This is a genomic window from Gottfriedia sp. NPDC056225 (assembly GCF_042267765.1).
In the GTDB taxonomy this organism is placed as follows: domain Bacteria; phylum Bacillota; class Bacilli; order Bacillales; family Bacillaceae_G; genus Gottfriedia.
This window is the reverse complement of sequence record NZ_JBHJTJ010000021.1, coordinates 1-57,671: the sequence shown is the minus strand read 5'-3', so window position 1 is coordinate 57,671 and position 57,671 is coordinate 1. Positions and strand designations below refer to the sequence as shown.

The following is a 57,671-nucleotide window of genomic DNA, read 5'->3' as shown; positions in this document are numbered from 1 at the left end:
AACAATCCGTGGTGAGTATGCTGCAACTGTAGGCAAAAACATTATTCACGGTTCTGATTCACCTGCAAGCGCTGAGCGTGAAATCGGTATTTTCTTCAATCAAAACGAATTAGTTGAATACTCTAAGCTTATTAAAGAATGGGTATACTAATCTTTAATATTGAAATAAAGAAGCTAGCCTCGTGCTAGCTTTTTTTATTTGTCATAAAATTTAGTTTAAGAAATTGAACAAAAATTCTGTACAGAAAAAAACATTTTTACATCAAAAGAAACAAATTTTTACAAAAAATCAAAAAAAGTGCCATTTTATCGTCCTTTTTTTATGTTAAATTCCAAATAGGTTGTGGTATAGTAGTAACTAATAATTTTAAACTTACATAAAGAGAAGGTGTTGACATGCGTTATTTAACAGCTGGTGAATCTCATGGTCCACAATTAACAACTATTATTGAAGGCGTTCCAGCAGGATTACCAATTTTAGCAGAAGAAATTAACAGTGAACTTCGTAGACGTCAAGGTGGATATGGAAGAGGGCGAAGAATGCAAATTGAGAAGGATACTGCTCAAATTACTAGCGGTGTTCGACATGGTTATACACTAGGCTCTCCAATCGCTCTAGTTGTTGAAAATAACGACTTTAAACATTGGACGAATATTATGGGTGCTGAACCTTTAGAAGATCTCGAATATGAAGGAAAAAGAAGCATTACAAAACCAAGACCTGGTCACGCAGATTTAAATGGTGCAATTAAATATGGCTTTAGAGATGTTCGAAATGTATTGGAGCGTTCTTCGGCTCGTGAAACAACTGTACGTGTTGCAGCTGGGGCAGTCGCAAAAAAATTGTTAAGTGAACTAGGGATCACAATTGCAAGCCATGTAATTGAAATTGGTGGAGTTAAAGCGAAAAACATAGAATATAAAAATGTTGAAGACTTACATAATCGTGCTGAAAACTCTGAAGTTAGATGTATAGACTCAGAAGCAACAGAAAATATGAAAGCATTAATTGATGATGCTAAGCAAAATGGTGATTCAGTAGGTGGAATCGTTGAAGTAGTCGTTGAGGGTATGCCAGCTGGTGTTGGAAGTTACGTACATTATGACCGAAAACTAGATTCAAAAATTGCAGGTGCTATTGTAAGTATTAACGCCTTTAAAGGGGTGGAGTTCGGTATTGGTTTTCAAGCCGGTTCAATTCCTGGAAGTGAAGTACATGATGAAATAGCATTTTCTGAGGAAAAAGGCTATTATCGATTATCGAACCGTGCAGGAGGTTTTGAGGGCGGTATGACAACTGGCATGCCAATTGTCGTTCGAGCAGTAATGAAACCTATTCCAACGCTTTATAAGCCATTACAGAGCGTTGATATCGAAACAAAAGAAGTATATGAAGCAAGTATCGAACGATCAGATAGCTGTGCGGTTCCAGCAGCGTCAGTAGTTGCTGAGCATATCGTAGCATGGGAAGTTGCAAAAGCGATTATCGAGCAATTTGAATCAGATCAACTTGAGCGATTAAAACGCAATATTGAAGATTTCCGTGAGTATGCGAGGAAGTTTTAATGAATGTGATCACTGTAAAAACAAACTCTAAACAATACGATGTATGTATTGGGTACGGGGTATTAAGTCATTTACAGTCCAAGCTTGAAAGCCTTGTACCTAAAGTTTCAAAAATATTGATAATTACTGATGATCAAGTTGCACCGTATTATTTGGAGGAAGTAAAACAAAATTGTCTACATGTTAATACTGTAGAGCAGTATGTCATCCCTCATGGTGAAAAAAGTAAAAGCTTTGCCATTTATGAAGATTGTTTAACTTATTGCTTTGATATTCAGTTAGATCGTAATAGTTTAATTTTAGCATTAGGTGGGGGAGTAGTTGGTGATTTAGCAGGGTTCGTAGCGGCTACATATATGCGAGGTATTCGATTTATTCAAATGCCTACAACATTATTAGCTCACGATAGTGCGATAGGTGGTAAAGTTGCCATAAACCTTCCGAAAGCTAAAAATATCGTTGGTGCGTTTTATCAGCCAGAACTAGTATTGTATGAATTGAATTTTTTAACTACATTGCCAATTGAGGAATGGAGATCAGGTTTTGCTGAAGTTAGTAAAGAGGCTATGATTTCTTCTATCGAAAATTTGAATTGGTTAATGGAGCATATCCATTCACTTGGAAATTTAGAAAATGAATTAATTGAAAAGTGTGTGACGATGGGAATAAGTGTGAAAAACGAAATTGTATCTAAGGATGAAAGAGAAAATGGAGAAAGAGCATTTTTAAACTTAGGCCATACACTTGGACACGCTATTGAAGCTTATTTAGGCTACGCAAAAACTACTCATGGTGAAGCAATTGCGTTTGGGACATTATTTTCAATATACTTAAGTGAACAATATTTTAAAATCGATTTAAAATATGATGAGATTTTAAGATGGTATAAACAATTAGAATATCCTGTATATTCAAATCTAGAAATTGAATCGGTTGTTAATCTAATGAAACAAGATAAGAAAAATATAGATTTGAAAATAAAATATATATTATTAATGGACTATGGAAATCCAGTAACTTGTGAATTAGAGGAAGAGTTTATTAAAGAGAATTTAGATAGTTTTTTAAAGCAAATACTTTCATAATCCTTACATGAAAATGGTGTTTTGATCATTTATAAATCAAAATATCATTTTCTTTTTCTAAATTAGAATGAAAAACATGGGACAATTCGTCGAATAGAATTTAGGAGAAAAAAAAGGTTTGATTTAATAAAAAATGGAATGTAATTACATATAGAAAGGTTAGAAAAGGTGGCTACGATGAGAAATTCTCAATTAGAAAAAATCCGTTTAGTTGGTGATGTGATAATTCCGGGAGATAAATCAATATCTCATAGAGCAATTATGTTTGGTTCATTAGCGAAAGGGACGACAAAAATAACTAACTTTCTATTAGGTGAAGATTGTTTAAGTACCATTGCTTGTTTTAGAAAATTAGGTGTACAAATCGAGGTAACAGAAGATGAAGTAATTGTTTATGGCAAAGGAATTGAAGCATTAAAAGAGCCAAATGCAGTACTTGATGTAGGAAACTCAGGGACAACAGCACGATTAATGATGGGAATATTAAGTGGTTTACCATTCCATTCAGTTATTATTGGTGATGAATCAATTGGGAAAAGACCAATGAAACGGGTTACAAAACCTTTAAAAATGATGGGAACTTCTATAGATGGACGTGAGGATGCTACATATACACCTATTTCTATAAGAGGTGGTTCACTAAATAGTATTTCATATGATTCTCCTGTTTCAAGTGCACAAGTTAAATCTTCAATTTTACTAGCGGGTTTATTTGCAAACGGTACAACTGTTGTAACTGAACCAGAAAAGTCTCGTGACCATACTGAAAGAATGTTAAAGGCATTTGGCTGTGAATTAGTTGTAGACGGAAATACCGTTTCAATTGACGGTAACCAAGAATTAATTGCAACAGATGTCACTGTACCTGGTGATATCTCATCTGCGGCATTTTTCTTAGTAGCAGGGTCGATCATTCCAAATAGCGAAATCTTATTAAAGAATGTCGGCGTAAATCCAACTAGAATTGGCATTTTAACCGTTTTAGAACGAATGGGAGCTAATATTACCTTAGAGGATGAAAAAGTAGTAAACGGAGAACCAATCGCTAATATAAGAGTGAAATCATCCGATTTAAAATCTACTATCATCGGTGGTGCTGAAATCCCTACATGTATCGATGAGTTACCTATTTTAGCATTAGCAGCGGCATTAGCAGACGGTGAGACAATTATTAAGGATGCTGAAGAATTACGAGTTAAGGAAACTGATCGTATCCAAACAGTTGTTACAGAACTTACAAATCTTGGTGTAAGCATTGAAGCAACAAAAGATGGTATGATTATACAAGGAAATAGTTCTTTAATAGGTGCAAATGTAAATTCACATGGAGACCATCGAATGGGAATGATGCTTTCAATCGCTGCACTACTTGCAAAAGGTGATACAATTATCGAAAACACAGAGTGTATAGCAGTATCTTTCCCGAATTTTAAAGAGCAATTAAATGAATTAATAAAGTAGTCATACGAGGTGTAAGAATGAGTTTATATGAATCTGTTCAATTAATTGAGAACGGTCATACCGAAAAAGGATTAGAATTATTAAAAAAGAGTATAAAAACGGCAACTGACGAAGAAAAATACGAAGCTGCTCTAGTCTTTCAATCTTTAGGGTTAATTGAGGATGCGAAAAGTATTATCGAAGATTTAGTTTATCTATATGATGACGACGATGAGCTTAAAATAATGTACGCAGAAATTTTATTAGACCTTGATTTAGAAGATGAAGCTTTAGAAACCTTACTAGCAATTAAAGAAGATAGTGAGTGTTACGTTCAATCGCTATTATTAATGGCAGATCTGTATCAAGTTCAAGGTCTTGATGAAGTAGCAGAGCAAAAATTATTAGAAGCAAAAAGAATTTTACCGAATGAACCTGTAGTAGATTTTGCATTAGGTGAGTATTATTTTAGTAAATACGATTATAAAAAGGCAATACCGTATTATGAAAGATTAGCTAACCTAGAAATTGAAGTAAGTGGCGTGAATAAAGATTTAAGACTTGCTGAATGTTTAAGTGCAGAAGGAGAATGGGAAGATGCAATCTCATTCTATGAAAAAGGAATTGAGAAAACAAAAGATTTCCATACATTATTAGGTTATGGAATTACTTTATTCCAAGCAGAACGCTATTCAGCAAGTATCCCAGTGTTTGAAGAAGCGATATTCTTTGATCCTGAGTATTTAGTTGCACACTTATGGTTAAGTAAAGCACATGACCTAGAAGGACAAATCCAGGAGGGTTATGACATATTACAGAAGGCTTTACTAGTTGATGAAACAAATGTAGAATGTCTTTTATCAGCAGCGAAATTAGCTCGTAAATTAAAGAATTTAGAAGCAAGTAAAAAACATTTACAGGAAGCATTAATTTATGATCCTTCCCTAATCGAGGCTGTTCAGTTATTAGTCGGAATCCATTTTGAAGAAGATGATTTCGATGAAATAATTGGTACAATCGAACTAGCAATTGAGCATGGAGCTTCGGATCCTCACTTTAATTGGGATTTAGGGAAAGCATATTATGGAAATGAAAATTATGAATTGGCATTAAAACAATATCGTCTAGCATATAATGACTTTAACCAGGAAATTTCCTTCTTAAAGGAATACGGAGACCTATTGTTTGAAGAAGGTTTACTACAAGAAGCAAAAGAAGTTTACGCAAAACTTGTAGACGATGAATATCTACAAGAAGAAGTAAGAGAGCGTCTTGAAAGAATAAATGAAATTCTGTAGTTTTCTTTATTCAGAAAAGGGGACAAATTTAAAGGACAGAGGAGGGATTTAATAATGGCAACCCCTGTATCTGTGAATGAGAAGAAAGATTTTGTAAAATGGTTTCTAAGTAATTTTCAGTTGAAGCAAAGAGAGTGTGTTTGGATTTTAAATTACCTAATGAGCCATGATTATTTAATGAAAAAGGTTCATTTCGTAGAACAGTCTAAATATTGTCCACGTGGTTTAGTGATGTCGACAAACTGTGTTAAAGAAGTCCCATTTCATTTTTATAAACAAAATGTGATGACGACGGATGCAGAGAAATCATTTCATGATATTCGACTTAATAGGGATGAGGATATTTATATCCAGCTCAATTTTAAATCTTCTTTTCAATACCCGATGTTTGTTTCAGTTTTAGAAGAGAATCCACACATACCAAAAAATTTAAATAGTAACGAAAAAGATCGCGTTATTGCTGAAAAACTATTGTCAGATTCAATTATTAACTTTCAAAAAGACAGATTAATGAGAATGATCGATGACGCGCTTGATCAACAAGACAAAAAACTATTCCAAGAATTAACAAAGCAACTAAATTTATTAACTTAATGTAAAATCGAAAAAGTCCCCAATTTTGGGGGCTTTTTAATTGTTTCAGAATTTAGGAAAGCATTTTTAGAACACTTTTTAATCTTCCGTCTAGACACTTACTTCCTTATCGCTGCCTCTTACTACAAGTTCAAGGGAAAGAAATGAACAATATATGCACATATAGATGGATTAATTGGTTTAATCTTTGATAGGGGGAATATAAATTGTTGCTAATTGATTGAAAAACAAATTCAATGATTAGTTATAAGCGACGATTTAAAGCGAAGGGTAAAGATCATTAAGGTTCTTCATTACATGCTTTTTTATTTTGTAGAAGTTATTGGAACTGATATTCCTCGGCTCCGATGGGAAAAGCGAAGGCTAAAGACCTTACAGGCGTGCAGAGGAGGACGATTCTTTCCCCGTTGAAATTAGAATCCTATAGTGCAAATTAACCGCATATAGCTTCTTTTAGCTTGAAATAAATACTAAATTATATACATGTTCTTTTTTCAACACCCTGGAAAAAGACCTCATTTTTGAGGGCTTTTTTTCTTTCTTAAAATAGTAATGTATGGTTAAATGGAAAATAGATATTTGTTCACAAAAATTTCACAATTATAATTAAATTATTTTAATAGAAAGAGGTAATTTTGATGAAATGGACAACGAATGAATTAAATCAAGTTTTAGAAAATTTGGAGTACATCGATACGATCGTTATTCCACTTTGTCCCGTTTCTTTGAAAAAAGAAAATATTTCTTTAGCGGAACAACGAGAGGACATAATAATCCTTACTTCTGAGATTGAACGTACATATAAAGGTAGAGTTGTGATTTCCCCAGAATTTACTTATTTGCCTGAAGAATCTAATAAAATAGACCGATTAAAGGCATGGTATGAAGGGTTTAAAGGTGAAGGCATTAAGCATGTTTTCTATTTGACATGTGATTTTGATTGGAGACAATTTGAATCTGAAATGGATGAATCGTTAATATGGTTACCCACTTTAAACATAAATAGTTTAGATGAATCATCACAAAGAGTAATAGTAGATAAACAATTATCACATATTAATGCATTATTTTCTAAAAGATGGGGATAAAAATAAAAACAACATTATTACTATGATTATTATTAGGATATTATTGACCTTCTAAATTTGTTATTATATTATGAAAGTGTCCTAGTTTTATTATTATAGCTGTTGTCCGTACAGGAGTACTTGTGATAGAGGGGGGAATTTTCATGAGTGAAAAGGTTTCAAGACGCCAGTTTTTAAACTACACTTTAACAGGTGTAGGCGGTTTCATGGCAGCAGGAATGCTTATGCCATTGGCTCGTTTTGCCATTGACCCAGTCTTACAAAAAGAAGCAGCTGGAGAAATGGTGCAAGTTGGTCTAGTGAAAGATTTAACAACTGACCCAAAACGCTTTGACTTTAAAGTAAAGCAGGTTGATGGTTGGGTTAAATCTGATGCTACTCACATTGCATGGGTTTACAAAAATTCAAACGGAGGAATTGTTGCATTATCACCTACATGTAAGCATTTAGGCTGTACAGTTGGTTGGAATGACAACAAAGATTTTCCAAACGAGTTTGTTTGTCCATGTCATGGGGGACGTTACATTAAAGATGGTAAAAACATTAAAGGTACACCACCGCTTGGTCCACTAGACAACTACGCGGTAAAAGTGAAAGGTGATTCTTTCTATCTTGGTAAATTAGAACCAAATACAGGAGGTAAATAATCGTGCTTAACAAAATTTACGACTGGGTAGATGAGCGATTAGAAATTACGCCTCTTTGGAGAGATATCGCTGATCATGAAGTACCAGAACACGTTAATCCAGCACACCATTTTTCAGCATTCGTATATTGCTTCGGTGGATTAACATTTTTCGTTACAGTAATTCAAATTTTATCTGGAATGTTCTTAACAATGTATTATGTACCAGATATTAAAAATGCATGGGAATCAGTATATTACTTACAAAACAACGTTGCATACGGACAAATTGTTCGTGGTATGCATCACTGGGGTGCAAGTTTAGTAATCGTTATGATGTTCTTACATACTTTACGTGTATTCTTCCAAGGCGCATATAAAAAACCTCGTGAACTTAACTGGGTTGTAGGGGTACTAATTTTCTTCGTAATGCTTGGTTTAGGGTTTACAGGATATTTATTACCTTGGGATATGAAAGCGTTATTTGCGACGAAAGTAGGTCTGCAAATTGCTGAACAAACACCATTTATTGGTAAGCAAGTAAAAACGTTAATTGCAGGTAATCCGGAAATCATCGGTGCACAAACATTAACTCGTTTCTTCGCAATTCATGTATTCTTCTTACCTGGTGCTTTACTTGCTCTTATGGGTGCCCATTTCTTGATCATTCGTAAGCAAGGTATTTCAGGTCCACTATAAGATTTAGTGCATGGGGCTTTAGTAAAAAAATGACTAAAGTGTGTCGAAATAAAGGAGGGAGAACATGCATCGCGGTAAAGGAATGAAATTTGTAGGTGACTCTCGTGTACCTGCAATGGAAGGTCGTAAACCCAATGTTCCAAAAGATTATTCTGAATATCCAGGAAAAACAGAGGCATTCTGGCCAAACTTCTTATTAAAAGAATGGATGGTAGGAGCGGTTTTCTTAATTGGATATTTAACATTAACAATTGCACATCCATCTCCACTTGAGAGGGTTGCAGACCCAACTGATACTGGCTATACGCCATTACCAGACTGGTATTTCTTGTTCTTATATCAATTCTTAAAATATAGCTATGCATCAGGTGACTATAACGTAATTGGTGCATTCGTAATTCCTGGTATTGCTTTTGGTGGCTTATTATTAGCTCCGTTCTTAGATCGTAGTCCACATAGAAAGCCAATGAAACGTCCATTAGCAACTGGTTTTATGTTATTAGCTTTATCTGGTGTAATTTATTTAACATGGGAAGCAGCAGCTCACCATGACTGGAAAAAACAAAAAGAACAAGGTAAGATTCGTACTTTTGTTGAATTAAATAAAGAAGATCCAGGATATAAACTATTGCAAAAAAATACTTGTGTATCTTGCCACGGAGATAATCTTCAAGGTGGTGCAGCAGCTCCAAGTCTTCAAAATACGGGCTTAACACCTGATCAAATTGCACATATCGCAAGAAATGGTGGGCAAAATATGCCTAAAGGCGTATTTAAAGGAACTGATGCAGAACTTAAGGTTTTAGCTGAATTCGTTGCAAAAGCAGGTAAATCAGAGTAATGAAAAGAGAGTCGAATTTTCGACTCTTTTTTTATGTTGAATTGTATATTGAAATAATAACATGTTAAAATCGTGTTGATACATATAAATTGTGAACTTTGTGTGTTATAAATTTGTGGATTAACCAAAATGAAAGTGAAGTGAAATGAAATAGTGAACTTATATAGTATGCTACGGCTAAAACCAAACATGGTTGCCCTATTCATTATAAATGTATTAGGTACTGCCTATGGATATTATTGGTACAAACCTCAGCTTGCCTATACTCCTGGTTGGTTAAAAATATTTGTTCCAGATAGTCCAACTGCGTCGTTATTTTTTTGCATTGTATTGTTGTTATTCATCTTAAATAAGCAAAATGGGTTAATTGAGGCACTTGCATATGTAAGCTTGCTAAAATACGGTATTTGGGCTGTTATTATGAATGGCATGGTTCTCTACGTTAAAGGCGGTCTTGATACGATTGCATACTTATTAATTTTTTCGCATGGAGCTATGGCTGTACAAGCTCTTTTATATTCACAAACATTTAGAGTTAAAAAGTGGCAGTTGATAGTTGCAAGTATTTGGATTTTACAAGATCTGATTTTTGACTATGTTTTTGGTACAATGCCTGAATACTTTATGCTATCTGATTTTAGAATTTGGATTGCATTAATAACATTTTGGTTGACGATATTAGTGATCTTTTTGGCTTATTATCAATTAATTTTTAAAAAAAGAGCTCGTATTTGAAGGGTTCTAATCTTGTCCTTTCTCTCATAATTATTAGTAGTTATGAGGGAGGGGTTTGATGAAAAAATTAATTGCAGGGATAAGCGTTTTTTTTATTTTCTTTTCATTTAATACCGTAAAAGGCTACGCTAAAATAGATCAAGAAACTTCACTTATTGAACAATCGCTTTCTTTAGTACAAGATGGTGATTACGTTCATGGATCTAATCTATTGGAGCAGCTAGAGTCAAAATATATGGCATCAGCTAAAAAAAATAAAGATTTCACTCCTAAAGAGTTAGAAACAATTGCAGTTACATTTCAAAATGCGCTAGTATCTTTAAAAAACGATGGATCAGACCCTCAAGAAAAGGTTGCAGATGTATTAGGGCTAAGATTATTGATTGATGCTTCTGAAACGACAATGCAACCAATGTGGAAAGAAATGAAAAAGTCAGTAATGACACCATTAGAAAATATGGATTCAGCATATAAGCGCGGGAACTCGGAAGCTTATGAAACTCAATTAAACCAGTTTTTGAATCAATTTGAAATAATCTATCCTAGTCTTATAATGGATTTGCCATATGATGAAGTTAAAAAAATTAACTCACTTGTTTCATTTTTAGATGACTATCGAATTAATCAAAAATCATTACCTGCATTTCAACAAAAATTAGATGAGACCCAAAGTGAATTATTATTCATTTTTGGTCAAGGGAATTCAATTATTCCACCAGTTTCGATTTGGACAATTTTTACAACAGGGGTAATTATTGTAGGGACATTAAGTTACGTTGGATGGAGAAAATATATAGGTGATCGAAATAAGAATAAAAAACGAAGAGAACATAATGATTGACAAATTTCTCTAAAAGTATATACAATATCGTAAAATCTCACTCCTTGGAGGAATTACAATGAGTTATTTAATTTACTTTTTAATTTTGTTGATTGTACCTTTATATGCTCAAATGAGAGTTAAATCGACATTTAAAAAGTATTCGCAAGTTGGTTCTACATCTCATTTAACAGGTGCAGAAGTAGCAAGAAAAATTTTAAATGAAAACGGACTTTACAATGTTGCAGTTGAAGAAACTCGTGGATATTTATCTGATCATTATGATCCGCGTGCTAAAGTAGTAAGATTATCATCTGAAAATTATCATGGATATTCAGTTGCAGGTACAGCTGTCGCTGCTCATGAAGTAGGACATGCAATTCAAGATGCAAATGACTATAGTTTTTTAAGATTCCGTCATTCATTAGTACCTGTTGCAAATTTCAGTTCTAATTTTTCATATGTATTTATATTAATTGGTATGTTTTCTCGTCTATCAGGTGCATTATTAATAGGTATCGTTTTATTAGCACTAGGTGTACTATTCCAAATTGTTACACTTCCTGTTGAATTTGATGCCTCAAGTAGAGCTTTAAAACAGGTTACAACATTGGGGATCATTAATTCGAATGAGCATGTTTATGCAAAACGTGTTTTAAATGCAGCCGCATTGACATATGTTGCAGCAGCTGCTGTGGCCGTAGCAGAATTATTAAGATTAATTTTGATTTATACAGGAATGACACGTAGTGATGATTAAATGAGTACAAAATTAAAAGAGGTTCTGGCCAATTAGCCTAGAACCTCTTTTTGATTTAGTTAATAATTACGGATGTAATGGAACTTTATTTTCATCTAAGGTAAATCCTTCACCAAGTACATCGTGAACTTCAGTAACTGCCACAAAGGCATGAGGATCAATATCTTGAATAATATTTTTTAAATGAACTAATTCATTTTTTGGTACTACACAAAATAGAACGTCTTTACTTTCTCCAGTAAATGTACCTGTTGCTTTTAAATAAGTTGCTCCACGTTCCATTTCCTTCATAATTCGGGCAGCAATTAAATCATTTTTCTCAGAAATAATATTTGCTCCACGTGCAGCGTATGCACCTTCTTGCATAAAGTCGATAATTCTTGCTCCGACAAAAACTGCAACTAAAGTATACATTGCTTCATATGCTTTTAAATAAGTTAAAAGAGAAAGTGTAATAACTACAAAGTCAAATATAAACATTGTTTTACCCATGTTTATACCTTTGTATTTATAGACTAATCGAGCAATGATATCAACTCCACCAGTAGTACCACCAAATCTAAAGATAATTCCTAATCCAATCCCAATAAATACACCTGCAAATAATGAAGCTAACATTAAATCGCCATGCACATCTATATTGAAAGTAAATTTCTCAAATAGTTTTAAGAAAAATGATACTGCAACTGTTCCGATAATTGTATAAAGCATCGTTACTGTACCAAGTAATCTCCATCCAATAAAAAATAATGGAATATTTAAGGCCAGATTTGAAATCCAAACTGGGATATTTAATTCAGCTAAAAGAATTAAGTTAATTCCTGTAAAGCCTCCTTCAGCTAGATTGTTTGGAATATTAATATTCATAATTCCAAAAGAAAAAATTGCAGAACCTAAAATGATAAAAAAGATATTGCGTAACTTTAATTTAAAAAACATATACTTCCTCCATACTGTTAAAATCACCCTAAACTCTTATTTTTATCTTATCTTGTATTTTTTTCAAGTAAAATAATATATAATTTGTCAAAAAGTGGTCATTTCGATAAGATTTAATTGAGGAGTTGATATTAGTATGCACGAAAAAACGATGAAAGAAATGCAAAAAGAAGTAGATACATACATAGGCCAATTTAAGGAAGGATATTTTAGTCCTTTAGCAATGATGGCTAGGTTAACTGAGGAAATGGGAGAACTAGCTAGAGAAATAAATCATACATATGGTGAAAAGCCTAAGAAAAGTACTGAAAAAGAAAAACTAATTGAAGAAGAGCTAGGTGATGTATTATTTGTTATGATTTGTTTAGCAAATAGTTTAAATATTGATTTAGCAGACGCGCATGATATTGTTATGAAAAAATTTAATACAAGAGATAAAGATCGTTGGACGAGAAAGGAAGAATAAAATGGAAAAATTAATTAGAGTAGTATTGGCTGGACCGAGAGGGAAAATGGGAACTGAAGCATTACAATTAATTGATCGAACTGAGCATTTTCACCTGGTAGCAGCAGTTGATTATAAATTAGGTGGAGAACAAATTCAAAAGATTAACCAAGGGTTTAAAGGTGAAGCAAACATATATGAAACATTAGAGGAATGTATCGAAAATGAAAGTTTTGATGTACTTGTCGATTTAACAACACCTGAAATCGGTAAAAAGCATGCATTTTTAGCATTGAAAAATGGAATTCGACCTGTAATCGGTACAACTGGATTTACAAAAGAAGAACTCGAAGATTTAAAAGAATTAGCTTCTAATAAAGAGCTAGGTTGTATTATCGCGCCTAATTTTGCGATTGGTGCAATCTTAATGATGAAGTTTTCAGCAATGGCAGCTAAATATTTCAAAGATATCGAAATTATTGAGCTGCATCATGACCAAAAATTAGATGCTCCTTCAGGTACAGCTTTAAAAACAGTTCAAATGATTGAAGAAGTTCGAGAGGCTAAAGTACAAGGCCATCCTAATGAAGTTGAAACTGAGACTGGCGCTAGAGGTGCCGAAATGAATGGTATGAGGGTACATAGTGTTAGATTGCCTGGTCTTGTTGCACATCAACAAGTATTATTTGGTGGCGATGGCCAACTATTAACAATTCGACATGATTCAATGAATCGAGCTTCCTTTATGTCTGGAGTAAAGGTAGCAGTTGAAGAGGTAATGAAACTTTCAGAACTAGTATACGGCTTAGAAAATATCATGGACTAAAGATATGATAAGTGGCAACGGGACTTTCGTAAAATGAATACACAATCACATGAACTCGAATGTAAATCGTATTCATTATTAATGTGAAGTATTCATGTCCCGGTTGCTACGCATATTCAAACTGCTAAGGCAGTCATAAAATTTTTAGTTAGTTTGAAAGAGAGTGAGAAATGTGGAATATTTTGATGTACTAGCATTTGGAGCACATCCCGACGATGTTGAGATCGGAATGGCAGGTACGATTGCTAAATTTACTAAACTAGGCTATAAGGTTGCTATTTGTGATTTAACAGAGGCAGAGCTTTCATCAAATGGTGATACGTTCATTAGAAGGAAAGAAGCTGAAGCAGCCGATAAAATTTTAGGCGTTTCAAAGCGTTTTAATTTATCATTGCCTGACCGTGGGCTATACTTGTCAGAAGAGGCAATAAAACAAGTAGTTGCATTAATACGAATGACAAAACCTAGTATTGTATTTTCTCCATATGAAGTAGATCGACATCCTGATCATGGAAATTGTACAAAAATTATCGAAGAAGCGGTTTTTTCTTCAGGCATTCGAAAATTTAATGTAAATACGAATCATGATGCTCATAAGGTTAAACACGTTTTCCAATATATGATCAATGGTTTCCATCGTCCGAATTTTATTGTTGATGTTTCCGAAACAATTGAAATAAAAAAAGCAGCACTTGAAGCGTATGAAAGTCAATTTACGCAAGGTCCGGATGGTGTAGTAACACCACTAACAAACGACTATGTAAATAGTGTTATTGCAAGAGAAAAAATTTTTGGTAAAGAAGTTGGCATTCCATATGGAGAAGGTTTTCTAAGCAAGAAACCAATTCTATTAAATGCAGATTGGTTAGTTTAAAAAGAAATGAAGAAGTTTAGGAGAGATAAAATGAAGTTGAAAATTGGGATCACATGTTATCCTACTGTAGGTGGTTCTGGCGTCATCGCTACTGAGCTAGGTAAATTATTAGCAGAACTAGGACATGAAATTCATTTTATTTCATCAAGTATGCCGTTTCGTTTAAATAAAGTGTATCCTAATATTTATTATCATGCAGTTGAAGTAAATCAATATTCAGTTTTTCAATACCCACCATATGATTTAGCTTTGGCGAGTAAAATGGCTGAAGTTGCAAACCGTGAAAAATTAGATATTTTACATGTACATTACGCGATTCCGCATGCAATATGTGCTGTTCTAGCAAAACAAATGATTCATCATGATATTAAAATTGTAACTACATTACATGGTACTGACATAACCGTACTAGGTTATGACTCCTCTTTAACAGAGTTAATTAAATTTGGTATTGAAAAATCCGATGTCGTAACAGCAGTTTCGAATGATTTAATACGTCAAACAAAGGAATTAGTAAATCCTGATAAAGAAATACAAACAGTATATAATTTTATTGATGAAAGAGTGTACTACAAAAGAAATTGTCGAGCTTTAAAAGCTGAATACGGAATTCAAGAACACGAGAAAGTAATCATACATATATCTAATTTCCGACAAGTAAAACGAACAAAAGATGTAGTTGATGTATTTAACAAAGTTCGAAAAGAAATTCCTTCCAAGTTACTATTAGTAGGTGACGGTCCAGAAATATCTAGCTTATGTAAATTAGTTAGAGAGCTTGGCATTGAAAAGGATGTTTTATTCCTAGGTAAACAAGAAAATGTTGAAGAATTGCTTTCAATGAGTGACATAAAACTTCTCCTTTCATCAAAAGAAAGCTTTGGTTTAGTATTATTGGAGGCTATGGCTTGTGGTGTACCATGTATTGGAACACGAGTTGGTGGAATCCCCGAAGTAATTGAACACGGTGAAAACGGTTATATTTGTGAACTTGGTGATATTGATCAAATCGCATATTATACACTTAATTTATTACAAGATGAAAAATTATATAAACAAATTTCAAATCGCGCAGTTGAAATTGTGAAAGAAAGATTTCACTCAAATCAAATCGTATCACAATATTTATCTATTTATAATGAGCTAGTAGGAATGAACTAATATGGAACTATTCGAAAAAGCAAAGCCAATATTAGAGAAACTAATAAAAAATGGTTTTGAAGCTTATTTTGTCGGAGGTTGTGTAAGAGATAAAATAATTCAAAGAAATGTAGGGGATATTGATATCGCTACTTCTGCCTTACCAGAAGAAGTTATGTCCATATTTCCAAAAACTGTTCCGACAGGGCTACAGCATGGTACGGTTTTAGTGATTCATAATGGTGAACAATATGAGATTACAACATTCAGAACTGAATCTACTTATCATGATAATCGAAGACCTTCTGAAGTGACATTTGTAAAATCAATTGAAGAAGATTTAAAACGAAGAGATTTTACAATGAATGCAATCGCGATGACACCGAATAACGACATAATCGATCCTTTTAATGGTGCAAATGATATAAACGATGGCTTAATACGTTGTGTCGGGGATGCTAAAGAAAGATTCCAAGAAGATGCTCTTCGAATGTTAAGAGGCATACGTTTTGTAAGTCAATTAGATTTTCGTTTAAATGATGAAACGTATAATGCTATTCATTCAAATAAAGAATTAATTGAAAAAATTGCAATTGAAAGAATTTCAGTTGAAATAGAAAAAATGTTGCTAGGAAAGTCACCTAAAAAAGCAATCGACCTTTTAATAAAAACAAAGTTATTAAATCATCTTCCAAGTTTTCAATATTGCACTACTCAATTTTTAGAACTATTAGATCTTCCAATCCAATCTTTAAAAGATGTCGAAGAATTTTGGGCTTTAATTTTATATAAATGCAATTTTGAAAATCCGGAAAAAATTTTACGAAGTTGGAAGATGTCTAATGGTCGAATTAAACAAATATTAAACATTTATGATCTGCTAATTGAAACTAAAATTGAATGGAGCAATACTAAGTTATATCAAGTTGGATTAACGGATGCAATAAAATATGAGCGTTTACAATTAGTTCTAGACCACTTGAATGCAAATGAACTAGATGAAAAAATTTTAAAGAGTCTATATAATAAATTACCGATTTATTCAAAGTCCGATTTGAGCTTTACAGGTAATGATTTATTAGAATGGTCACAAATAAAAGGCGGACCGTGGTTGAAAGAAGTAATAAGCGAAATAGAATATCTTATTGTTGAGAATCAACTTGAGAATAACCAACTTGCTGTTAAGGAGTGGTTTGGAAATTGGCTTCAAAAGTAAAAGAAAGAATTTTACAGTTATTCACAGAAAATAGTAATGAATATTTATCAGGACAGTTTTTGAGTGATGAATTAGGAATTTCACGTACTGCAATATGGAAATACATGAAAGAGTTACAAGAAGAGGGAATAGAAGTTGAAGCGGTAAGGAAGGTCGGTTATAAGATAACAGGAAAATCAGATCGATTGACTTCAACTGATATTCAACTTGGTTTAGAAACGAAAAAGTTTGGACGAAACGTAGTCTATCATGAAGAAACAAATTCTACTCAAACGATCGCAAACGAATTGGTTTTAAATGATGCACCAGAAGGTACAATTGTTTTAGCTGAACGTCAATTATTAGGTCGTGGAAGATTGCAGCGAAATTGGTTAACTTCAGATGGAAAAGCAATTGCTATGAGTGTTATTTTAAGGCCAGCTATTTCACCAAGGGTAGCCCCTCAATTAACATTATTAACTGCTGTCGTTATTGCCTCAGCAATTGAAAAAGTTACAGGGTTACATCCTAATATAAAATGGCCAAATGATATTCTAATTAATAATAAAAAGGTTTGTGGGATCTTAACCGAAATGCAAGGGGATGCTGATTGCATTAAAAGTGTCGTGATCGGTATAGGGGTCAATGTCAATCAAGTTGAAGAAGATTACCCTTTAGAACTAGCGGATATCGCAACATCCTTACGCATTGAAAAAGGACAAACCTTTATGCGAGCAAGTTTAATTCAAGTTATTTTATCTGAATTTGAGAAGTTCTATGAAATATTTTTGGAAAAAGGATTTAAACCGATTAAACTTTTATGGGAAAGTTATGCGATTTCATTAGGGAAACAAATCAAAGCAACTACTTTAAATGAGGAAATCGTCGGTAAAGCCATTGGTATCACGGATGAAGGGCAATTACTAATTGAAGATCATTTAGGAAATGTTCATACAATTTATTCAGCAGATATATCAATTAATAAATAATTGATAAAATTAAACAATGTTTAAACAACTCTCTTTCTCACCTAGGAAGAGAGTTATTTGTATACAAAAATTTGTCCCAATTTTATTTGTAAATAATACCAAGTTTTTTCTTTACTAAATTGGTATTCTTACTATAAACTGTATGGGGAGGGTCATGGTTTTTTCTTTTGACTCTTCATGGGTGGTATCTGAATAGGGTCAAACAAACTTTAGTATCCTAAGAAGAACTACACCAAGTTTTAAAAAATCTAATTTAAAAATGTGTTCTGCCTTGATCCTATAAGGACTGGGACAGAGGAATGAGCTGGTTTACAATTTTCCTTTGTTCTCTTTTTGAGCAAAGGTTTTTTATTGTAGCCCCATTTCCTCTTCATTTAAAAGGAGGAAAAAAGATGAAAACAACAAAAGATTTTTTGAAAATGAAAGAGAATAATGAACCAATCGTGATGATTACAGCTTACGATTATCCTTCAGCATTGTTATCTGAAGCAAGCGAAGTAGATATGATCTTAGTCGGTGACTCCCTTGGGAATGTTGTCCTTGGGTATGATTCGACAATAAAAGTGACTGTTAACGACATGATTCATCATTCAAAAGCTGTTAAAAGAGGGGCGAAAAATACATTTATCGTTACTGATATGCCGTTCATGTCATACCACTTCTCAAAAGAAGAGGCCTTGCGCAGTGCTTGTCGCATAATGCAAGAAGGAGATGCACATGCTGTAAAGCTCGAAGGTGCAGATGATAATGTATTAGAAGTAATTAAAGCCTTAACGATTGCAGGTGTACCAGTTGTAGCTCACTTAGGATTAACTCCTCAATCAGTTGGTGTACTAGGAGGGTACAAAGTTCAAGCTCGTGATTCCGAAAGTGCGATGAAATTATTTAATGACGCAAAGAAATGTGAAGAAGCAGGAGCATTTGCAATCGTACTTGAATGTGTTCCAAAGCAAATTGCAAAGGATATTACTAAAGACCTTTCAATCCCGACAATTGGAATTGGAGCTGGCGTTGATACTGATGGCCAAGTACTTGTTTATCATGATTTAATAACATATGGTGTCGGTCGAGTGGCGAAATTTGTAAAACAATATGCAAATGTATCTGAGACAATTGAAAATGCAATTGCGTCTTATGTACAAGAAGTTAAATCTAGACAATTTCCAGATACGAAACATTCGTTTACAATGAAAGAAGAACAGTTAAAGGCATTATACGGGGGAAGTTCGCAATGAAAGTGTTTAACACAATAAAAGATTTAAGAAATGAACTTAAAAGTCTCAGAAAAGGTGAAAAATCAATTGGATTTGTACCAACAATGGGTTTTTTACATGAGGGACATGTTTCATTATTAGAAGAAGCTAGAAAAAATAATGATATCGTTGTATTGAGTATATTTGTTAATCCTACTCAATTTGGTCCAAATGAAGATTTTGATCGATACCCAAGAGACTTTGAACGAGATGAAAAAATTGCACTAAATGCTGGAGTAGATTGCCTCTTTTATCCAACAGTTGAAGAAATGTATCCAAATGATTTAAAATCAACATTGAAAGTTACAAAGCGAGTAGATGTTCTTTGTGGTGAAAAAAGGCCCGGACATTTTGATGGCGTTGCATTAGTTGTATCAAAATTATTTAATATTGTGCAACCAGACCAAGCTTATTTTGGATTAAAAGATGCTCAACAGGTCGCTGTAATTGAGGGACTAGTTGAAGATTTCAATATACCTGTTAAAATTAATCCTGTTCCAACTATTAGGGAAGAAGACGGATTAGCTAAAAGTTCACGAAATGTATATTTATCAGAAAATGAAAGAAAAGAAGCACCAGCTTTATATAAAAGTCTACAAAAAGCAGTTGAGGATATAAATAATGGGAATTTAGATCCTGAACAACTGAAACAAAGTATTATTACTACAATACAAAATGAAACATCTGGAGAAGTAGATTATGTAAGTATTTATTCTTATCCAGAATTAGAAACGATAAATAAAATAAATGGAAAAATTATTATTGCATTAGCAGTGAAGTTTACAAATGCTCGTCTAATCGATAATATTATTGTTTCTATTTAGGTAGAACAACTAGGGGGAAATGACATGATTCGCACAATGATGAGAGCAAAACTTCATAGAGCAACTGTAACAGAAGCAAATTTAAATTATGTTGGTAGTATTACGATTGACCAAGATTTAATGGATGCTGTCGATATACTTGAAAATGAAAAAGTACAAATTGTAAATAATAATAACGGTGCTCGTCTTGAGACATACGTAATTCCAGGGAGACGTGGAAGTGGTATAATTTGCCTTAACGGAGCTGCGGCACGATTAGTCCAAGAGGGCGATAAAGTAATCATTATTGCTTATGGTCAAGTTGAAGAGGAGAAACTTGATCAACATGAACCAAAAATTGCATTTCTAAATGATTCAAATGAGATTATCGAAATGATTGGCAAAGAAATCGCAGGGACAATTAAGTAATAAAAAAACGGGGCCTTTCGACTAGAATTTTTAGGCTTTAGTAAAGCTTGAAGATGAGGATAGTTTACAAAAACGTTTAGTCTGGAATCCCCTTCTTTAGGGTGTGTAGACGAAAGTCTAATAAAATTGATTTCCAGACTGATTGAAAGCAAGCATCTGGCAGGCAGTTTTGGAATCCCCTTCTTTAGGGGATTTTTTTGTTGTTTGTATTGTTTAATCCATTTTATACAAAATAATCATTATAAAGAGAACTTGGAGGTGGCAACATATGAATAAGTTTGTGGTCGTTGACCTAGAAACAACTGGAAATAATAATAGAGGTCAAGATCGAATTATTCAAATTGCAGCCTTTTTATTAGAAAGTGGAGAAGTTATAGAACAATTTTCGAGTTTTATTAATCCAAATATGGCCATCCCAGCATTTATTTCAGAATTAACGGGGATATCTGATGAAATGGTTCTACATGCACCTCAATTTGAGCAAATCGCTGATGAACTATATCCAATGTTTCAAGATGCCTATTTCGTTGCACACAATGTGCATTTTGACTTAACTTTTTTACAAAAAGAATTCGAGCGAATTGGATTACCAAAAATTTCACCATTAGCTCTAGACACAGTAGAGTTAACGAGAATTTTGTTTCCTACATTAACTAGTTATAAATTATCTGATTTAGCGAAAGTATTTAATATTCAACACGAAAATCCTCATCAAGCCGATAGTGATGCTGAGGTTACAGCTGAATTATTAACCATTTTATTAAAAAAGCTAGAAAGCTTACCTTATGCTTCTTTAAAAATTTTAGAAAAACTTAGTAATAGCTTTAAAAGTGACATTACATACTATATATCCGATCTTCTTCAAAGAAAATCTGAATCAATTTCAAAAGAAGCGAGTCAGTTTGAAGAATTTAGAAGAATTGCGCTTAAAAAAAGAAGCTTTAGTTTGCCACAAGAGGAAGAAGATTTCGTAGATTTTGATGAACATCTTAAACGAGAGCTTGCCGATCAAATGGCTGTGGAAATCCCAAATTTTACGAAAAGAAAAGAACAATATGATTATATGCATGATCTATTCAATGCTTTTCAACATAAAAATATCATTCTGGCTGAAGCAGGCACAGGTGTAGGTAAGACATTAGGGTATTTAATTCCATCAGCATTTTTTTCAAAACAAAATGGAAAACAAGTTGTAATCAGCACTAGTACAATTGCATTACAGAAACAGCTATTGAAAAAACATGTAAAAACACTTGAAAAAATCATACCTTTTCAATTGAAAATTGCATCGATTCAAAGTAAAAGAAATTATTTATGTCTCCAAAAATTTGAATATGTTGTTGGAGAACAATTTGATGATAATTACGATAGTATTTTATCAAAAGCAATGATCACTGTATGGTTAACAGAAACTGAACATGGAGAATTAGATGAATTATCACTTCCATCAGGAGGCCTGCATTTATGGGAGCGGGTATGTTGTAATGATGAAAGTGAAAATAAAAGAGCAAATCCATGGTTTCATAAATGTTTTTATCAAAGGGCAAAAAGTCAATTAATGCTAGCCGATTTAATTATTACTAATCACGCTTATTTATTATCGACTTTAAAAAATAAAGATCATTTGATTAATTCAGTTAAAACATTTGTTATTGATGAAGCACATGCTCTTGAAGAGACCGCTTCAAAAACCTTTGGTATCACGTTTTCTTGTTTAAAATATTATCAATATTTGAGTCGATTAAGTACGACTGATAGTAATGAGATTGTTCACCGTTTATACAAAATAGATGAAGGTATATCTAATAGGGAAATATGGTGGAAAAAAGTTGATCATTTAGTAAAAGAAATTAAGTATGAATCAGATGAGCTTTTTAGATTATTACGAGATTTTATTTTAACAAAACAAAATGCACTAGATAAAGAAAATATCAGACAATCGATTACACTTAGCAAAAAGAATACATCAAGTCAAAATTGGAAGGTTATTCAAGAATGTGCTAATCGATTAATTCATGCAAATAATACTTTGTTTACGGGTTGTGAGCAGTATTTAGAGCAAGTTGATGCGACAAACGGTTCGGCATATCATCGTTCAATCATTACGGAATTCAAAATGATTTTTGAACAATTAAGAGGCATGAAAAACGGTCTTTATGAAATATTGTTCGATCAAAATGAACAGTATATATGCTGGATGGAAACTGAAGCAAAAGGTTCATTTCACACAACTATGCTTTATAGTGAGAAAGTAGATAATGCTGATTTAATAAAACAATTTTTAATTGAAGGAAGAGAATCAATAGTTCTTACTTCTGCTACGATGTCGATTGATGAATCATTCGCATTTATAAAGTCATCATTAGGAATTGAAAAAAACAATGTAATCGAAAAAATTTATCCAGTTCCAAATGATTTTGCACAAGGAATGAAAGTATATATTCCAAATGATTTAATGGGAATAAAAGAGATTTCACAAGAAGATTATGCATTGCAAACATCAAATACTATTCGTAAAATTGTTAATCAAGTAAAAGGAAGAACATTAGTTTTATTTACAGCATTTGATTTATTAAAACAAACATATGATCATTTAATACATGATTTAGATAATTTGAATTCGTCCGTTTTAGCTCAAGGTTTCTCTCCTGGAGGAAAACAAAAGTTAATAAAACAGTTTTTACAATCTAAACAAACAATTTTGTTAGGGACAAATACTTTTTGGGAAGGAATTGACCTACCTAATGAAGAATTAGATTGTTTAATCATTGTACGATTACCGTTTACAAACCCTGAAAAGCCTATGTTTATTGCTAAATCAAATTTACTAAAAAAATCAGGAGAAAACTCTTTCTCAAGTTTAGCTTTACCGTTAGCTGTATTTAAGTTTAGACAAGGTTATGGTCGTCTAATTCGAAATGAAAAAGATCAAGGTTCGTTATTTGTTTTAGATAATCGAATAATAAATACAAATTACGGTGCTGAATTTTTAAAGTTAATACCAAATAACAAAATTAGAATTAATACAATCGATGAATTATTAAAAGATTTTTAACAGTTTTCAACATTTAGCATGAGAATAATAGGGGATTCGGGCTAGACGTATGGTATAATGACATAAATTGTAATGTATTTCATAATACATTTTTAGGAGGAACAACATGAATTCAAATATTGAAGTATTATCAACAACTAAAATCGAATACACAAAGGATTTATACAAAATTGTTGATAGTTTAAATCGTACTTTAAAAGAAAAAGATCTTATGTTTGGACTAGCATTAGATAAAGAAAATCAAGAATATGCAGTATTTACAATTTATAGAACATAAATGAGGTATATATGAAAAAATGGTTAGTCATCCTCGGATTAAGCATCATTTTACTATCATTATTTTTAGTTTCTACATATCAATCAGCGACCTCTAAGGTAAACGATGATAAAAAAAATGCCGAAGAGCTTGTGGTAAAACAAGGATATTTAAAAACTGTGCAACATTCCGATTATTACCACGGAAAAGAACAGGCGATTGTTGTGAGCGGCAAAGACAATGCAAATAATGAAATGATAGCATGGATACAGGATGGAAATGTTATTACTCGAAAGAAAAGTGAAGGATTGACCCAAAAACAAATCATTGACAAAGTGGTCAATGAGAGAAGCCCAAAAAAAATACATAAAGTAAAGTTAGGAATAGAGAACAAAATACCACTTTGGGAAGTAGTATATATAGACCAAAACGGCAGATATAATTTTTATTACGCTGCTTTCGAAAATGGAGAGCTTTTAAAACGTTATAGTATTTAGGGGGAACGTAAGAAGATGAAACTAGCAAAAAGAGTAAGTGCACTAACACCATCTACAACATTAGCTATTACAGCAAAAGCAAAAGAGATGAAAGATCAAGGAATTGATGTAATCGGTTTAGGCGCAGGCGAACCTGATTTTAATACACCTATTGAAATTATTGAAGAAGCTTATTCAGCAATGCTTAAGGGTCAAACAAAATATACTCCTTCAAACGGCTTACCGGCTTTAAGAAAAGCAGTTTGTGATAAATTATTAAATGATCAAGGATTAACATATTCTCCTGGAGAGGTTGTCGTTACAAATGGTGCTAAACACGCACTTTACACACTTTTCCAAGCAATTTTAGATCCGGGACATGAAGTAATTATTCCGACTCCATACTGGGTAAGTTATCCTGAGCAAGTAATATTAGCAGAGGGTGTGCCAGTATTTATTGAAGGATACGAGCACCAACAATTTAAAGTAACACCTGAACAAATTGAAGCTGCAATTACTGAAAATACAAAAGCGATCATTATAAATTCACCAAGTAATCCTACTGGTATGATTTATTCTGAGCAAGAGTTAAAAGCAATCGGAGATATTTGTTTAAAACATGATATTTTAATCGTTTCCGATGAGATCTATGAAAAATTAGTATATGATGGTGCAAAGCATGTTTCAATTGCTTCATTAAGCCCTGAACTTAAAGAGCAAACGATCATTATCAATGGTGTATCAAAATCTCACTCAATGACTGGATGGAGAATTGGGTATGCTGTAGGTAATAAAGAAATAATCGATGCAATGACAAATCTAGCTAGTCACTCAACTTCAAATCCTACTACAATGGCACAAATCGCAACGATTAAAGCATATGAACTAGGTGATGGACCAGTTGAAGAAATGAGAGTAGCATTTGAAGATCGTTTAAATAAAACTTTTGAACGCTTAGTTTCAATTCCTGGATTTAGCTGTGTTAAACCTAGCGGTGCGTTTTATTTATTCCCAAATGTGACTGAAGCTGCTAAAATGGCTGGTTATCAGAATGTAGATGAGTTCTCTACAGAGTTACTTCAAAAAGCTAATGTTGCTGTAATTCCTGGTTCTGGATTCGGTTCACCTGATAATATTCGCTTATCTTATGCAACATCACAAGTGCAGTTGGATAAAGCATTAGATCGTATTGAGCAATTTATGAAAGCAAGTATCCCAAGCTAAATTTTAAATTGTTCGACGATAAAACCATTTTGACTAAACAACTGATCGGTGATAATGATTATGTTGCCAAGAGCAAGGAATCTGCTGCAAAAAGTGGTGAATGTGTAATGCATTTACACAATTTATAAACAGACTATCCATAATTAATTAATTTATTAGATGGTTTTTAAATTAATAAATAGTTATACTAAAATAGAGGTGTGATAAGCACGCCTCTATTTATTTTTATTTGGTAAGCTTCTTTTACTGTTTATTTCATGTAATCATGCTATACTATGCTAGAGGTGTTCGAAGTGAATAATAATAGCATTTTAAACTGGATACAACTTGGAAATATAAGTATTCCAAATATACTTCTTAGTAGTTATTCTTCTTTTGGCATTAGTGAAGAAGAACTTGTCATGATTCTACAACTTTACTCATTTCAGCAGCAGGGTCATACGTTTCCAACACCTACTCAATTAGCACAGATTATGTCAATAAATGAACAAAAATGTATGGAAGTTATACGTGAACTTCTTAAAAAAGGTCTATTAGAAATAACGGAAGAAATTGACGATCACAATTTACGATGTGAAGCATATTCACTTGCACCACTATGGTTAAAGTTAATTAACCATAATGAGAACGGTCAACAACCATTAGAAACGCCTACCATCCCTTCAATTATTGAACAAGCTGAGGAATCAATTTATTCAGTGTTTGAAAAAGAATTTGGTAGACTATTATCTCCATTTGAAATTGAAACGTTAACAATGTGGATGGACCAAGATGATCATAATGAAAAATTAATAAAAACCGCATTAAAAGAGGCAGTTATTAGTGGCAAGTTAAATTTTCGTTATATAGATCGTATTTTATTTGAGTGGAAGAAAAACGGAATTAAACAAGTAGAACAAGCAATTAACTATAGCAAGCATTTTAGAAAAAAAGAAACAAGAGAACCACAAAACGAAACAAAATATACAGGATCAATTCCTTTTTATAATTGGCTTGAAAAGTAAAGCGAGGACTTGTTCCTCGCTTTTGTTTAGTAAGGAGTGTTTTGAAATGATAAATAAACAACAAATAGGTGAAGCTCTTAAAATAATAGGTGATATGTTCCCTGATGCACATTGTGAATTAAATCATAAAAATCCTTTTGAATTAGTAGTAGCGGTAGCTTTATCTGCGCAATGTACTGATGTTTTAGTAAATAAAGTGACAAAAAATCTTTTTGAAAAGTATAAAGAACCCGAGGACTATTTAAAAGTTCCATTAGAAGAACTTCAAAATGACATTCGTTCAATAGGTCTTTTCAGAAATAAAGCAAAAAATATTCAGAAATTAAGTGAAATGATTATTAATGATTTTAATGGAGAAGTGCCACGCACAAGAGAAGAGCTAGTGAAATTGCCTGGTGTCGGTAGAAAGACTGCTAATGTAGTAATGTCTGTCGCATTTAATATACCAGCAATTGCTGTTGATACTCATGTAGAGAGGGTTTCTAAAAGACTAGCAATTTGTCGTTGGAAAGATTCAGTTCTTGAAGTGGAAGAAACACTAATGAAGAAAGTGCCAATTGATGATTGGGGAGTAACGCATCATCGATTAATATTCTTTGGAAGATATCATTGCAAGGCGCAAAGACCGAGTTGTGAAGTGTGTCCGTTACTCGAAATGTGTAGAGAAGGAAAAAAACGGATTAAGGTGAAAAAAGAAAATGTCAAATAATATTCATAAGGATTTTAATGTTGCTCCATTTTATCGTGAACATACAAATAACCAGATAATTAATGATGAAATTAGAATTAGTAATATACCATTTTATTATGAAAGTCAGCACGTACTTAGTACGAATAGTTTTAAACCATTCGAAAGTGATGAGATAATAAAGGAAATGTTTGAAGAGTGGAAAGAGGAATCAGTCTATATATCTAACTACTTTAAAGAGCGGAATCGCAAATTAGCATATGAGCCAATGGTTAGGGGATTAGCAAATTTTATTTCAATTCTTACTTGGATTAATGGACAAATCCTATCTAACTTAAATAATATATTACTTGAGTTGGAAAAGCTTGAAGTAAAGCCAATCAATCTCAATGAGCGTATTAGTTTTGTTGTAAATCAGCCAGATCACTATCACTCATTTATACAACTATCAGGGTTGTATACGGAATTAGAAAAACTTTATTATAAGAAAAAAATCACCTCCTCAAAATGAGGAGGTTTCTTTATGCTGTTGAAAAAGTGTTACTCAAGCAATATTTTCAATATGAAGGAAGCTGTGGGGTATGTTGCCTTCTTACATCTCCCATAAGAGTCGAGAATCCCTCCATTCCAATCAAAAAGAGCATTACTAAAGTTTATTGGTATTCCGCAAAAAATTAATAAAACAAATAAATAACCTCATCAATATAGACGCTTAGTACGTTCTTAACTACTGATTTTTATATATTCTAAACTACGAAAAAACCTCCTCAAATAGAGGAGGTTTCTTTTTCTTTTATGCAATAATATTACGTTCCAACTTATTAAATCGATTATTAGAATATGAATCGGTATTAAATGAAGTCTGATTCGAACCTGGTTTTGATGGTTTATTTGGGTCCGGAGTTGTCGGAGGTGTTGTTGGATTTGTACTTCCATCACCATTACCACCCGTTCCATTACCGTCACCAGTGCCAGTGCCAGTGCCATCTCCGTTACCGGTGCCAGTACCATCTCCGCTACCAGTGCCGTCTCCGTTACCAGTGCCGTTTCCATTCCCATTCCCGTTTCCGTTTCCGTTTCCGTTTCCATTCCCGTTTCCATTCCCGTTTCCGTTTCCATTCCCGTTTCCGTTTCCGTTTCCGTTTCCGTTACCAGTGCCGTTTCCGTTACCAGAGCCATCTCCGTTGCCAGTACCATTTCCGTTATCCGTACCATTTCCATTGTCTGTGCCATTGCCGTTATCAGTACCAGTACCATCACCGTTATTATCAGCTGGTGGGGTAGTTTCATCTACAGTCGTTGTTAAATCGACTGTAACAGTAACTGGGGCACTCTTTGTTTCGCCATTTGTTGCGATAATTGTAATTTTTACTGTTTTACCTGGTACAATTCCATTAATTATTGCAGATGTACCATTAATTTTTTGAGTTTCACCTTTAACACCATTTATATCATAGCTCACTTCAAAAGTTGTAGAAGCAAGTAGATCAGAAGCATATTGCCAATTTAATGAAATACTGCTTGATTTTTCATCATATTTTGCAGTAACACTTTTAGCAGGATCTAATGTATCTGGAGTTGGTAAGTCATCCATTTTTTCTCCACGAATGTATAATTCATCTTGAACGTTTACAACTGAACTTGGTTTATGAAACTCAGAAGAACGATCACCTGTAGCGGATAACATATCTCTTGCAATATATTTAGCGATATTTGTTGAAGTTTTACTTAAATAATGATCTTCTTGATTTTTCTCATATCCAGTCCATACAGCTACAGTAACATCTGGTGTATAACCAACAAACCAACTATCACGAGTAGCGTTTGAAGGGAAGCCATATTTATCTTTTACTTCTTGAGGGTAGTTTGTCGTACCAGTTTTACCTGCCATATCAAGGCCAGGTACGTTTGCTCTACCACCAGTACCTCCTGGAGCTTTAACAACATCACGTAGCATATCAGTAATCATATATGCAGTGTAGTCGCTCATAGCTTGTTTTGGTTCAGGAGCTAATACTTTTTCAGTTTTGTCTTGATAAATTATTTTTGTAACTGCATGTGGCTTTATGTAAACACCGCCATTACCAAAGGCTGCATATGCACCAGCCATTTGCATTGCAGATACACCAGTGAATCCACCAATTGCATGAGACTCATAAAAACTATCTTTTTGGAAGTTAAATCCAAGTCCATTACCAAACTCACGTGATTTATCTAAACCAACTGCCTGCATTGTTTTCAGAGCCGGTATATTTCTTGAACCGATTAATGCTTGACGAATTGATAATTTACCTCTATATGATTTATCAGCGTTTCGGATAGGGGTCCCATCTGAATATTGATATGGTTCATCAACTAGCTGATGATTAGTAGACCATTTTAAATCTTGAATTGCAGGTCCGTAATCTAAAATTGGTTTGATCGTAGAACCAGGTTGTCTTTTAATATCTGTTGCAAAGTTCAGGCCGCCAGTTGTTGTGTTTCTACCTGCACCTACAGCTTTAATTTCACCTGTTTTAGTATCAGTTAACACAAAACCAGTTTGAAAAGCATCACTTGGATAAAATTCAGAGCCACGATTAATGATTTCATCTGCTTTAGCTTGAGCTTTTGGGTCAAGCGTAGTTTCGATTGTTAAACCATCGGTATTTACGTTGGCATCGCCATATTTTTCAACTTCATCGACAACTACATCAATGAATGCCTGATATTTTGTTTGCTCACTTTCATGAAGCTTAACTAATTTTTTCATCGGTATTGCTGAAGATTTCGCGTATTGCTCTTTTGTAATATAACCATATTTCTTCATTTGGCTTAAAACAACATTTCGTCTAGCTTGTGATTGAGCTGGGTGTTTTGCCGGGTTGTAGTTATTTGGACTTTGAACCATACCAGCAAGTGTAGCTGCTTCAGGTAACGTAATTTTTGATAAATCTTTACTAAAATAAGTTTCACTTGCTTTTGCTACACCGTAAACTCCTCGACCTTTTAAACCATTTGAGAAATAAACTTTATTTAAATACATTTCTAAAATTTGCTGCTTAGAATATTTTTGTTCAAGTTGGAATGCTAAGTACCATTCCTGAACTTTTCGTTTAATTGTTTTTTGTGGTGATAAGAATGAATTTTTGACAACTTGTTGTGTAATCGTACTACCGCCTTGAGATCCAAATCCACCTGTAATATTTGCTAATACAGCTCCAAGTACACGGCGAATATCAACACCTTTATGCTTATAAAAGCGTACGTCCTCTGTTGCAATAAATGCATCCTCTACTACTTTAGGAATCTCGTTATATGAAACTTTTGTTCTTTGTTCAGTTCCTAAATCAGCAATGACATTCCCATCTCTATCTAAAATCTTTGAAGATAGAGGTACTTTTAATTTTGATTCATCTAGTGCAGGTGCGTCACTTACTAAATAATAAAACGCTCCAACACCTCCAAGTATACAAAGTACTGCTAATGTCAATATTGTTAAAGTAATCTTTTTCCATAAACCTTCACGTTTTTTTGGTTTTTCTGTTGGAGGCTTTTCCATCTGTTTTCGTTCTTGTCGTGAACTATACTCTTTTGCCATTTTTTTTGTTTCTCCTGCCTTTCAATCGAACTTAATGAATATTAAACTTCAAAAAGTTCATCGATACATTTTAAGTAAGGAACAATTATTGGATAACTTGATTTTAGTAATGTTCCAAACTCTTTGCATTCTTCTCTAGAAATTGACTTTCTTCCACCATTTGTTTGCCTTTTCCAAAAGGTAAGAATATCAGTAGCTTTCATAAAATAAATTTCATTATATAATGAAAATTTTAATATGACAAACGATATTCCACCATGATTTAACACATTTTCCATATGCTCAATTTGGTGTAAATGGAAATTTTGCAAAGGAAAACTAGTCTTATTATTTGTTTCCTTGGCTTCAAAGTCAATGTATTTCCCCTTATAAACGCCATTATAGTCAGTTGTAGACGGTTGCTTAAAATAAGCCTCTCGAATAACTGCTGCGCTTCTTTTTGGATAATCTACTTTAACGATTTGTACAGGTGTTGGTTTCTTATGTATGTTTGCGATGTTATTTGCTAAATAATACGTATTAGAAGCATTTAAATCATCTTCAAGGGACATTCCACGATTACTATATGTATTGCTAGATTTTACTTGTGTCTCACTATTTTCTTGGGTTTTTTGAACTACATTATTTCTTCGATTTGGGTACATTATTGTCATAAAACCAACTCCACCTTAAATTACATACAACTCGTATTATAGCACTAAAACAGATGTTCGTGTAAAAAAATACCAGATTGCTTGGGGTGAGTCAATGAATGCAAACCATGAAAGCTGGAAGGGTTTTATAAAAAATAGACGAGAAGAACACATTTTATCAGAAGATGAAGCTAATCTAATTGAATTAATAAAAAAAGAAACAACCAAATTTAATGCAGATAATATCTCGAGAACTATCGCATATCAGGATTACTTTTTTAGACTAAATGAGGTAGAGTGGTCTTTACTTGCAAGCATGGTATCCCGAAATGCAGGCTATAACATGACGGATCTAGCAAACCAAATTTTTATGAATGGCCTAAGTGAAAAACAAAGAAAACAGCTCTTCATAACGTATGAGCGAGCAAATTGGATTATTTTTTTAGATGCATTTCCACAATTACTTCTATTTGAATATTCAAAAATGAATAATAAACCTTTATTTTATTTGTTAAAATATTTTTCAGTATCGACCTTTATGGAAATAGAATGGGAGAAATATTGGACAGATCGAGATAAAAAAAGACTCGTCTACTCGTTAATAATTAATGAACAAAATATGATTGAAAGACCAGTAATACAAAATAAATTTTTTAAAAATGAAGTTTTTAATACTATCGCATTTAAACTTCAAGAGCAATTAAAATTAAGTTATGTAATATTCCCAACAAACAGTGGAGAGCTATATGGACTTGCTGTTTACCAATTTGAAGATTTAACAAAGCGGATTCAAATTGGTAGACAATTATATTCAATCTTATTTCATCAAGACTTAAATAATGGGTTTATTAATTTTGCTAAACAAACGAATCATACCGGCAGTAGAAGTGATTATGAGAGTCTAGTTGGCATTGCCAACTCAAACAATCCTAAATTAAGGGATGTCTATCCAATCATTCCACATAAGCGTTCAGTAGAAGATGACTGGTATTCTAATAGTAAAATTTTAACCGAATGGTATGAAAATGAAGAAATAATAAATGGAGATAGTTTTAAAGAATCATTTTTAATAAAACAAGAACTGTTGAGTTCATTATTAAAATTGAAAGGGTTATTCCAATGAAATAAAATAAAAGGTGGAAAAAGGGGAGAAGACAATAGAACATAATATAAATTTAGAAATTTAATTATTAATGAAGAATCTGCTTAAATAATTAGCTATGACTGTCGAAAAAGTCGGCAGTCTTTTATTTTGTTTAATTTGTGTAAACGCTTTTCTACTATATTATAGATTTCGGAGATTAACACTTTAAGTTGTCAATTCACTCTTTTCCCATTTGAGTCTTTGGTCTATCCGATCAACACAATTCTAATGAGTAAGTCATCATCCTTGTGATAATTAAATCATTAAATAGAAGAGATATTCAAAAAACAATAAATGATTGGAAATAAAAAAGAGTGTAGAGAATTAATATGGTCTCTACACTCTAAGCTAACATTCAGTGATAGCTTTTTACGTTAAATCTTGGTTAATAAATGTCACTTTATCAATTGTTTATGTAGCTGGGAAATTAGGACCATCTAATTTTGGATTGCCTGTTTGTTGATTTTTACTTTTTTCTTGCTTTTTCTTTTTTTCATTTTTGTTTTTTGCCATTTGTAACACCTCCATGATATTTACCTTTCCCAATTCTGCGTCTCGTTACAAATTTTTTTGTCGAAATTATAGAAGAAAATAGCTTTATTCACTTTGTTTAGCGAATTAGTTCTAGTTTTGTCAATGAAGAAGGAAGAAGAAGTGTAGCCGTTGAATTTAGTTTATAAAGAAAATTAAGAAAACTTGGAAGAGGAGTTGAACTGTATGGAATTAATTCAAAGAGATGATTTTTTTCGAGCAATTGATGAATTTTTAAATGAGGTTGAGTTTATTGAACACTCTCTGGCGATAAGAATTAATCAAAAATGTGAAGAAGAAAAGAATTTACTTTTAAATAAGGTACAGTCAACAACAGTGCATCTTCATCATTTTGAAAACAAAGTTAGTCAAGCAAAAGAAGGTGGAAGTTGGATTTCTACACCATTATTGGGAAGGCATTTGGCATTTAATATTTAATGGAAACATATATATAAGTATTTACACTTAATAAAATGAATTAACTAGAGGAATTAAATAAAGCGATACACTTTTACGTTTAAGTAGATGTGTATCGCTTTATTTCTTATCTCTATGAATTCAGCATACTAAATTGGCTTACATGCGCCAAAACGTTCAAGTTCTTTAACTAATTCTCTATAATGTTGAATAGTAACTTCACCATTAAGGTAATTTTGCTGTAAAAAGTCCATTAATTGATTAAAGTCAGTTGGTTCGAAACTTTTTGATGAAATAAACTTGTTCTTTAATTCTTGTAAAGTCATTGTTACCCCTCCAACATTAAATTTAATTAACTTAACAACCTGCTATTCCTAAATAAAATGTATCATAAATATTTAAAATTTAAATTTTTTTAAAAATTTAAACTTCCGACATAAAATGACAAAAGTTGCATAAATTTTAATAAGTAACAGAATAGGCATTTGTAACATATTAATAAAAGATAATACTAATAATGGGTGTGAGAATATGAGACAGAAAATGTTTCCTCCAAATCACTCAGATAACAGCTTTGAGTGGTTTAGAAACCAAAATCAAGTAGTTGATGAGAAGTTTAATTATCCAGAAATGAACCAATATACTAATGAAATTCAACGATACTATGGGAATACAATACAACCGTATTCACAAAATCCTACAATGAATACACAACTAACGCCAACAGCGCAAGCTCAAGCTCAAACACAAATGCAAGCAACGCCGATGATTGAACCTTTACCATACCAAGGACCATCAACACAACCTGGAAGTTCTGTTCAACAAGGTGAATATTCAGCTCCGCAAAATTTTACATTGCAGCAACCAACTGTACAATATAACCAAGGATATCAATATGATCCAAATTATTATTCAACCATGCAAAATCAATATCCATACATGCCATTGAACCCTTCGCAATTCAGTAATCAAACAAACTATTATATGCACCCTCAAAGTCAACAATATTCAATGCCACCACAGAATGCTCAAATGAATCAACAAGGGCCATTTGCAACTCCCGCAATGTTTGCGCCTAGTACACCATATCCTACCCAACCAAAAAAGATCAATCAACAGAATAATGGTCAATCTTTTCAATTTTCATCAATCTTAAATCAGTTTAAAAATAATTCAGGTTCATATGATGTACCAAAAATGATGTCAACTGCAGGACAGATGATGAATACGATGAATCAAGTAGGTGGACTATTTAAACAAATTGGAGTTTTCTTCAAATAAAAAAAGCCAGAAATTAGACTGCACCCTTAAAGTAGATGTTGAAAAACCCAGAGTTGGCAACATTGATTTTAAGGGGTGTTTTTTATGGCGAAAAAAGGTCAAAAGTTTCAAAAATATTTTAGACATCAACAACTGGCTTCTTAAGTACGTAAAAAGGAGCTATTTCTCTAAAGAAATAACTCCGCTTTTTTTCATATCCACTTTTTGGGGTCTTGACCAAAACCTTGGCTTTTTTATTGTGTACTTTAGTCATTTCTCGATAAGGAATGTACAAGTTTATACCGATCTGCTCTATATACAGTTAATTCGAATTCTAAAACTTTACCACTTCTTAAAAAAGTTGTACGATAAATTGCTAGTACCGGACAATTTAATGGAATTTCTAATAGTGTTGCTTCCTCGTCAGTAGGCATTCTAGCTTGTATTGATTGATCCGCATATTGAATAGGATCTGGAATATTAGCATGTACATAATCAAAAAATGATTTTTCTAAAACACTTTTGTTTAAGTTTGGTGCAATTTCACAAGATACATATATACTTTCAATAGACATTGGAATTGAATCTGCAGATCGAACACGTTTAATAAAATAAATTGGATCATTTTCTTTTATTTTTAGATTGTTTGCTAATGCTTTATCTGACTTTAAGATTTCAAATTCAACAATACTACTACTCGGTTTTAAACCTCTTTCGACCATTTCCTCAGTATAACTATTTAGTCTACTAATTTTTTTTTCAACTTTTTGGCGACTAACAAACGTTCCTTTACCTTTTTGCCTATAAACAATTCCTTCTTGAACTAAATTATTTAAAGCTTGACGAACTGTCATTCGGGAAATTTGAAATTGTTCAGAAAACTCTCTTTCTGACGGAATCAATTCATCAGCAGGGTATTCTCCTGAAGTAATTTTAGATTTTATGTATTCTAATAATTGATGATAAATTGGTATTGGAGAATTTTTGTTAATCATTTTTTACACCTCGTATTGCATTATCTATATTTTGATTATTTTAAAACGGTTTCATTTATCATTTTAAAGGAATATATAGCATTCGGCAATTATTGTCTAATCTTAAGAAATGTCTGAAAATTTAAACTTTTAATCATTATTAATTTTATTGTTGTGAAATATGTTCAAACCTAATAAAATAAAAAAGTTGACATAAAAGTATATTTAAGATATTGGAGAGGATCATTTTGAACAAAATACTTTTTTTATTTTTTTTCACAATAACACTGACTTTAATTATTTTTACTAGTTTTAAACAAGCATTATATGTAATCTTATCATAAGGCGAATTTTTTCAAAAAGAAAAATGTTTAAACAAGCTTATCTATAATAATATTCCTAACATACTAACTAATCTAAAGGGAATAAAATATCCTCTAAGATCGTCAATCAAATATTGAAATATTGATCTTATATGTCTTAATAATTGATTTCCACTAAACGATGACTACTTGTAGTAAGCAAGATTAATATTAATTCCCTCAATATAATATCTGCATTTGAATAATTTTGAATATTATTTTAAATAAATGATTTTTGCGAGATAACTAATGTGCAAATTAATATTTAAGAAATTTAAATTTGAATTTAAACATGCCTATTTAATTTAATAAAATTTACTTTTGGAAGAACTTTTTTAGTTCTTCCAATTATTTATTGTGAGGTAAAATGAAGATACTACTTATATCAGGTTATAAATCATTTGAATTAGGAATTTTTTCAAATAAACATGATGCAGTGAAGTACATAAAAAAAGCAATTAAAAATAAAATTCTTCTATTTATAGATGAGCTAGAGTGGATTATTATATCAGGGCAAATGGGTACTGAGTTATGGGCTGCTGAGGTAGTTTTTGAAATTCAAGATGATTATCCACATCTAAAATTAGGCATTTTTACACCTTATGAAGACCAAGAAAAAAAATGGAATGAAACTAATCAAGAATATTATAATGAAATCTTAATTGGGGCTGATCATGTAGACTCAATTTCCAGAAAGCCTTACGAATCGCCATTACAATTAAAAGCGAAAAATGAATTTTTAGTAAGCAAAAGTGATGGTTGTATTTTATTTTACGATAATGAAAAAGAAGGAAGTCCTAAATATTTATATGATTTAGCAAATAAGAAAAATGAACTATTCAATTATCCAATTGAAATGATTACTTTTGATGATTTACAAGTGATTGCAGAAGAAACATTTGAGAATGATGACAATAATTATAGGGAAATATAGAATAGATAATTGACAATTAATAAAGACTTTGAAAAAATAGAAGGTAAATATTTCTAAATGTTTTGGGGTGATAATAATGGAATCAACAAAAATTAAGCTAAGTATAAAAGATATCCTAAATAAAGAGTTTAAAGTTTCAATGCGTGGATATAATCAAGAGGAAGTGGATCAATACTTAGACACGGTCATTAAAGATTATGAATCGTTTCAAAATCAAATCGTAGCCCTACAACAAGAAAACGCAAAGTATAAAAAATTATTAGAGGACCAAAAAAACACATCAACACCACCGCCTTCTCCTTTTAATAATACGAATACTGACGTTCTTAAAAGATTATCAAATTTGGAAAAGCATGTTTTTGGTAGTAAACTTTTCGAATAATTTCAACTAAATTTATATTTAAAGAAAACATTGCAATCTCAAGTATAATTTACTATACTAATAAATGTTCGTTTCAATATGTTCGGGTAATCGCTGCAACGCTTGACGTTGTTGAGGAAAGTCCATGCTCGCACAGTCCTGCGATGGCTGTAGTGTTCGTGCCTATCGAAGTCATAAGATAGGGTAGCTGTGATAACAGCTAACGGCAGGGAACGGACCTAAGTCCATTATGGATATGGTTCTACTACCTTTAAAGTGCCACAGTGACGTAGTCCTCGAAGAAATGAGAGGAGTGGAACGCGGTAAACCCCACGAGCGAGAAACCCAAATTATGGTAGGGGAATCCTTTCAAAGGAATTGAACAGAGAAAGGGACAGATTATTCTGTAGATAGATGATTACCACCTTGTAGTACGAGACGAGAGTCGCTTGAAGTACGAAAGGAACAGAACATGGCTTACAGAACATTTGAAATGATGAAACTGTTTAAAAACTCTTCATTTAATGGAGAGTTTTTTGTAATTTTGAAGTTATTTGTCCATAATGAAAATAAAAAGAAAAGTTCATTCTATTTTTGAATGAGATAGGTGATAAAATTGGCGAAATATACATTAATTGCTACTGCTGCAATGGGTATCGAAGCTTTAGTCGCTAGAGAAGTCAAAAGCTTAGGGTTTGAAGATGTAGTAGTTGAAAATGGTCGAGTATTATTTAAAGCAGATGAAAGTGGAATTGTTAAAGCGAATTTATGGCTTAGAACTGCTGACCGAGTTAAAATTCGTATTGGCGAATTTAAGGCAACTTCTTTTGATGAGTTATTTGAAAAAACAAAAGCATTGCCATGGCATACATTTATTCCAAGAAATGGTCAATTTCCAGTTACAGGAAAATCTCAAAAATCGAAACTTTTTTCTGTTTCGGACTGCCAAGCAATTGTTAAAAAAGCGATTGTTGATAAATTAAAAGCGATACAAAATGTACAAGGTATGTTAATAGAAGACGGACCATTATTCAGAGTTGAAGTTTCAATCTTAAAAGATATCGTAACATTAACGATTGATACGACTGGACGTGAAGGTTTACATAAACGAGGATATCGTGTAGATCAAGGTGAAGCACCATTAAAAGAAACACTAGCAGCTTCGTTAATTTTACTGACGAATTGGAATGCAGATTTACCTTTTGTTGATCCGTTCTGTGGTTCAGGTACAATTCCGATTGAAGCAGCGTTAATTGGTCAAAATATAGCGCCAGGATCGTTTAGAAGCTTTGCATCAGAAGATTGGCATTGGATTGGCAAAAAAAGATGGAATGAAGCAAGACAAGAAGCAGATGACTTAGCAAATTATGATCAAAAGCTTGAAATCATAGGATCCGATATTGACCATCGAATGATTAATGTTTCAAAAGCAAATGCTGATGAAGTTGGATTATCCGACTCGATTTCATTTAAGCAAATGCAAGTAAGTGACTTTACAACGAGATTAGAATATGGATATGTTGTAACAAATCCACCTTATGGTGAGCGATTGAATGACCGTCCATATGTAGAAAAGCTTTATTCGGATATGGGGAATGTATTTACGAAATTAGATACATGGTCAACTTATGTATTAACCAGTCATGAAGGATTTGAACAATTTTACGGTAAACCAGCCACAAAAAAACGTAAACTATTTAATGGATTTATTAAAACGGATTATTACCAATACTTTGGTAAAAGACCTCCAAGAAATCGCGAAGAGTAAAACCCGATATCGGTGCTCCTAAAAGTCTAATGCTGACAAATAGGAGCCCTTTTTTAATTATAATAATAACTCATTTAATTAAAGATATTACGAACACATTTTGAAAATGCTGTGAAAAATAATGAGATTGAAACTCATAAATTAATGGCCGGGACAATTCGAAATCCGTGATTTTTTTCAAGTAAATGTGCGACATGCCAATTTGTTTCTGCAGTGCTTTTATACTGGGTGACCAAATCATGAAATTCTTCATTAGAAAAACTTTGTTCATGTTGAAGTAAATAAAGATCTCTTACAATACTAATATCATCATTTGTATCAAAATTGGTCTGAATTAAAGAATACAAATACAATTAATCAGCCTCCAATCTAATTTGAATCTACATATATCACTTTTTAGAATTCCCGATTATTGGAATGTTATTGCCAAATTAAATTCAATTATTGAATCAATTGTTTTTAAAAATTGAATGAAATTTTGTTATGATAAAGAGAGAACAAATACGAAAGGGATGAACTTATGAAAAAAATTCGTATTGGGATGGTTGGTTTAGGTAATATTGCACAGAAAGCCTATTTACCGATTCTTACAAAAGAGGAAAATTGGGATTTTATCGGAGCATTTTCACCAAATAAGGAAAAGCGTAAATTAATATGCTCTCAGTATCGAATTCCCGATTTTGAAGATTTAAACAAACTGACAGAAAGTAGCGACGCTGTATTTGTACATAGCTCAACTAGTTCACATTTTGAAGTTGTATCATACTTATTAAAAAATGGAAAAGATGTGTATGTTGATAAACCACTAGCAGCTACTAGAGCAGAGGCAGAAAGATTAGCTGAATTAAGTATTAAACTAAATCGAAAGCTTATGGTTGGATTCAATCGTCGCTTTTGTCCAATGTATATACAAGCTAAAGAGCAAGCAAAAAATATAGCTTCCATTAAGTTTGAGAAGCATCGCGAGAATAAGATCGGTCCAAATTCATTTGAATTTACGATGCTTGATGATTATTTGCATGTAGTTGACACTGTTAGATGGCTAGCAAATGGAGAAATTAATCTTATTAATGGTAAAGTTAAAACAAATACTAATGATCATTTAGAATTTGCTACTCATCATTTTGAATCCACATCAGAAGCAATGATCAGTACAAATATGCATCGCAAAGCAGGAACAAATCTAGAGCAACTTGAATTAATTACAGAAGGTTCGATCATAAGAGTAAAAAATATGAGCAATTTTGAAATTGAGAAAAATAACACGATACATAATTCGTTTTCATCTTCATGGGACACAACATTAAAGCAAAGGGGCTTTGAAGATTGTATTGGCCATTTTATCAATTGTATTTACGCAGATGAAAAACCATCAGTTGACGGAGTAGAAGCTTTAAAATCACAAATAATTGTTGAAGAAATGATCAACCAAGCAAAAAGCTAGGTAAGAGAAATATTTGGGGAAATAGTGGCATGTAAAACCTGATGGAGATACACGATCATTCTTTTATCTATCTTTTTTTAATCCGGTCTTATTTCCCTTGCCTTTCCACTTCATTTTTTGTATGATAGCGGTTGGAGACAAATTTTTATATAATATTGTTTTGAATAAACTTGCAAAATTAAAGTTCTCAAACAGGAGGACTTTTTCTTTTTAAAATACATTTTGGGGGTAGCAATGAGTCAATCAACTAAATTACCTTTTGAGGTTGGAAAACAAGATCAATTCATAGAAAAGTTAGGGGAATGGATTGGTGACGTATTTTACGATTTACTACCAGATGCTGGCTATGAATTAAGAGATGAGCAAATTTTTATGGCTTATCAAGTCGAAAGAGCTTTTAAAGAGAAGAAAGTGATTTTTGCTGAAGCGGGAGTAGGAACTGGTAAAACTTTTGTATATTTACTTTATTGCTTATGCTACGCAAGATTTACTGGTAAACCTGCGATTATCGCATGTGCTGATGAGTCATTAATTGAGCAATTAGTTAAGAAAAATGGTGACATTGAAAAACTATCAAATGCATTAAATTTATCAATTGATGTACGTTTAGCTAAATCAACTACTAACTATTTATGTTTAAAAAAATTAGATCAACAGCGCACTGAAGATGAAGTTTCTGATGCAGTATTATCGGTTTATGAAAATTTACCGAGTTTTGTAAATGATTATGGAACACTACAAAAATTTACTCCTTATGGAGACCGCACTGAATATAAGGAATTAACGGATGAAGAGTGGGATACAATCTCTTACGATTATTTCCAGGATTGTTCTACTTGTGAACAAAGACATAGATGTGGACAAACTCTATCTAGAGAGCATTATCGTAAAGCATCTGACTTAATCGTCTGTTCTCAAGAATTTTATATGGAGCATATTTGGACCGTAGAATCAAGAAAACGAGAAGGGCAATTACCATTACTACCAAACCCAAGCTGTGTTGTATTTGATGAAGGACATTTACTTGAGTTTGCAAGTCAAAAGTCATTAACATACCGTTTACAACAAGAGACTTTAAATATATTTTTATCATTTTTAATGCAATCGGGAACACGTGAAAGCTTCCAACAGTTATTAGAAGATACATTAGAAACGTACGATCAATTCTTCTATGAATTAGATATTAATACTGAAGAAGTTGAAGGTTCAAGAAGACATAAACTAAACATGAATGAACGTTTAATAAAATTAGCAAGTAGATTAAAATCTCAAATTAGTAGTATTGGTGACGAATTAGTATTTGAAAGTGAAATGTATACGATCGACGAATATCAATTAAATATCGTTGATGAGCATTTAGATGATGTGGAGCGTTGTTTAAATCTGTTTATAAACGAAGTAACTGCTATCCAATGGATAGAGTATAATCAAAATGAATTAACGCTTGTTATCATGCCAAAAGCAGTTAATGAGCTTTTACAAGAAAAAGTATTCAATCAAAAAATGCCAATCGTATTCTCGTCTGCGACACTTTCTCAAAATACATCCTTTGATTACATCGCAAATAGTCTAGGCATAAAAGATTATTTATCATTTTCAGTGAATTCTCCTTTCGATTATGAGGAGCAAATGCAAATTGAGTTGAAACAAGTTAATTCAACTGAAATAGAAGCTAAAAATGAGTTTATTATTGAGAAATTAAAGAATAATAACGGTAGTACATTAGTATTATTTAATTCAACTCAAGAAATGAAAAAATTTAAAGAGCAGATTGCGAAGGAAAAAGTTGATTTTAATTTATACTTCGAAGGTGAAGAAGAAATTAGCTCAATCGTACAAAAATTCCAAGAAGATATTAATGCATCTTTATGTGCAGTCCATCTATGGGAAGGATTAGATATACAAGGAGAATCATTGAGTCAGGTAATTATTCATTCATTACCATTCCCTCCTAATGATCCGGTATTCCAATCAAAACGACAAAATTCACAAAATCCTTATTTAGAAATTGATGAGCCGTACATGTTATTAAGATTACGCCAAGGTATTGGGCGTCTAATCCGTGGTCATGAAGATAAAGGGAAAATTATTTTATTTATCGATAATGATTTAAACAGTGATACGAAAGATAAAATCTTAAACAGTTTACCTGTTAAACCATAAAAAAGTAGTGTTAGAGTGTAGAGAAATCCCTAAAATTTCTCTGCACTCTTTTTTTATTTGGATCCGTTAAAGTAAATTGTTGATTTTCTTATTTAACTAAATGTCAGGATTGTTGCAGAAGGAAGTTCGATTTATATGATAAAATATTTTTATTCTTAGATGTTAGAGTGGGGAATTATACGCTAATAAAAAAAGGAAGGTATAAATGAAAAATGTAATAGAATCATTCTTAGAAGATGAGATTTCCCAACAAGAGTTTTATGATGGAATTATTGATTTTATCGACTCTTCCAACATTAGATGTGGAGAATACGAATGCAACACCTTTGTTATAAAAAAAATGGACCATTTAAATTTTATTATTTTTCAAGAGTATGTACTACAAGAGGGACATAGGACTATCCATGAATCATTTACTATTTTTAAAGATAAATTAATTAGTTCAATTAATAAATTTGCAAAAAAAAAGGATTTCAAATAAGAGATTCTTAATCAACTCCCCAGTCCGTTAGTATAAGATAACCTTTTCCTGAAAGTGGTGAATTATGAAAGAAATTTGGATTGAAGCTGAAGAGAGGTCAAATGGTTATGATATTTATGATGATAATACTGATGTGAAAGTAATATTCGAAGATGGTACTGAAGGAGTTGCGACTTTTATTACATATAAAAATATTTTGAGTTTAATAGAAAAAAATCAAGCTACTGGCGAGTGTCTTAATGGTAAATATTTTTGGGCAAGAGATATGTTATTGATAGAAGATATAAGTCGTAAAACTATAACAGATGTTGTTGTTCAGCTATTGAAAGATGATGAATTTTGGTCCGTATTTGAAAAATGTTAATTAGAAGCTTTTTCAACTAAAGCATATAATCATTATAATTAAACACTTGTCCATTACTTTTTACTTTTTACATTTAATGCGAAAATCACGGTTGATAAAGAGGAATTCTGTCGTGCAGTAGATCGTTGTGACGATGACAGACGTGATAATTTCCGTGGTCGTAGTGACAGATGGTGGAACTGGTAATTTATTATAAAAAAAGAAACTTCAATCAGATTTCTAGTTACAAACAAATTAAGAGTTAAAGCATTAAGAAATCTAGCGTAATAGGTAACTAAACAAGAAAATCGGCTTAATAGTCGATTTTTTTTATTGGGCTAAATGGTAGTATGGATGCATAAGAAAAATTGAAATGTAGACAAAAAATATAGGAATTTGAATATAATTTGAAGAAATATTGTAAAAGAGGAGGTTAGTCAAAGTGAAAAAAATCATTTTAGCAATCTCAATTCTTTTATTAACTGCCTGTACAAATGGAAATAGTTCACTTGATAAGCTAAAAGAAGACTACCCTAAAACGATAAAAAAAGAAGTAGAAGTATTACCTAAGGATATTCAAAATGAAATCGTTGTACCAAAGAGGTTACCATTCAATGTAAAGAATGTTTCATTGGATGTTCAAAAAAATATTGGAAATGATACGATTAATCTAACTTCAATTAAGTATACGGACGGAAAAGGAGTTATTGTGGAAGTCACGACATATCACCAAAAAAACATCAAGTTCTCAGGAGAAGGACAACAATTAACGACAAAGTTAAAAGATGGAACTAAGGTGATAATAGTAAGAGATGATAAGGCTGGTTCAAAGATAATTCGATGGAAAAAAGATGGACTTTATCATGAAATAATGCTACTCAAATTAACGGATATTGATAAAAATTACACAATTATTGACCTAGTTGAAACAGCTAATTCAATATACGATTAACTTGCATCAGATGAACAACGTGTCTACAATTGTCGGTCTTTATTATTGAACAAAATGGCAGTTTAGAACAATAAGAATTTTATAAATCTTGTACTGGAAATGGATAAATATGGTATTCTATAAGAAGGATAATTTGAAGATTTAAGTGTAAATGGAGATAAACATTTTGAAAATAAACAATTACTTATTTAAATTCGCGCTTACATTAACCGTTATGTTTGGAGGTACTTTCGTTAATCATTATTTTAAAACTGGAGAACTTTTATTAGACCAAATGATAGGTTTTTCAATGGGCTTACTAATCTTAACTTTATCATTAATTTGGAGAAAGACTAACAAACTAACTTGAAGCTCATATGCAACTATAGAATGCAAAAATTGAAAAATTAGAAAGCCTCTTTGATTTGTTTTTTATTGTTTAAGTTTCATTAAGTCATAATTTAAAGTTTTCGAGAGGGGAAATGAAATGAATTCTATTTTATTAGATGTTCCGTTTCAAATAGAAACAGATAGACTAATTCTTCGAGCACCACTTCAAGCTGGTGAAGGAGATGTAGTAAACCAAGCTATTAAGGATTCGATTAGTGAGTTAAAGCAATGGTTGTCTTTATACCAGTCAATTCCTACTGTTGAAGAAACAGAAATAATACTGAGAAATGCCCATATAGATTTTTTGAAAAGAGAAAGCTTTCGCTATCTTATCTATAATAAGGATACTAATGATTTTATTGGAACTGCTAGCCTACACAGAATTAATTGGGAGATTTCTAAATGTGAAATTGGATACTGGATTAGCACACCTTTTAGTGGCAATGGATATATGATAGAAACAGTCAGAGCGTTAATAAATCTTGGTTTTCAGCAATTTAAATTTAGTAGGATTGAAATACGATGCGATTCTAATAACACTAAAAGTCGTTCGATCCCTGAAAAACTAGGATTTGGGCTTGAAGGAATATTACGTAATGAAGATCTTTCAGCTGACGGTAAAAAACTAACTGATACTTGTATCTTTGCAAAGATAAATTAGACTCCTAAAGATTGTCTAGTTAGACAATCTTTTTTTAGTTCAAAAATCATCATTAACCAGATGAAAAATGGTGTACTCTTGAATAGAAATCAATGAAGTTTAAATTTAGTAGCACAATATCTTACATAACTAGAAATATTAAAAAGGCTGCCGACTTATTCGACAGCCAAAAGCCTTTTTAATAGGCAATCCCTACTCTACTTTTACTATATTTGCAATCGGAAAATTCATTAAAGGCAAAAAAAGCTGTATCACCAGTTGAAATGCTTTGGCCATCAATAGGCAATATTTCTTTTTCTATACGAAATTTTTTCGTTATTGGTCCATCTGGTAAGTAAGTCGGGCAAACAATCGTCCAATTTAACTGACTTTGATTTAATAACAAAAAAGCATGTTCATGATCTTTTGCTGCAGTCGTTGATTTCCTTTTTGATTCTGAGCTTAAATAACGTAGGAGCGTCGGTTCCACTCTAGATTGCAAAATACCTGCAGTTCCTATTGACACAAAACGTTTAATTTTTTTCATTTCCAAAAGAGGAATTAACTGTTTCATAGTATTAGATAAAATATTTTCACCCTCAGTATTTAGAGCTGAAATTACCCCATCTACATGTTCCAAAGCTAAACTCAAATCAGTATGATTTAATGTATTTCCTTTAATTATAGTAAGAGAATCATGTTTTACTTTAATTTTTTTTTCATCTCTAACTAAAGCGGTTACTTCAAAATTGGCTTCTAATAATAGATCAACTAAAAAAGAACCAACTCTTCCTGTTGCGCCTAATAATAATATTCTCATAGCATCACCTTGGTTGTATTGTACAATATTAAACTAATTTCTGTCTTTAATATAATCTTCTGAATTTGACTAAGTTTTTAACAAAATGAAAATAGAAGATATGATAGAATGAAACTAACAGCTAAATTATAGAAATGAGGGATAAAAATGGAAATTAAAAAAGTTCAAGAAGACTTTATTGAGTATTTAAAGAAGATCGAAAATTATAATGAAGCAATAAATGTGATGTATTGGGACTTAAGAACTGGAGCTCCAAAAAATGGTGCAGAGCAAAGATCAAATGTTATTAGCCAACTTTCAGAAGAAGTTTTTGAAATGACAACTTCAAGTACAATGGAAAACTTTTTAAATTTATTAGAAAAAGAAATTGGTACTGGAAATTTAAGTGAAATCATCGAGAAATCAGTAAAAGAATGTAGAAAAAATTACGATTTAAATTGCAAAATTCCTAAAAAGGAATATGCAGAATACGTAAAGCTATGTTCATTAAGCGAAAATGCTTGGGAAGACGCTAAAAATGAAGGCAATTTCAGCAAATTCCAGCCATTTTTAGAAAAGATTGTAGCAATGAAAAAACAGTTTATTGAATATTGGGGCTACAAAGATAAGAAATATGATACATTATTGAATCTCTACGAACCAGGAATGACAACTCAGAAGCTGGATGAAGTTTTTGGAGAAGTCAGGGAAAGTCTTGTACCATTAGTAGCGAAAATTTCAAAATCCTCTGTTAGGTTACAGCGCGAAGAATTATCACAGCCAATTTCAATTGATATTCAAAAAGAGGTAAGTGAAGATGTACTCGTTAAATTAGGTTATAATTTTGATTCCGGCCGATTAGATGAAACAGTGCATCCTTTTCAAATTACACTAAATCCTGGTGATGTGCGTGTAACAACAAAATACATAGAAGATAACTTTATGAGTGCTCTTTTTGGAACGATTCACGAATGTGGACATGCACTATATGAGCAAAACTTATCTTCAAATTTAATTGGTACGCCATTATGTGAAGGGGCATCTATGGGAATCCATGAGTCGCAATCATTATTTTTTGAGAATATGATTGGAAGAAGTAAAGAGTTTTGGGAAACTCAATATGAAAAGTTAATTGCAAAAACTGGCGATTATTTTAAAAATTTGTCCGTTGAGGATTTTTATAATGCAATAAACCATAGCGAACCTTCATTAATTCGTATTGAAGCGGATGAATGTACATACCCATTACATATTATGGTGAGGTATGAAATTGAAAAAGAGCTATTTGATGGCGAATTACAAGTAAAAGATTTACCAAAAGTTTGGAACGAGAAAATGGAAGAATATTTAGGAATTACTCCAGCTAACGATCGAGAGGGAGTACTTCAAGATGTCCATTGGGCAGGAGGAGATTTTGGTTATTTCCCTTCATATGCATTAGGGGCTATGTATGCAGCTCAGTTCAAACGTAAAATGAAACAGGAATTAACTGATTTTGATCATATTTTAAAAAGTGGAGAAATTCACCAAATTGTAAATTGGCTAACTCACAATATTCATCAATATGGAAAACTAAAAGAACCAAAGGAAATTTTAGTCGATGTTACAGGTGAAGATTTAAATGTGAAATATTTTATTGAATACCTTGAAGAAAAGTACTCAGAATTATACAAATTAGCATGATATAGGTGGAACGAGGGAGGTTATTTAAACCTCCCTTAACTTTACTAATAAATGTATAAATCAATTAAAAAGTGTATAATTAAAACAAAATATTAATAAGTTCAAAGAATAGACACTTTTGGGCTATTAAAAAGATAGTAATGTATAGTATACTTAATAAAAATGAAAGCGCGTTCATCTTAATGAAAATATAAAGATTCTATATAATAATTAGAACAAGATTAAAAATTATAATCGAAAAAGTAAACGAATACTTAATAAGTTCAAAGAATAGACACTTTTTAATGTTCGAATCATTACTTTTTCATTGTATATTAATAATAAATGAAAGCGTGTTCAAACTTTTGAAAAGGGGGTAATTTGAATGTTTTTTAGGACAGCAAGATCTTTAGAACGAAATATCGAAGAAAAACGAATCAAGTTGCAAGAAGCTCGAAATCATAATAATGACAATCACCATGAAGTTATTAAGATTCGTCATCAGTTGGACACAGATTTAAGAGAACTTCAGAAATTATTGAAAACGATTGCAGGTAAACAATCTAAAGTAAACGTAAATCTTATTTGAAAAAATGTAAATAAAGAGACCACAAACATTTGTTTGTGGTCTTTCTTTTTTACGCAGTCGAACTCATTCAAGCATCTAGGATGTTTTTTTTATTATTCTCAAAATTCTTTGATAAAAATTATTAATAATCGCTTCAATTACAACGATTGTTAAAACCAATGTAGTTAGTGATTTAGAAGGAATTTCATAAATGGTATAATGCAAAACGATTAAGAGTAAAAAGATGCATATTTTAACGATTCTCGACTTGAAAATTTCCTTTTCTACTGATTGAACAGTTTTCAAAAATATCACCGGCATTTTCATTGAATTAAATTATTTTTATACATAATAATTACTTAGGGTGGTGATATTTCTAGCTAAGAAAGAAGGAATTTATTGTATTAGAAAGTCTGCCTTATATCAGAACCTAAAAGATAACAATTATCCTTATTCTTCTATTGAATAAGTAAATGCGCATTTATAAATAAATAATTAATTAAATAGTTAAAAATCATTAATCAAAAATAAAATGTCCAAGTATAATAGTATATATCTTAAAATATCCATTTTAACAAAATTGTGGAATGAGGTTCATCTAGATGGATTTCGAACTGGCAAGCCGTACAAGAAGATTGTTTGCAGCGTGGATCGATGGGACATTCTATCTTTTATTTTCTAAACTGGGGTTATTAATAATTGGCATAGAAAGTAAAGACATTTTACATTTATATTTGTATAGTAGTAAGCAGCTATTTCTCTATTCAATCTGGTTACTTTTATTTATTTTCTTATTTTATGTACTAGTTCCTACTTATATATGGAGTGGGCAAACAATTGGAAAAAGATTATTAAGCATTATGGTAGTTAAAGCTACGGAAGACTTAGTCGATTTAAAAACAATGTCAATGCGTACAATATTTGCTTTTGGTTGTCAAATAAACCTACCAATATTAATACAAATACTTGGCATTATGTATTTAGTAGATCTACTTTTTATCATTCGAAAAGATCAAAAAGCGTTACATGATTTAATTGCTAAAACTAAAGTTGTTTATTATTAGTAATAAAAATACCCTTTTGAGTTTATATCGGACTCAAAAGGGTATTTTTTATAATGATCTTATAAAGATGTTTTAGCTAAATACTCATCTAATTGGTCAAATGTACCAGTAAAGCCTTGTTGCATAGATTCTTTATTTGCAATAAATGCTGCAACTTCTTCATCAGTTGCATTGATTGGGAAACCTTTTAATGTAATAGTTGTTTTTCCGTCAGTTTCTTCTAAAGTTAAAGTGTTTTGAATTTCCAATGGCCACACTTCAAAGAATGGGGCACGAACCATATTGGCTTCTGGATCAGAGAATGAATTAACAAAAACGATTTTTTCAGGTTCAATAATTTCTCCGAAAACAAATAATCCCCACATTTCGAATCCATCAGGTGATTGCATTTTATAGTGGAATTTACCACCAGTTTTAAATTCTAATGTTGTTACATCCATTGTAAATCCTTTAGGACCCCACCAATTTTTAAGATGCTCAGCTTCTGACCAAACTTTAAATACTAATTCACGAGGTGCATCAACAACCCTTGTTAAAACTAATCCTTGCTCATCAACTTTAAATGTATTTTCACTCATTTTCAATTCCTCCAATTCATTTTGTATGTTTATTTTTTTAATAAATAATCTGCTAGACGACTTAATGTCTGTTTACCAGATGAATAAAAAACTTTAAATTTACTCCTTTCGAAATTTAAACTAATCAAATTAAGTACTGTGAATAAGCTATGTTTATTTGCCTTGTAATTTTTTTAAGTAATCGTCCAATTGATCGAATCTCTGTTCCCAGACGTGTCGGAATGACTTTATCCACAAATCCATTTCTTTTAGCGGCTGGGGTCTTAGTTTGTAAATTCTTTTATTGGCGATTGGTTGAACTTCGACAAGCCCAGCTTCACTAAGAACGCGTAGATGCTTTGAAACTTGTGGTTGTTTAAGTCCGAGACTTTCAGCGATTTCACCTACTGATAGTGGACCGTCACGTAAGAGTTCGACAATCTGTAATCGGTTCGGCTCAGAAAGAGCAATTAAAGTCGAATTCATAAATTAAATATACCTCATGAGGAATATTCCTGTCAAGGAATATTCGAAATGTAAAATTATATAATTTGAACAAATACTGGCGTAGTATGTGCAAAAAATGGTAATATTATCCGTTTTGTCGATAAATATTATTTGAAAAATGAGAAAATTCCTCTTAATCCGTTAAATATATATGGTACTATTTATCTGACTGAAAAATTTGATTTTAAAGGTGGGTATATTGATGAGCTTGAAAGAGTATGAGGCTTCATTTTTAGAGTATGTAAATAAAATGCTGAATATTGAAGAAGCAATTGGTGTATTGTACTGGGATCTTCGGACAGGAGCACCTAAAAATTCTTTTAAGCAGCGCTCAAATGTAATTAGTCAATTATCAGCCGATGTGTTTAAGATGAGTATTTCAGATGAGATGGCCCATTATTTAATAACAATGGAAGAAGCGGTTAGCGCAGGGAAATGTTCAGTAGAGGTTGAAAAAACAGTAAATTATTTAAGGAAGCAATATGAAAGAAATACGAAAATACCTGTTGAAGAGTTTGAAGCATTTGTTAAATGCCAAGCAATTTCGGAAAGCGTATGGGCAGAAGCGAAGGAAGAAAACAATTTTGCAAAATTCGAACCATATTTAACTGAAATAATTGGGTATAAACGTAAATTCGTAGAATATTTAGGATATACAACTTGTAAATACGATACATATTTAGATGAATATGAACCAGGTATGACTGTTCAAAAACTGGACGAGATATTTTCGGCAGTAAGAAACAAAATAGTACCGCTTGTTAAAGCTATATCAACGAGTGGGAAAAGCTTTGAAAAAGAAGAAATGAAATCTTTTGTTTCTAAACAAAAACAAAAAGAAATTTGTGAACTATTTTTAACTACTCTTGGTTATAATTTCGATGCTGGCAGACTAGATCCTACTGCACATCCGTTTGCAACTTCCCTTAACTTAGGAGATGTTCGAGTAACGACAAAATATCATGAAAACAATTTCGAAAAAGCTCTATTTAGTACGATTCATGAATGTGGTCATGCACTTTACGAACAAAACATTTCGAAAGACTTAGAATGTTTACCAATTGCTCAAGGTGCTTCATTAGGTATTCATGAGTCACAATCACTTTTATATGAAAAAGTTATTGGACAAAGCTATGAATTCTGGAAGTGTAATTTTGCAAATTTAAAAGAGCAATTAAACGGTGTATTAGATAATATTACGTTAGATGAATTTTATAAAGTGATTAATAATAGTAAACCTTCTTTTATTCGAATTGAAGCAGATGAATTAACTTATCCATTACATGTTATGATTCGTTATGAAATTGAAAAGGATCTTTTAGATGGTAAAATTCAAGTCAATGAGCTTCCCTCTATTTGGAATAAGAAAATGGAAGAGTATCTCGGAATTGTACCAGCAACTGATCGAGAAGGCGTACTGCAAGACGTTCATTGGTCGATGGGACATTTCGGATATTTTCCAACATATGCTTTAGGAGCTATGTATGCTGCTCAAATTAAAGCTACAATGGAAAAAGAATTACCGAATTATAACGAATTAATTGAAACGAATGATTTTCAAACAGTACTTGATTGGTTAAGAGTGAATATTCATCAATATGGTGCAACTAAGAAACCGCAAGAAATATTGAAGGATGTTACAGGAGAAGAATTGAATGTAAATTATTATATTGATTATCTAGAAACAAAATATTCAAGCCTTTATGAGTTAGAAGAAGTAAATAAATCGATCTAAATTAAGCCATATAAATTAATCGTTTTAATGGAAATAATTGCGAATGTACAATCAAATAAAATGAGATATACTAAAACTGCACAACTAGAGAGAACACTCCTTTGAAACGCTTAGGCAATTCTAATTATTTGTTCATGAACAATGAGCGGATAGTGAATTGTCTTTTTTTTTATGGACTTTATTATTGATTTTCTAATGTTGTCTTCTAGTTTTTAATTCGTAATTTATTAAACCACAATTGAGCTAAAACAATTGTTTTCAGATTTTCTATCCAATTTGAAGAATAATTTTCCATTTTTATACAAAAGTTAATCTCTATAAGGAGTGGGAAATTATGCCTTTAATTTTATCTGTTGGAAAATCAGTGCCTAAAAATAAAATTAATCAAGAAAATGTCGTGCCTTTTATTAGAGAACTTTTTATGAAAAAGTACCCATCAATTGATCGGTTATTATCTGTATTTCAAAATGGGGAAATTCAAAATCGCTACATATCAAAAGAGCTCTCTTGGTATAGCGAGGAACATAGCTTCGAACAAAAAAATCAAGCTTATACTGAAATTTCGATTGAATTATCAATAGAAGCTATAAAAAATTGTGTAACAAGCAATGAATTTCTATCTTCGGAAATTAAATATGAAGAAATTCAAGGAATTATTTTCGTATCATCTACTGGGATTTCGACCCCAACTATTGATGCCCATATTGCCAACATACTACCTTTTAATAACTCAATTAAAAGAATACCGATCTGGGGTTTAGGTTGCGCTGGTGGAGCTAGCGGAATTTCTAGAGCCTTTGATTATTGCAGGGCACATCCTAAGTCAAATATTCTACTAGTTGCTGTTGAATTGTGTAGTTTGACCTTCCAAAAAGAAGATCTTTCAAAAAGTAATATAATTGGAACTTCATTGTTTGCGGATGGAGCAGCTGCTGTACTTGTTGTCGGTGATGAAAGTGAGTTGAAAAATAGAACAATACATAAAGCTTTACCTACAATCGTTCAAACAAATTCGAATCTAATGCCGAATTCTTTAGATGTAATGGGATGGGATATTCGCAACGATGGACTATTTGTAATTTTCTCAAGAGATATACCATCGATCGTTAAGAATTGGTTGCAGCCAGTTGTTTCTAATTTCTTATTTGAAAATGAGCTGACCATTGAAGATATTACTCATTTTATCGCTCATCCAGGTGGAAAAAAAGTGTTAGATGCATATATAGAATCACTTGATATTTGCGAAGAGAAATTAGCAACTTCATTACAGATTTTAAAGTCATTTGGTAATATGTCGTCCTGTACAGTTTTATTTGTATTATCCGAATTTATGAAAAAAGGAAAAGTGGATGAATTAGGCCTTCTTTGTGCCCTAGGACCGGGCTTTAGTTCTGAGCTTTCTCTGTTAAAGTGGGTAGAATGCTAATGTTAAAGATTATTTTTTTGTTTATTATTATCCAAAGAGTAGTTGAACTTGGTATAGCAAAAAATAATGAAAAAAAACTAAAACAACGTGGTGCCATTGAATTTGGCCAAGCGCATTATAAATATTTTATTATTTTACATAGTATGTTTTTTTTATCGATATTTATTGAAAATTACTTTATTCCGTATGTAGAAATGGAATTTTTTACTTTCCTTTTAATATTATTTATCATTTTACAGTTAGCGAGAGTATGGGTTATTTCGACATTAGGAGAAAGATGGAATACAAAAATCATTATTCTACCTAATGAAAAGTTAGTAAAAGATGGACTTTATAAATATATAAAACATCCGAATTACATCATTGTAACGATAGAATTATTGGTAATTCCAATTATGTTTCATGCATATATTACAACCGTAGTCTTTTCTATTTCTAATTTAATGCTATTAAAAGTAAGAATCCGAGAAGAAAATAAAGCGCTTTTACAATCCATCGAATAGTTATTGACAAATGGAAAATAACTTATTATGATTAATGTAGAATGAAAATCATTATCAACTTCGAAAGGTTGTGCGTCAAATGGTTCTTGGATTTGTGTCGGCTACAATACTTTTATACTTTTTATTAACTAAATATGTACTTAAACAAGTTCAAAACTAGGTGATGTTGCCTAGTTTTTTTTTTGTACTTTTATCAATTAAATTTGAAGTAAGGAAGAATAATAGAACATAGTCCCCTAATTTAGGAATAATAAGTACATTTTTTAGCTCTTCTATACATAAAATGCTCGTCAGATAACAAGTTTTATTAATTTTCTATTCATTTGCCTATACATTCTTCTTCCAAATTAATATATATGGGGATAAAATAATGCTAGGGAAAATATTTGAGTTTGAAATGAAATGGGGAAATCACGTTGCAAAATACTAAGATCAACAGAGGGGAATTACTGAATAAGGTTTCTTCAGGAATCAATTTACTTTCTGAACAAGGAAATTCCAAGGAATTATTTCAATTAAAAAAATTAGCATACAAAATACAAAATAAGGAAAGTTATTACGTATTTTGTGGGCATTTTTCTGCTGGTAAGTCATCATTATTAAATGATCTATTACAAGTAGATAAACTACCTACAAGCCCAATCCCAACAAGTGCTAACGTCGTAAAATTAAAAAGCGGCGAAAGTAAGATGTTAATCACTCTTAAAGACGGTGAAATGTATCAGATTCAAGAGGATATTCAAGTAGATGAATTAAAAAAATTAGCTTCAGATAGTGGCTCGATTATTGAACTCGAATGGGCACAAGAAATTTTTAAAATTCCAAGTGGATCTGTTTTAATCGATACGCCAGGAATTGATTCAACTGACATGGATCATTTAGAGGCTACAAACTCAGTGATCCATCTTGCGGATAGTATTTTCTATTTGATGGACTATCAGCATGTTCATTCGAAAACAAATATTGATTTTATTAATAGTTTAGTTGAAAAAAATACGAAAGTTTGTTTAGTCATTACATGCATTGATAAGCATGATGAAACGGAATTAACGTTTGAGCAGTTTAAACATGGTGTAATCGGAAACATGAAAAAACAAGGATTAAATAATCTACAAGTTTTTTATTTATCTACAAGAGATAAAACGGTAAAAAATAATGAATATACTCAATTTATTAATTATTTAAATGATTTATACAGCAATCAAGATGTAGTTCAAATTGAAAATGATTACGCAAGCTTTTTAACAATCATGAATGAACAATTACTACAACTTGAGAACGATTACATTGATATTGATCAAAATGCTGACCAAATTAAAGCGGAATATAATGACTTGAATAATGAAATCGAAACAATCGAAAAGTCAGTTTCGTCATTTGAAGAAAATTGTTTGCAGTCTACTCAACAAGTACTGAATAATTCAAATATTACACCTTTTGAAATGAGAGAATTAGCTTCAAATTATTTAGAATCAGAAAAAGCGTTGCAAAATAAAGGACTTTTCCAATCAAGGAAAAAACTTGAAAATAATTTACATGAATCAAAAACTCAATTTATTAGTAAAGTAAAAGAATTAACGAATAAGCAGATTGAGTATTTTGTAAAAGAAGCTGCAGTTCGTACTGTGAAACAAATCGAAAATAATAAAATTGATAGCAGTGACTTTGATAAAATTCTTGAACCGAATTTGAGTGAAGAGGTAATTTGTCCAAAGCCATCACACTTAATTGATATAAGTGGAAACTATTTATTACAATATACGAAGGAAGTAAGTGAAGGAATTAAAGGGGTTTACCGTAAAAGTATTTCAGAATTTATTTACAGTCTTTCAAAAGAATTAAAGCTACAAAATGAAACAGCCTTGGTTAAATTAACGAATCAAAAAAACGAACTCCAATCTAAAATTGATGGGTTTAATGAATTAGAATTCAATAATCATAAAATTTCACATATGGTTTCAGAAATTAAGGCGATTTTAAATAATAATCAAGAATTAAATCATGAATTGCCAGAAATAAAACCTACGTTAATTTCAGTAAGTGAATTAATTACTCATAAAATATTAACTGTTCAAGAACCCGAAATAAAGAAAGAACTTATTACAGAAATTGAAAAAAATAACACAAATAAATATTCAAATGAAGAAATTAATGCAAAGTATGAAATTGCTGACATTCTATTAAATGAATTATCTTCAAACCAGTTTGTTAATAGTAAAATCACACTTTTAAAAGAAAAAAGAGAACAGATTAAATCTAATGAATACACAATTGCCTTATTTGGAGCATTTAGTTCTGGAAAAACATCCTATATTAATACTTTATTAGGTGATCGTGTACTTCCAGTTTCACCACACCCAACTACAGCAGCAATTTGTAAGATTAAACGATCAACGGTTGATTCCGGGAATAAAAAAGCTGATGTAAGTTATAAATCAGAGGAATCATTAAAAGAAGAGTTCTTAGATTTCTTCAAAAAATGGGGCGTAGATGTAAACGAGAAAGAATGGTTTAGTACGCTTCAAAATTTAATTAAGAAACAAAAGGATAAAATCCCTACGGATGCTTTCGTTTATGCCGAAAGCGTATGTCAAAATTATGAAGAAATGAGAAGTCTGCTCGGAACAATAAAACGCTATGACTTAGATGAGTATGTAAGCGTAATTAGTGAAGAAAATCGAGCATGCTTTGTAAAAGAAAGTACAGTCTATTTTGATTGTGATATAACATTAAGTGGTATTGTTTTAGTTGATACACCAGGTGGGAATAGTATCCATTCAAGACATACCGAGCTAGCGTTCGATTATTTGAAAAAAGCTGATTTAATCTTATATGTTGCACATTATCAGCACGCTTTTACACGTCAAGATGAGTCTTTCTTAATGCAAATCGGAAGAATGAGAGAAAGTTTTGATAGTGACAAGGTTTACTTTGTTTTAAATGCATCGGATTTAGCAAAGGATCAAAATGAAATCGAAATCGTACAAAATTTCTTTATTAACCAATTAACGAAACTTGGCGTACGTTTCCCATCAGTTTTTGCTATTTCAAGTATGCTTGAGATGAAGGGCTATAATGATTCAGATTTAAATTTAGAAATTCAAAATAATTATAAGAAATTAAATACGAAAATTCAAAATTTCTTCCAATTCGAAATTGCTAACGAGGTATTTAAAACATTTATCAATGATCTATTTACAATCGAAAAAATCTTACATGATACAATAAATCGATTTGAACGAATTAAACGTGAAAAAGATCAATTCTTTAGTGAGCTTGAGCAAATTCAAGTAAAAGTTAAAGAAACGATACAAAATGCTAAACCAGCCAATTTACCAAGAGCATTTA

General features: G+C 31.9%; 58 protein-coding genes and 1 other RNA gene (1 of these 59 running past the window's edge). 50 read left to right on the top strand and 9 right to left on the bottom strand.

Features of this window, described 5'->3' with window-relative positions:
• From ndk to ACFCYN_RS14620, 13 genes are all read left to right on the top strand, one after another.
• Positions 1-151, top strand: the 3' end of a protein-coding gene (gene ndk / locus ACFCYN_RS14680; protein ID WP_025671395.1) for a nucleoside-diphosphate kinase. 296 nt of this gene lie to the left of the window's left edge; 151 of the gene's 447 nt are visible here — the last part of the coding sequence; its start codon lies beyond the left edge, outside the window; the stop codon is at positions 149-151.
• 245 nt (positions 152-396) lie between these two features.
• Positions 397-1,566, top strand: a complete 1,170-nt coding sequence (aroC, locus tag ACFCYN_RS14675) for a chorismate synthase (RefSeq protein ID WP_375950077.1) — start codon at positions 397-399, stop codon at positions 1,564-1,566.
• The gene (gene aroB, locus ACFCYN_RS14670; protein ID WP_375950075.1) at positions 1,566-2,651 is read left to right on the top strand and encodes a 3-dehydroquinate synthase; all 1,086 of its coding nucleotides are present in this window, start codon (positions 1,566-1,568) and stop codon (positions 2,649-2,651) included. The genes aroC and aroB overlap by 1 nt, the downstream gene beginning before the upstream one ends.
• A gap of 177 nt (positions 2,652-2,828) precedes the next feature.
• A complete protein-coding gene (gene aroA, locus ACFCYN_RS14665; RefSeq protein ID WP_172444122.1) occupies positions 2,829-4,112 on the top strand; it encodes a 3-phosphoshikimate 1-carboxyvinyltransferase in 1,284 nt (427 codons plus the stop codon).
• Positions 4,113-4,129: 17 nt separating this feature from the next.
• On the top strand, positions 4,130-5,389 hold the full coding sequence (locus tag ACFCYN_RS14660) for a tetratricopeptide repeat protein (RefSeq protein ID WP_375950073.1): 1,260 nt from the start codon (positions 4,130-4,132) through the stop codon (positions 5,387-5,389).
• Positions 5,390-5,443: 54 nt separating this feature from the next.
• Positions 5,444-5,983, top strand: coding sequence for a ReoY family proteolytic degradation factor (locus ACFCYN_RS14655; protein WP_172444124.1), 540 nt, complete (start codon positions 5,444-5,446; stop codon positions 5,981-5,983).
• A gap of 638 nt (positions 5,984-6,621) precedes the next feature.
• Positions 6,622-7,071: a DUF2487 family protein gene (locus ACFCYN_RS14650; protein ID WP_375950071.1), complete on the top strand. Its 450-nt coding sequence runs from the start codon at positions 6,622-6,624 to the stop codon at positions 7,069-7,071.
• Between the two features lie 143 nt (positions 7,072-7,214).
• Complete coding sequence (locus tag ACFCYN_RS14645; RefSeq protein WP_172444126.1) at positions 7,215-7,718, top strand: QcrA and Rieske domain-containing protein; 504 nt, start codon at positions 7,215-7,217, stop codon at positions 7,716-7,718.
• 2 nt (positions 7,719-7,720) lie between these two features.
• Complete coding sequence (gene qcrB, locus ACFCYN_RS14640; protein WP_056466653.1) at positions 7,721-8,395, top strand: menaquinol-cytochrome c reductase cytochrome b subunit; 675 nt, start codon at positions 7,721-7,723, stop codon at positions 8,393-8,395.
• Between the two features lie 64 nt (positions 8,396-8,459).
• Positions 8,460-9,236 (top strand): menaquinol-cytochrome c reductase cytochrome b/c subunit, encoded by a 777-nt coding sequence (locus ACFCYN_RS14635; protein ID WP_172444127.1) that lies wholly within the window; start codon positions 8,460-8,462, stop codon positions 9,234-9,236.
• Between the two features lie 168 nt (positions 9,237-9,404).
• Positions 9,405-9,971: a DUF1405 domain-containing protein gene (locus ACFCYN_RS14630; RefSeq protein WP_172447586.1), complete on the top strand. Its 567-nt coding sequence runs from the start codon at positions 9,405-9,407 to the stop codon at positions 9,969-9,971.
• Between the two features lie 58 nt (positions 9,972-10,029).
• Positions 10,030-10,812 (top strand): sporulation protein YpjB, encoded by a 783-nt coding sequence (locus ACFCYN_RS14625; RefSeq protein WP_172444128.1) that lies wholly within the window; start codon positions 10,030-10,032, stop codon positions 10,810-10,812.
• A gap of 58 nt (positions 10,813-10,870) precedes the next feature.
• The gene (locus ACFCYN_RS14620) at positions 10,871-11,551 is read left to right on the top strand and encodes a zinc metallopeptidase (RefSeq protein ID WP_098121053.1); all 681 of its coding nucleotides are present in this window, start codon (positions 10,871-10,873) and stop codon (positions 11,549-11,551) included.
• Between the two features lie 66 nt (positions 11,552-11,617).
• Here the strand turns inward: ACFCYN_RS14620 and ACFCYN_RS14615 are convergent, their stop codons facing one another.
• A complete protein-coding gene (locus tag ACFCYN_RS14615; RefSeq protein ID WP_098121054.1) occupies positions 11,618-12,490 on the bottom strand; it encodes a YitT family protein in 873 nt (290 codons plus the stop codon).
• A 136-nt stretch (positions 12,491-12,626) separates the two neighbouring features.
• On the opposite strand from ACFCYN_RS14615, the gene ACFCYN_RS14610 reads away from it, so the two are divergent.
• The 16 genes from ACFCYN_RS14610 (at position 12,627) to ACFCYN_RS14535 (ending at position 27,658) form a co-directional block, all read left to right on the top strand.
• The gene (locus tag ACFCYN_RS14610) at positions 12,627-12,956 is read left to right on the top strand and encodes a nucleotide pyrophosphohydrolase (protein WP_098170924.1); all 330 of its coding nucleotides are present in this window, start codon (positions 12,627-12,629) and stop codon (positions 12,954-12,956) included.
• 1 nt (position 12,957) lies between these two features.
• On the top strand, positions 12,958-13,761 hold the full coding sequence (gene dapB / locus ACFCYN_RS14605; RefSeq protein WP_375950067.1) for a 4-hydroxy-tetrahydrodipicolinate reductase: 804 nt from the start codon (positions 12,958-12,960) through the stop codon (positions 13,759-13,761).
• Between the two features lie 172 nt (positions 13,762-13,933).
• Positions 13,934-14,635: a bacillithiol biosynthesis deacetylase BshB1 gene (gene bshB1, locus ACFCYN_RS14600; protein ID WP_142317560.1), complete on the top strand. Its 702-nt coding sequence runs from the start codon at positions 13,934-13,936 to the stop codon at positions 14,633-14,635.
• Between the two features lie 30 nt (positions 14,636-14,665).
• The gene (gene bshA, locus ACFCYN_RS14595; protein WP_172444130.1) at positions 14,666-15,796 is read left to right on the top strand and encodes an N-acetyl-alpha-D-glucosaminyl L-malate synthase BshA; all 1,131 of its coding nucleotides are present in this window, start codon (positions 14,666-14,668) and stop codon (positions 15,794-15,796) included.
• Between the two features lies 1 nt (position 15,797).
• On the top strand, positions 15,798-16,991 hold the full coding sequence (locus tag ACFCYN_RS14590) for a CCA tRNA nucleotidyltransferase (RefSeq protein ID WP_375950065.1): 1,194 nt from the start codon (positions 15,798-15,800) through the stop codon (positions 16,989-16,991).
• Complete coding sequence (locus ACFCYN_RS14585; RefSeq protein ID WP_375950063.1) at positions 16,976-17,959, top strand: biotin--[acetyl-CoA-carboxylase] ligase; 984 nt, start codon at positions 16,976-16,978, stop codon at positions 17,957-17,959. Before ACFCYN_RS14590 ends, ACFCYN_RS14585 begins: the two co-directional genes overlap by 16 nt.
• Before the next feature lie 392 nt (positions 17,960-18,351).
• Complete coding sequence (gene panB / locus ACFCYN_RS14580; RefSeq protein ID WP_098121060.1) at positions 18,352-19,194, top strand: 3-methyl-2-oxobutanoate hydroxymethyltransferase; 843 nt, start codon at positions 18,352-18,354, stop codon at positions 19,192-19,194.
• Positions 19,191-20,036: a pantoate--beta-alanine ligase gene (gene panC, locus ACFCYN_RS14575; RefSeq protein ID WP_172444133.1), complete on the top strand. Its 846-nt coding sequence runs from the start codon at positions 19,191-19,193 to the stop codon at positions 20,034-20,036. Before panB ends, panC begins: the two co-directional genes overlap by 4 nt.
• A gap of 24 nt (positions 20,037-20,060) precedes the next feature.
• Positions 20,061-20,444 carry an aspartate 1-decarboxylase gene (gene panD, locus ACFCYN_RS14570; RefSeq protein WP_375950061.1) on the top strand — a complete coding sequence of 128 codons (384 nt, stop codon included), beginning with the start codon at positions 20,061-20,063 and terminating at the stop codon, positions 20,442-20,444.
• Between the two features lie 268 nt (positions 20,445-20,712).
• Positions 20,713-23,499 (top strand): ATP-dependent DNA helicase DinG, encoded by a 2,787-nt coding sequence (dinG, locus tag ACFCYN_RS14565; protein ID WP_172444135.1) that lies wholly within the window; start codon positions 20,713-20,715, stop codon positions 23,497-23,499.
• Positions 23,500-23,605: 106 nt separating this feature from the next.
• Positions 23,606-23,776 carry a YpmA family protein gene (locus tag ACFCYN_RS14560; RefSeq protein ID WP_098121064.1) on the top strand — a complete coding sequence of 57 codons (171 nt, stop codon included), beginning with the start codon at positions 23,606-23,608 and terminating at the stop codon, positions 23,774-23,776.
• 11 nt (positions 23,777-23,787) lie between these two features.
• A complete protein-coding gene (locus ACFCYN_RS14555) occupies positions 23,788-24,252 on the top strand; it encodes a cell wall elongation regulator TseB-like domain-containing protein (protein ID WP_098121065.1) in 465 nt (154 codons plus the stop codon).
• Between the two features lie 15 nt (positions 24,253-24,267).
• The gene (locus tag ACFCYN_RS14550) at positions 24,268-25,455 is read left to right on the top strand and encodes a pyridoxal phosphate-dependent aminotransferase (protein WP_172444136.1); all 1,188 of its coding nucleotides are present in this window, start codon (positions 24,268-24,270) and stop codon (positions 25,453-25,455) included.
• Between the two features lie 293 nt (positions 25,456-25,748).
• On the top strand, positions 25,749-26,459 hold the full coding sequence (locus tag ACFCYN_RS14545; RefSeq protein ID WP_375950058.1) for a DnaD domain-containing protein: 711 nt from the start codon (positions 25,749-25,751) through the stop codon (positions 26,457-26,459).
• A gap of 46 nt (positions 26,460-26,505) precedes the next feature.
• Entirely contained in the window at positions 26,506-27,168 is a 663-nt protein-coding gene (nth, locus tag ACFCYN_RS14540) for an endonuclease III (protein WP_375950057.1), read from the top strand.
• Positions 27,158-27,658, top strand: a complete 501-nt coding sequence (locus tag ACFCYN_RS14535) for a YpoC family protein (RefSeq protein ID WP_172444138.1) — start codon at positions 27,158-27,160, stop codon at positions 27,656-27,658. Before nth ends, ACFCYN_RS14535 begins: the two co-directional genes overlap by 11 nt.
• Before the next feature lie 282 nt (positions 27,659-27,940).
• Here ACFCYN_RS14535 and ACFCYN_RS14530 read toward each other — a convergent pair whose 3' ends face one another.
• On the bottom strand, positions 27,941-30,727 hold the full coding sequence (locus ACFCYN_RS14530) for a transglycosylase domain-containing protein (RefSeq protein ID WP_375950055.1): 2,787 nt from the start codon (positions 30,725-30,727) through the stop codon (positions 27,941-27,943).
• A 41-nt stretch (positions 30,728-30,768) separates the two neighbouring features.
• Positions 30,769-31,380, bottom strand: coding sequence for a Holliday junction resolvase RecU (recU, locus tag ACFCYN_RS14525; protein ID WP_172444140.1), 612 nt, complete (start codon positions 31,378-31,380; stop codon positions 30,769-30,771).
• A gap of 94 nt (positions 31,381-31,474) precedes the next feature.
• On the opposite strand from recU, the gene ACFCYN_RS14520 reads away from it, so the two are divergent.
• Positions 31,475-32,482 (top strand): DUF2515 family protein, encoded by a 1,008-nt coding sequence (locus ACFCYN_RS14520; RefSeq protein ID WP_375950054.1) that lies wholly within the window; start codon positions 31,475-31,477, stop codon positions 32,480-32,482.
• Positions 32,483-33,220: 738 nt separating this feature from the next.
• Positions 33,221-33,472: a hypothetical protein gene (locus tag ACFCYN_RS14515; RefSeq protein ID WP_098121073.1), complete on the top strand. Its 252-nt coding sequence runs from the start codon at positions 33,221-33,223 to the stop codon at positions 33,470-33,472.
• Between the two features lie 128 nt (positions 33,473-33,600).
• On the opposite strand, the gene yppF is transcribed toward ACFCYN_RS14515, so the two are convergent.
• A complete protein-coding gene (gene yppF, locus ACFCYN_RS14510; protein ID WP_098121074.1) occupies positions 33,601-33,777 on the bottom strand; it encodes a YppF family protein in 177 nt (58 codons plus the stop codon).
• A gap of 205 nt (positions 33,778-33,982) precedes the next feature.
• On the opposite strand from yppF, the gene ACFCYN_RS14505 reads away from it, so the two are divergent.
• On the top strand, positions 33,983-34,732 hold the full coding sequence (locus ACFCYN_RS14505; RefSeq protein WP_375950052.1) for a YppG family protein: 750 nt from the start codon (positions 33,983-33,985) through the stop codon (positions 34,730-34,732).
• A gap of 245 nt (positions 34,733-34,977) precedes the next feature.
• Here ACFCYN_RS14505 and ACFCYN_RS14500 read toward each other — a convergent pair whose 3' ends face one another.
• Positions 34,978-35,706 (bottom strand): GntR family transcriptional regulator, encoded by a 729-nt coding sequence (locus ACFCYN_RS14500; protein ID WP_172444142.1) that lies wholly within the window; start codon positions 35,704-35,706, stop codon positions 34,978-34,980.
• A 708-nt stretch (positions 35,707-36,414) separates the two neighbouring features.
• On the opposite strand from ACFCYN_RS14500, the gene ACFCYN_RS14495 reads away from it, so the two are divergent.
• The 4 genes from ACFCYN_RS14495 to ACFCYN_RS14480 all read left to right on the top strand — a co-directional run bounded on the left by ACFCYN_RS14495 (position 36,415) and on the right by ACFCYN_RS14480 (position 39,110).
• A complete protein-coding gene (locus tag ACFCYN_RS14495; RefSeq protein WP_172444143.1) occupies positions 36,415-36,981 on the top strand; it encodes an SLOG family protein in 567 nt (188 codons plus the stop codon).
• Positions 36,982-37,057: 76 nt separating this feature from the next.
• On the top strand, positions 37,058-37,363 hold the full coding sequence (gene gpsB / locus ACFCYN_RS14490) for a cell division regulator GpsB (protein ID WP_098121077.1): 306 nt from the start codon (positions 37,058-37,060) through the stop codon (positions 37,361-37,363).
• Between the two features lie 78 nt (positions 37,364-37,441).
• Positions 37,442-37,827: RNase P RNA component class B (rnpB, locus tag ACFCYN_RS14485), an RNA gene on the top strand.
• 131 nt (positions 37,828-37,958) lie between these two features.
• Positions 37,959-39,110 carry a THUMP domain-containing class I SAM-dependent RNA methyltransferase gene (locus ACFCYN_RS14480; RefSeq protein WP_375950049.1) on the top strand — a complete coding sequence of 384 codons (1,152 nt, stop codon included), beginning with the start codon at positions 37,959-37,961 and terminating at the stop codon, positions 39,108-39,110.
• A gap of 134 nt (positions 39,111-39,244) precedes the next feature.
• Here the strand turns inward: ACFCYN_RS14480 and ACFCYN_RS14475 are convergent, their stop codons facing one another.
• Positions 39,245-39,463 carry a hypothetical protein gene (locus tag ACFCYN_RS14475; protein ID WP_098121079.1) on the bottom strand — a complete coding sequence of 73 codons (219 nt, stop codon included), beginning with the start codon at positions 39,461-39,463 and terminating at the stop codon, positions 39,245-39,247.
• 167 nt (positions 39,464-39,630) lie between these two features.
• Here ACFCYN_RS14475 and ACFCYN_RS14470 point away from each other — a divergent pair, with 167 nt between their 5' ends.
• The 7 genes from ACFCYN_RS14470 to ACFCYN_RS14440 all read left to right on the top strand — a co-directional run bounded on the left by ACFCYN_RS14470 (position 39,631) and on the right by ACFCYN_RS14440 (position 45,523).
• Entirely contained in the window at positions 39,631-40,554 is a 924-nt protein-coding gene (locus ACFCYN_RS14470) for a Gfo/Idh/MocA family protein (RefSeq protein ID WP_172444194.1), read from the top strand.
• Positions 40,555-40,788: 234 nt separating this feature from the next.
• Positions 40,789-42,717 carry an ATP-dependent DNA helicase gene (locus ACFCYN_RS14465; RefSeq protein ID WP_375950047.1) on the top strand — a complete coding sequence of 643 codons (1,929 nt, stop codon included), beginning with the start codon at positions 40,789-40,791 and terminating at the stop codon, positions 42,715-42,717.
• Between the two features lie 205 nt (positions 42,718-42,922).
• On the top strand, positions 42,923-43,198 hold the full coding sequence (locus ACFCYN_RS14460) for a hypothetical protein (protein WP_172444196.1): 276 nt from the start codon (positions 42,923-42,925) through the stop codon (positions 43,196-43,198).
• A gap of 64 nt (positions 43,199-43,262) precedes the next feature.
• Entirely contained in the window at positions 43,263-43,562 is a 300-nt protein-coding gene (locus ACFCYN_RS14455; RefSeq protein ID WP_375950045.1) for a hypothetical protein, read from the top strand.
• Positions 43,563-43,983: 421 nt separating this feature from the next.
• Positions 43,984-44,493 (top strand): hypothetical protein, encoded by a 510-nt coding sequence (locus ACFCYN_RS14450; RefSeq protein WP_375950043.1) that lies wholly within the window; start codon positions 43,984-43,986, stop codon positions 44,491-44,493.
• A 166-nt stretch (positions 44,494-44,659) separates the two neighbouring features.
• On the top strand, positions 44,660-44,842 hold the full coding sequence (locus ACFCYN_RS14445) for a hypothetical protein (RefSeq protein ID WP_172444198.1): 183 nt from the start codon (positions 44,660-44,662) through the stop codon (positions 44,840-44,842).
• A gap of 117 nt (positions 44,843-44,959) precedes the next feature.
• Positions 44,960-45,523: a GNAT family N-acetyltransferase gene (locus ACFCYN_RS14440; protein ID WP_375950041.1), complete on the top strand. Its 564-nt coding sequence runs from the start codon at positions 44,960-44,962 to the stop codon at positions 45,521-45,523.
• A gap of 178 nt (positions 45,524-45,701) precedes the next feature.
• On the opposite strand, the gene ACFCYN_RS14435 is transcribed toward ACFCYN_RS14440, so the two are convergent.
• Entirely contained in the window at positions 45,702-46,322 is a 621-nt protein-coding gene (locus ACFCYN_RS14435; protein WP_375950039.1) for an NAD(P)-dependent oxidoreductase, read from the bottom strand.
• 141 nt (positions 46,323-46,463) lie between these two features.
• Here ACFCYN_RS14435 and ACFCYN_RS14430 point away from each other — a divergent pair, with 141 nt between their 5' ends.
• The 3 genes from ACFCYN_RS14430 to ACFCYN_RS14420 all read left to right on the top strand — a co-directional run bounded on the left by ACFCYN_RS14430 (position 46,464) and on the right by ACFCYN_RS14420 (position 49,595).
• Positions 46,464-47,984 (top strand): carboxypeptidase M32, encoded by a 1,521-nt coding sequence (locus ACFCYN_RS14430; protein WP_375950092.1) that lies wholly within the window; start codon positions 46,464-46,466, stop codon positions 47,982-47,984.
• 364 nt (positions 47,985-48,348) lie between these two features.
• Complete coding sequence (locus tag ACFCYN_RS14425; RefSeq protein ID WP_172444202.1) at positions 48,349-48,552, top strand: aspartyl-phosphate phosphatase Spo0E family protein; 204 nt, start codon at positions 48,349-48,351, stop codon at positions 48,550-48,552.
• Positions 48,553-49,133: 581 nt separating this feature from the next.
• Positions 49,134-49,595: an RDD family protein gene (locus ACFCYN_RS14420; protein ID WP_172444203.1), complete on the top strand. Its 462-nt coding sequence runs from the start codon at positions 49,134-49,136 to the stop codon at positions 49,593-49,595.
• A 59-nt stretch (positions 49,596-49,654) separates the two neighbouring features.
• Here ACFCYN_RS14420 and ACFCYN_RS14415 read toward each other — a convergent pair whose 3' ends face one another.
• Positions 49,655-50,173 (bottom strand): SRPBCC family protein, encoded by a 519-nt coding sequence (locus tag ACFCYN_RS14415; protein WP_098121090.1) that lies wholly within the window; start codon positions 50,171-50,173, stop codon positions 49,655-49,657.
• A 153-nt stretch (positions 50,174-50,326) separates the two neighbouring features.
• The gene (locus tag ACFCYN_RS14410) at positions 50,327-50,638 is read right to left on the bottom strand and encodes an ArsR/SmtB family transcription factor (RefSeq protein WP_098121120.1); all 312 of its coding nucleotides are present in this window, start codon (positions 50,636-50,638) and stop codon (positions 50,327-50,329) included.
• Positions 50,639-50,855: 217 nt separating this feature from the next.
• Between ACFCYN_RS14410 and ACFCYN_RS14405 the strand changes: the two genes are divergently transcribed.
• The 4 genes from ACFCYN_RS14405 to ACFCYN_RS14390 form a co-directional block, all read left to right on the top strand.
• Positions 50,856-52,394: a carboxypeptidase M32 gene (locus ACFCYN_RS14405; RefSeq protein WP_375950090.1), complete on the top strand. Its 1,539-nt coding sequence runs from the start codon at positions 50,856-50,858 to the stop codon at positions 52,392-52,394.
• 334 nt (positions 52,395-52,728) lie between these two features.
• Positions 52,729-53,820: a type III polyketide synthase gene (locus tag ACFCYN_RS14400; protein ID WP_375950036.1), complete on the top strand. Its 1,092-nt coding sequence runs from the start codon at positions 52,729-52,731 to the stop codon at positions 53,818-53,820.
• Positions 53,820-54,323 (top strand): isoprenylcysteine carboxyl methyltransferase family protein, encoded by a 504-nt coding sequence (locus ACFCYN_RS14395; protein WP_216854089.1) that lies wholly within the window; start codon positions 53,820-53,822, stop codon positions 54,321-54,323. The genes ACFCYN_RS14400 and ACFCYN_RS14395 overlap by 1 nt, the downstream gene beginning before the upstream one ends.
• Before the next feature lie 416 nt (positions 54,324-54,739).
• The coding region (locus tag ACFCYN_RS14390; RefSeq protein ID WP_375950034.1) for a dynamin family protein at positions 54,740-57,671 on the top strand (2,932 nt) is incomplete at its 3' end.

What these genes read in the sequence shown, in the direction of transcription:
- ACFCYN_RS14500 (WP_172444142.1), bottom strand. Translation starts at nt 35,706, where the DNA reads ATGATTAACAAAAATTCTCCAATACCAATTTATCATCAATTATTAGAA.
- aroC (WP_375950077.1), top strand. Translation starts at nt 397, where the DNA reads ATGCGTTATTTAACAGCTGGTGAATCTCATGGTCCACAATTAACAACT.
- dinG (WP_172444135.1), top strand. Translation starts at nt 20,713, where the DNA reads ATGAATAAGTTTGTGGTCGTTGACCTAGAAACAACTGGAAATAATAAT.
- ACFCYN_RS14645 (WP_172444126.1), top strand. Translation starts at nt 7,215, where the DNA reads ATGAGTGAAAAGGTTTCAAGACGCCAGTTTTTAAACTACACTTTAACA.
- ACFCYN_RS14560 (WP_098121064.1), top strand. Translation starts at nt 23,606, where the DNA reads ATGAATTCAAATATTGAAGTATTATCAACAACTAAAATCGAATACACA.
- ACFCYN_RS14590 (WP_375950065.1), top strand. Translation starts at nt 15,798, where the DNA reads ATGGAACTATTCGAAAAAGCAAAGCCAATATTAGAGAAACTAATAAAA.
- aroA (WP_172444122.1), top strand. Translation starts at nt 2,829, where the DNA reads ATGAGAAATTCTCAATTAGAAAAAATCCGTTTAGTTGGTGATGTGATA.
- panD (WP_375950061.1), top strand. Translation starts at nt 20,061, where the DNA reads ATGATTCGCACAATGATGAGAGCAAAACTTCATAGAGCAACTGTAACA.
- recU (WP_172444140.1), bottom strand. Translation starts at nt 31,380, where the DNA reads ATGACAATAATGTACCCAAATCGAAGAAATAATGTAGTTCAAAAAACC.
- ACFCYN_RS14410 (WP_098121120.1), bottom strand. Translation starts at nt 50,638, where the DNA reads ATGAATTCGACTTTAATTGCTCTTTCTGAGCCGAACCGATTACAGATT.
- yppF (WP_098121074.1), bottom strand. Translation starts at nt 33,777, where the DNA reads ATGACTTTACAAGAATTAAAGAACAAGTTTATTTCATCAAAAAGTTTC.
- bshA (WP_172444130.1), top strand. Translation starts at nt 14,666, where the DNA reads ATGAAGTTGAAAATTGGGATCACATGTTATCCTACTGTAGGTGGTTCT.
- ACFCYN_RS14635 (WP_172444127.1), top strand. Translation starts at nt 8,460, where the DNA reads ATGCATCGCGGTAAAGGAATGAAATTTGTAGGTGACTCTCGTGTACCT.
- ACFCYN_RS14555 (WP_098121065.1), top strand. Translation starts at nt 23,788, where the DNA reads ATGAAAAAATGGTTAGTCATCCTCGGATTAAGCATCATTTTACTATCA.
- ACFCYN_RS14455 (WP_375950045.1), top strand. Translation starts at nt 43,263, where the DNA reads ATGAAAGAAATTTGGATTGAAGCTGAAGAGAGGTCAAATGGTTATGAT.
- ACFCYN_RS14460 (WP_172444196.1), top strand. Translation starts at nt 42,923, where the DNA reads ATGAAAAATGTAATAGAATCATTCTTAGAAGATGAGATTTCCCAACAA.
- ACFCYN_RS14420 (WP_172444203.1), top strand. Translation starts at nt 49,134, where the DNA reads ATGGATTTCGAACTGGCAAGCCGTACAAGAAGATTGTTTGCAGCGTGG.
- ACFCYN_RS14650 (WP_375950071.1), top strand. Translation starts at nt 6,622, where the DNA reads ATGAAATGGACAACGAATGAATTAAATCAAGTTTTAGAAAATTTGGAG.
- ACFCYN_RS14615 (WP_098121054.1), bottom strand. Translation starts at nt 12,490, where the DNA reads ATGTTTTTTAAATTAAAGTTACGCAATATCTTTTTTATCATTTTAGGT.
- aroB (WP_375950075.1), top strand. Translation starts at nt 1,566, where the DNA reads ATGAATGTGATCACTGTAAAAACAAACTCTAAACAATACGATGTATGT.
- ACFCYN_RS14505 (WP_375950052.1), top strand. Translation starts at nt 33,983, where the DNA reads ATGAGACAGAAAATGTTTCCTCCAAATCACTCAGATAACAGCTTTGAG.
- ACFCYN_RS14630 (WP_172447586.1), top strand. Translation starts at nt 9,405, where the DNA reads ATGCTACGGCTAAAACCAAACATGGTTGCCCTATTCATTATAAATGTA.
- ACFCYN_RS14495 (WP_172444143.1), top strand. Translation starts at nt 36,415, where the DNA reads ATGAAGATACTACTTATATCAGGTTATAAATCATTTGAATTAGGAATT.
- ACFCYN_RS14610 (WP_098170924.1), top strand. Translation starts at nt 12,627, where the DNA reads ATGCACGAAAAAACGATGAAAGAAATGCAAAAAGAAGTAGATACATAC.
- ACFCYN_RS14395 (WP_216854089.1), top strand. Translation starts at nt 53,820, where the DNA reads ATGTTAAAGATTATTTTTTTGTTTATTATTATCCAAAGAGTAGTTGAA.
- nth (WP_375950057.1), top strand. Translation starts at nt 26,506, where the DNA reads ATGATAAATAAACAACAAATAGGTGAAGCTCTTAAAATAATAGGTGAT.
- ACFCYN_RS14550 (WP_172444136.1), top strand. Translation starts at nt 24,268, where the DNA reads ATGAAACTAGCAAAAAGAGTAAGTGCACTAACACCATCTACAACATTA.
- gpsB (WP_098121077.1), top strand. Translation starts at nt 37,058, where the DNA reads ATGGAATCAACAAAAATTAAGCTAAGTATAAAAGATATCCTAAATAAA.
- panB (WP_098121060.1), top strand. Translation starts at nt 18,352, where the DNA reads ATGAAAACAACAAAAGATTTTTTGAAAATGAAAGAGAATAATGAACCA.
- dapB (WP_375950067.1), top strand. Translation starts at nt 12,958, where the DNA reads ATGGAAAAATTAATTAGAGTAGTATTGGCTGGACCGAGAGGGAAAATG.
- ACFCYN_RS14660 (WP_375950073.1), top strand. Translation starts at nt 4,130, where the DNA reads ATGAGTTTATATGAATCTGTTCAATTAATTGAGAACGGTCATACCGAA.
- ACFCYN_RS14415 (WP_098121090.1), bottom strand. Translation starts at nt 50,173, where the DNA reads ATGAGTGAAAATACATTTAAAGTTGATGAGCAAGGATTAGTTTTAACA.
- ACFCYN_RS14515 (WP_098121073.1), top strand. Translation starts at nt 33,221, where the DNA reads ATGGAATTAATTCAAAGAGATGATTTTTTTCGAGCAATTGATGAATTT.
- ACFCYN_RS14620 (WP_098121053.1), top strand. Translation starts at nt 10,871, where the DNA reads ATGAGTTATTTAATTTACTTTTTAATTTTGTTGATTGTACCTTTATAT.
- ACFCYN_RS14625 (WP_172444128.1), top strand. Translation starts at nt 10,030, where the DNA reads ATGAAAAAATTAATTGCAGGGATAAGCGTTTTTTTTATTTTCTTTTCA.
- panC (WP_172444133.1), top strand. Translation starts at nt 19,191, where the DNA reads ATGAAAGTGTTTAACACAATAAAAGATTTAAGAAATGAACTTAAAAGT.
- ACFCYN_RS14400 (WP_375950036.1), top strand. Translation starts at nt 52,729, where the DNA reads ATGCCTTTAATTTTATCTGTTGGAAAATCAGTGCCTAAAAATAAAATT.
- ACFCYN_RS14440 (WP_375950041.1), top strand. Translation starts at nt 44,960, where the DNA reads ATGAATTCTATTTTATTAGATGTTCCGTTTCAAATAGAAACAGATAGA.
- ACFCYN_RS14425 (WP_172444202.1), top strand. Translation starts at nt 48,349, where the DNA reads ATGTTTTTTAGGACAGCAAGATCTTTAGAACGAAATATCGAAGAAAAA.
- ACFCYN_RS14465 (WP_375950047.1), top strand. Translation starts at nt 40,789, where the DNA reads ATGAGTCAATCAACTAAATTACCTTTTGAGGTTGGAAAACAAGATCAA.
- ACFCYN_RS14470 (WP_172444194.1), top strand. Translation starts at nt 39,631, where the DNA reads ATGAAAAAAATTCGTATTGGGATGGTTGGTTTAGGTAATATTGCACAG.
- ACFCYN_RS14530 (WP_375950055.1), bottom strand. Translation starts at nt 30,727, where the DNA reads ATGGCAAAAGAGTATAGTTCACGACAAGAACGAAAACAGATGGAAAAG.
- ACFCYN_RS14435 (WP_375950039.1), bottom strand. Translation starts at nt 46,322, where the DNA reads ATGAGAATATTATTATTAGGCGCAACAGGAAGAGTTGGTTCTTTTTTA.
- ACFCYN_RS14655 (WP_172444124.1), top strand. Translation starts at nt 5,444, where the DNA reads ATGGCAACCCCTGTATCTGTGAATGAGAAGAAAGATTTTGTAAAATGG.
- ACFCYN_RS14535 (WP_172444138.1), top strand. Translation starts at nt 27,158, where the DNA reads ATGTCAAATAATATTCATAAGGATTTTAATGTTGCTCCATTTTATCGT.
- ACFCYN_RS14520 (WP_375950054.1), top strand. Translation starts at nt 31,475, where the DNA reads ATGAATGCAAACCATGAAAGCTGGAAGGGTTTTATAAAAAATAGACGA.